Below are 55046 nucleotides of genomic sequence, written 5' to 3' on the forward strand. Positions count from 1 at the left end.
GCCCAGCGCCCGCACCTGCGCCACGCCCTGGCTGGCACGGCTCGGCTCCAGCCCCTGTGCGAACTGCACCAGCTGCGCATCGCCGTCACCGGCCGGATACAACGCTGCCAGGCTGGTGTTCTGCAACGGCTGGCCGTGGCCATCGCGCGCATTGCCCTGGCCGAGTACCGTCAGGTCCTGCGGTGGGAGCTGCGGCGCCGACAGCGCGGGCAAGGCCCAGCTCTGTACGGGCTGCGCGCCGGCCTGCGCATTGCGCATGTAGTCGTAGCGGTCGCGGGTCAGGCGCTGTCCTGCGGCCGGGTCGCGTACCACGTGCGGACGCAGGAACACCATCAGGTTGGTCTTGGCGCGCTTGCGCGTGTCGCTGCGGAACAAGGCACCCAGCACCGGGATCTTCCCCAGCCCCGGCACCGCATCACGGCCGTGGCTGACGCTGTCTTCCAGCAGGCCACCGAGCACCATGATCTGGCCATCGTCCAGCAGCACGCTGGTATCGAGTGCGCGCTTGTTGGTGGTGATGCCGGCCGTGCTGTTCGCGCTCTGCGCGTCGATGCTGCTGACTTCCTGGTAGATGTCCAGCTTCACCGTACCGCCCTCGGAAATCTGTGGGCGCACCCGCAGCTTCAGGCCCACGTCTTCGCGCACGATGGTCTGGAAGGGGTTGTTGCTGCCGCCGCCACCGTCGGTCACGTAGCGGCCACTGACGAACGGCACGGTCTGGCCGACCATGATGCTGGCTGCCTCGTTGTCCAGCGTCATCAGGTTCGGCGTCGACAGGATGTTGGCGCCGCCCTTGCTCTGCAGCGCAGTGGCCAGCGCCTTCATGTTGAGGATCTGGCCGACACCGGGCAGGTTGATGGTGCCGTCGATCACGCCGATCTTCAGGCCATCCTTGGGCAGCACGTCCAGCGTGGTACGCGCACCGGTATTGAGCCCGCTACCGCCGGTAGCGCCCCCGAAATGGGTGCCGCCAAACGTACGGCCATTGCCCAGCATCCACTGCACGCCCAGCTCGGCCGCGTCGGTCTGGTTGACCTCCACGATCAGGCTTTCCACCAGCACCTGCGCACGGCGCTGGTCGAGCTGGTCGATCACCCGCCGAAGGTTGCGGTACACCGGCTCCGGCGCCGAAATCAGCAGGGTGTTGGTGGCCACGTCCGCCTGTACCGAAATGCCGTTCTGGCTGAAGCCGGTGCTTCCTGCATCGATCGGGTCGCCCCGGCTCGGGTCCAGCCGCTGCGATTCCAGCGCATTGCCCCCGGGCTTGGCCTGCTGCGGCTGCGACGTCTGGGTGGGCGTGGGACGGTTGGCGTCACCCGGCAGCGGGGTGATTCCTTGGTTGCTGCCCATCGCCGGTGCATCGCTCTGTCCGGCTACCACGCCACGCAGCACACCGGCCAGCTGGTTGGCCTGGGCGTTGCGCAGGTAGACCACATGCAGGTTGCCGGACTCGTCCTGGGCACGGTCCAGCTTTTCCACCAGCTGCCGCGCCAGGCGGGTGCGGCCCGGGCTGCTGGAACGCAGCAGCACGCTGTTGCTGCGCGGGTCGGCCATCACCACCACCTTCTGGCCCGGCTCGGCACCCTGCGCATCCAGCAGCGGTGCGACCATTGCCGCCACATCCACCGCAATGCCCTGCTGCAGCTTCACCACATCGGTGTCCATGCCGGCGGGCGTGTCGACGCTGGCGATCACCCGCGCGATGCGATCCAGGTTGTCGGCGTAGTCGGTGATCACCAGGGTGTTGTTGCCTGGATTGGCGGTGATCGGGTTGTCCGGGCTGATCATCGGCCGCAGCACAGCCACCAGCGCCGCCGCATTCTCATAGCGCAGCGCAAAGGTGCGCGTGGCGATCTCGCCCCCTGCACCACCGCTGCCCACCCGTCCACCGAGCAACTTGGCATCGGCCTGCGGCACCACCCGGCTGACGCCGCCGTTCTCGACCACGGCGAAGCCACGCATGCGCAATGCGCCCAGCAGCAACTGGTAGGCCTGGGTACGGCTGACCGGGCCATCGGAAACCACCGTCATCTTGCCGGTCACGCGTGGGTCGACCAGGAACTGGCGCCCGGTGAAGCGCGCCGCCATGCGCAGCACGCCGCCGATGTCGGTGTCGACCAGGTTCAATTGCACCGGCTCATCGCGGGTGTCCTGCGCCAGCACGGGTGCCGGCGCGTGGCCCATGCACACGATCAGTGCCAATGCGGCACTGCAGGCAAGGCTGCGCATCGCCCTCATGGATGGGCACCCGCAGTTGCCACCATCACGATGTGTCCTGAAATCCGTGCCGCCGGCATGTTCGCATCCCCTGTGCGTGTCAATTGCAGCTGCTGCAACTCGATGGCCGGGTAGGCCAGCAGCGGCAGCAGCCAGTTCCATAGCGCATCGGCGGGTACGGCCCGTACCTGCAGGTGCCAGCGCCCGTCGCGCGCTTCGATATGCAGGGCGTCGGCCAGACCGGCAGCCTTGATCTGGTCACGCAGCCCGGCCAGGGTCGGATGCTGGCCCTGCGCCAGCTGCTGGCGCTCACGCGCGCGCAGCAGCGGCGCCAGTGCGCGGGACTGCGCCTGCAGCCGTGGCAGTTCGGCCTGCCAGTGCGTGCGCTGCTTCAGCAGGGGCTCCAGCCATAACGACCACAGGCCCGCCACCAGCAGCGCCACCACCATCACCCACAGCATCAGCCGGTCGCGCGGTGGCAGGCGTTGCCAGCGCTGCTGCAGGCCCACCAGCCCCTGGCCCAGCCGCAGGGTTCGGGTCGTCACTGTCCCGCTCCGCTCACCCGCAGGCGTCCACCGGCATCGCGCGCCAGCTGCAGCCCCTGCGCCTGCATCGCTTGCTGCCAGCGCTCAAGCCGCTGTGGATCGTCGGCCAATGCCTGGGCATCGGCGTCCAGCTCCAGGTACACCTGCCCGGGTTGGTATTGCAGGCTGTGCACCTGACCCGCCAGCTCCGGAACCGCATGCAGCGTGCTGGCGACCTGACGCTGCAGCGCCGGCAACGGTGGCGCTGGCGGCGGAACCGCCAGCGCTCGCCTTGCCTGCAACACCGGGTCCACCACGTCGGTGATCTCCGGAAAGCGTGCGCTGAACTGCCGTGCCATGTCCTGCTGCAGCGCCTCACCCTCGATCCGCCAACGCGAGACCTGCCACTGCAGGCCAAGTGCAGCCAGCAGCACCGCCGCCAGTGCCAGGCCGATCGCCAGTCGCGGCGCTTGACGGCCTGCGCCGGGCAGCGGCAATGACCACCCCGGCAAAGGGCCACAGGCCTGCCGTTCATGCGCGACTGCGGTGCCCGGCAGGCTGTCCGGCCACGCCGGCGGTACGCTGTCGATCCATTGCACGGCCCGCACGCCGGCCTGTTGCAGGCGGGTGGCCAACGCCTGCATCACCGCAGACGCGTCACGTCCGCCATACCATTGAACAAGTCCCCGATCGCGCCCGCTGCGCACCAGCAGATGCTCGCCGCTGACCTGCAGCGTGGCGTGGCCGCGCTGCCAGGGCAGCAGCAGTGGCGTCGGATACAACGCCTGCAGCTGCAGCGCACACGAGGCCAGCAGCTGCTGCGCCTGCGCGATGGCCTGCTGGCCGAGCCAGGCCACCGGAACCGTACCGTCTGCCGCCTGCGCACCGTGGGCCAGCGCCACCTCCTGCAGGTCATCCAGCAGCATGGCCTCCACCTCGCCCTGCAACGCCGCCTGCAGGCGGCGCCCGGACAGCGGCGGCAGCTGCAGTTCCAGCAGGATCAGGTCGTTCGGATCAAGGCAGGCATGCACTGTGGCCCGCGGATGCCGCAGACCCAGCGCGGCCAGCGTGTCGCGGCCGTGTGCCACTACCTCGTCCTTGTGCAGCTGCGCCCAGTCCACCGCGCTGTCGGCGCGCAGGTGCGCCAACGGCGGCAGGCGCACCCGAAGCTGCACCGTCATGCGCCGATCCTCGTCCACACCCGTTGTACACGTACCCCGTCGTCGCGGTACTCGCGCCAGAGCAGCGCGCGAAAATCAACCGCGCTGCCGTCAGCCTGCACCCGGCCCACGGCCAGGAACCACTCGCTATGGATACCCAGCGGAAGCACGGCCATCTGTTCGTTGCTCAGTTGGAGTCGGTTGGCGATGTCACCGCGGTTGAGCAGCCAGTGGCCGGCGTCGCGCTCAGCGAGCAGCGCCTGCAGCCTTGCCGGTTCCACCGCAGGCGCGACCGCCTGCAGGACGCTCAGGTCGCAGGTGTTGGCGTTGACCAGGGTCTGCGCCGGCAACACCACTGTGCGCCGCACCAACGCCTGCAACGCCACCGGGTCAGCGCCGACCAGCGCCTGTTCGATCAGTGATTCGCGCGGCAGCGGTGCCTGCGCCTGCACATCGCCGTCGCGCAGGCGCGCCTGGATGTGGTCCACCGCGGATGCGCAGGTGCCCTGGCCCAGCCCCTGCCCGGCGCACAACGCGACGAACGCGCCCCGCGCCTCGGGGTCCGGCCTGCCCTGTGCCAGCAAGTTGCGCAGGTTGAACATCGACTGCGCATCGACCAGTTGCAGCTGCACCGGCAATGGCGCCTGCAGTTCCAACGGGCGCGCCCAGCGCCCGCTGCGCACCGTGGTCAGCTGTTCCTTGACATCCTCACGCAGCTGCTGCGCCGCACGCTCCAGCGTCGCATCCACCGCCATGCGTACCTGTGCGCGCAACTGGTCGCCGCGCAGCGCGCGCAGCTGCGCCGACTGCCGGGTCAACAGCGCAGTGGCAATCACGGCCACCAATGCCACCACCAGCAAGGCGACGATCACCGCCACGCCACGCTGGTGGATGCATGAAATCGAACGCGTCCGGGCTGCCATCAGCACGCCTCACAGCTGCCAGGAGCCGATGTCTGCGTTCCCGGCGTCGCCACCGGGCTTGCTGTCCGCACCCAGCGAGAACACATCGATGTCGCCATGAGTGCCTGGAACCTGGTACTGGTACGGATGGCCCCACGGATCATTCGGCAGGCGATCCAGATACGGCGTCACCGGCAACGCACCGCTGCCCTGCGGCGGCTTCACCAGCGCCTGCAGGCCCTGTTCGGCACTGGGATAGCGCCCATTGTCCAGCTTGAACAACTTCAGCGCCTGCATCAGCGCCGCGATGTCCTGGCGCGCCGCCACCACACGCGCCTGGTCCGGACGGTCCATCAACCGCGGCACGATCAGCGCGGCAAGGATGCCGATGATCACCACCACCACCATGATCTCGATCAGGCTGAAGCCCTGCTGCCGAGCCCTGCGACCACCTGCCTGCCTTGCCATTGTTCCGCCCTCGTCATCCTGGAAGAGACCGCTGCACCATGGTCAGCGGTGCATGTGTCAGTACGATAAACATCCGCCTGCGATTCGCTGCGCGGTTGCCTGTGCGGCCGCTCGTGCAGCCGGCGCGCGTGCCGCCTCGAACAGGTGAGGCGGCACGCTGGCCAGTGTTTCGTCGATGCACCCGCGCAGCAACGGATGCACGCACGCCTGCAACAGGCGCACACACTGCGTCGGCGACCACGCGGTGCCGTGGTCGAGGCCAATGAACATCCGGTAGGCCTGGTGGTAGCGCAGGTCGTCGTACACACGCTGTGCACTGTTGAGATCACGCACGACCACCAGCAGCGCCGCACGTTGCAGCAGCCGCGCATCGGCTGCGCCAAGCGGCAGCGCGCTCATGGCCGCGTCGGGCCAGGGCCACAGCCGCAGGTCGAGGGCCTTTCGAAGTGCCGCCAGTGGATGCGCACTGCTGTCCAGTGCCGCCCAGCGTGCCGCATCCACCCAGGCGTCACTGGACAGCACCCAGACCCACGAGCGCCCGTAGCGCTGCACGTTCAGTGGCGTGTGCCGTGCCTGTTCCAGTGACTGGCTCAGGTGGCGATCCAGCTCCAGCATGCTGATCCTGCGACTGTCTTCCATCTGCGCCGCCCGTGCTCCGCGACGCGTGGTGCGTCGTACTCTGGAGAAGACGTCAGCAAGGCAGGTGAAGCGACACCGCGAATGCAACTCTGTGCACGGGGTGGCGCTTCATCGGCAACGTCATCGCAGCGTCATCCGCCTGCAGGCTTCGCGCTGCAGCCGCGGTGCGTCACCCCCACAACGGCGGGCCAGTACCGCCACGTCGCTGCGTGCAGCGAATGCGACCAGTGCATCGGTCATGTCCACGTCATCGCACCATGACGCCAGCGCGACGCGCAGTGCGGGCAGCTGCCACCCGTCCATCACCCCATGGGCGCCCGCCACGAACCAGTGCCAGAGCCGATGATGCAGCACCTGCTCATGCAGCTGCGTGAGATCGTCGATGCCATGGATGTCCGCCAACAGCAGTGCGCGTGCAAGCGCCGCAGGCGGCAGCGCCCCGGATTCGACCAAGGGCATCTCCTGCTGCTGCAGCCGCAGCAGCATCGCCAATGGGTGTGACTGCGGATTGAAGTCCAGCAGCACCGCCTGCTGCTGCCACTGCGCGTCAGACACCACGCACACCCAGGGCGAACCATAGCGATGCACCATCAAGGGCCTTCGCTGGGTGGTTTCCAGCAATGCAGACAGATTGCGACGCAGATCGAGCACACCGATGGTCTCGTTGCGCATCCTTGGCTTCTCCTCGCTTGCAACAGCCCTGCGCGGCGCGCACGGCCAGCGCCTTCATCTATCCAAGGACGGCGATGCCACCCGGAAAGCGACGCAGATCCAGCGACATCGTCAGTCGCAGCTGCTCCAGCGCCGCGTCCGGATCATCGATGCGGAAGCGGCCACTGACCGGCGCGCGCGCCAATGCCGATTCACCCAGCAGTACCTTGCCCCGCCGGTAACGGTTGATCTCGTCCACCACCTCGCCCAGCGGTGCGCGGCGGAACACAAGCATGCCTTCGGTCCAGGCACTCACTTCCGAAGCTACGGCCTCGGCCACGACGCCACTGAGGCGCTCGTCGAACCGGGTCTGCTGGCCAGCCTGCAGCTGCAGGCGGCCCTGCGGGTGCTCGATACGGGCGCTACCCTGCAGGCAGGTCACCCGTACCTGGCCGTGGGTGTTGCGCACGTCCAGGCGCACCGCACCTTCATCGGTAATCACGCAACCCGGGCCCGCGAACAGCGCCAGGCGAAGGCCAGCGCCGGTTTCGATCGAGGCCTGGCCCTGCACCAGCTCGAAGCCTTCGCCCTGCGCGTGCGCGCGGCGACGCAGGCTGCTCTGCGTATCCAGTTCGATCTTGAGCTGCGGCAAGGGCGCGATCTGTAGTCGTTCACCTGTGCCGGTGTGGAAATCGGCCGCCATCGCCGTCACCGAGGGCCACAATCCCAGCGGCGGGCGGAGCGCCGCCGCCACCACCAGACTGGCTGGCGCTGCCACCGCAGCGCCCAGGAAGGCGCGCCGGCTCCAGCGCTGGGCCGGCGTCGGCGCGACCGGTTCGCGCGCGCCGGCGGGCAGTCGCTCGCCGGCCAGCCGCACCTGCTCCCACTGCCTGCGCGCACGGCCAAACGCTTCACGATGACGCGGGTCGGACTCGCACCATGCACGGAACCGGCGCCCATCGGCAGCGGTCGCCTCGCCCGAGGTCAGCCGCACCACCCACGCATGGGCCTGACGCTCAACGGCATCCAGCGGGCGTTGCGGGCGGTCGTCAGGATCCATGGGTCTCATGCCGGACCCGCACGCTGCGGGGTTCTGCTCGGCGTCAAAGTGTAGACGGATGCCGTCGCTCAGAACCGCACCTGGCGCCCCTGCCCGCTGCGTTCGGCCAGGTAGTCCTGGGCTGCCTTCAGCTCCCGCTGCACCAACCGCAGCGACACACCGAGGTGGTCGGCCACGTCGCGCTGCTGCAGGCCATCGACGCGGATTGCCAGCAGGATGCGACGACGGCGCTCGGGCATGCGCTGCAGCAGGCCGACCATGTCTTCCAGCGCGAAGTCCAGCTCGGCCGCCTGCGCCGGCCCCGGCCCCGGGTCGGCCATGTCCATCAGCGTATCCACCTCCTCCAGGCTCAGCAGGCGGTGGTCTGCCCGTTGGCGGTCGATCACGGTGTTCATCGCCATCCGCAGCAGGTAGGCCGCAGGGTTCTGCACCGCGTCCAGGCGGTCACGGCGCGCACTCAGGCGCACCCACGTGTCCTGCAGCGCGTCGCCGGCCAGCTCTTCCGATCCGAGCTTGCGCACCAACCGGCGTTTCAGCTCGTCGTAGGCACCCAGGAGGTGGTCCATCAGATCAACCGCCCCAGCCGTACCGTTGCTCATGTTCGAATCCTTGAAGTCATGGAAGGGGCGCGCGCCGGCCGCAGTCGTGGTCGGTGCCGGAAGGACGGATCTGCAGCGTCACCGGCTGTGGCAGCGCGGCGGCCTCGGCCGCCAGCACCAGGCCGTGCAGCGCCTGCAGCAGGCGTGCGTCGCGGCGATCACTGCCACTGCCGGACAGCAGCTCGGGCTCGCTCACCTGGCCCGCGCCGTCGATGCGGAAGCGCAGCGTTGCGGCATAGCGGCCGGGCGCAATCTCCGGGTCGTCACAGAACGCCGCACGCAGCCGCTGCTGCAACCCGCCGTAGCGACGCCGACGTTCGGCCTCGGGAAGCCCCGCGCCAATACCGGGTTCCGCGGCCGAGGGTTTGCCCCGGCGCAGCACCACACGCTGCTCGCCGATCACCTCCGCCTCGATCCCGGTGTCCTGCAGCAGCGACTCCAGCGCCGCAAGCGGCGCCAGGCTCCCGCGCAGCGCATGGCTGCTGCGGCCCGAAGCAAGGTCGCCGGGGTACATCACCGACCACCCACTGATGACACTGAAGCGCTCGACCGCCTGTTCCAGCGGCTGCGCAGGGATGTCGTAGGCATGAACCGCGTCCTGTGCGGCAGCGGCAAAGGACAGTAGCAGCCATGCGGCGATGGCCACCTTCCAAGTTCTGACCGCATGGTGTCCATTCAGCCCCCTGACGTAGAACACATGACCCTCGGCAGCGACAGCAGCTGCAACGGTCGCGCACCACAACCGGAACCCCGGCCCGCGCGCGACCCGCAAGCGGGCTCAAACCGTACCGAGGGCACATGTCATTGCGATGACCGCCGCCACGGCTGACGCCGGGGCAGGCTCCGTGGGGCCAGTCACGCATCAGGAATCAATGAATCGAACAGACATGACCATCTGCCCCTGAGGTCAGAGCCCGTTGCGCAGCGACGGGATCCGCCCCGTGCCGACCCAAACGTGTCGACCAAGGTCGACACCCACCAAGAGCAGTTCATGCCGTTCCGGCAGATCGCGGGAAACTGTCGAAGGCGGGGTGGGTCTGGTTGCAGGGGTGTCCGCGGCATGGATGCCGCGGCCAAGCCCCCATGGAAGGGTTTACGGCGTCCCCTGCAACCAGACCCACCCCGCCATCCCACGGAATGCAAGCTGTTGCTTCGGCCGTTGCTTCTGAGGTTGCCGGCCAGCGGCCGGCACTACCGGCGGGTGCCGGGTGCAACCCGGCCGCAAACCCCATCCCTCAAAGCGGCAGCTGGGTCGTCTGCTTGATCCGCTGCATCGGAATCTCGGTCTTGGTGTTCTGCACGCCGGCGATCCGGTTCAGGTGCTGCATCTGGAACTGCCGGTAGGCATCAAGGTCGGCCACCGCCACCCGCAGCAGGAAATCGCAGTCACCGGCCATCAGATGGCATTCCAGCACTTCCGGGAAAGACTTGATGCTGTTGATGAAGTGATTGGTGGTGTCCTCGTCCTGCCCGCGCAGCCACACCCGCACGAACACGGTGAAGCCGCGGCCCACCTTGGCCTCGTTCAACAGCGCCACGTAGCGGTCGATGTAACCGCCCTCCTCCAGCAGCCGCACCCGGCGCAGGCAGGCCGACGGCGACAGCCCGACCAGACGGGCCAGCTCCAGGTTCTGCAGGCGGCCGTCGCGCTGCAGGGCGTCGAGGATGCGGCGATCAAGGTTGTCGAGCTGATACTGCATGAAATTTCGTCCTGGTCGACTCTGGCCGCATGGAATATCAATCATCCAGAATCCAGTGGCATCAACGCAACCCGATTTCGTGATCGGACCGCTAGCATGGGCCACCCCCACCTCGTCGTGCCGTTCCATGGACGCCCGTACCACCCTCCCCCTGCCAGACACCTGCGATACCGCGCCGCGTGCCGAATTCCTGCGCGGCCTGCGCGCCGCCGTACCGGTGATGATCGGCTTCATTCCGTTCGCCCTGGTGCTCGGCGCGCAGGCGGCCCAGAAGGGTCTGAGCGCACTGGAAGTACCGCTGATGACCGGCCTCAACTTCGCTGGCGGTTCGGAGTTCGCCGCCGTCGAACTGTGGACCTCGCCACCGCACATCGCACTGATCGTGGCGATCACCGCGCTGGTCAACAGCCGCCACCTGCTGATGGGCGCCAGCCTGGCCCCGCTGCTGCAACACCTGCCGCGCCGCCGGGTGCTGCCAGCGCTGTTCTTCATGTGCGACGAAAGCTGGGCGATGGGCGTGGCTGATGCGCGCCGACGCGCACTTGGCTTCAGCCTGGCCTACTACCTGGGCGTATCGGCAGGCCTGTACACCGTCTGGGTGGCCTGCACCGCACTCGGTGCGATCGTCGGGCCGATGCTGGGCGACATCCACGCCTACGGCTTCGACATGGCCTTCCCCGCCGTGTTCCTGGTGCTGCTGCGCGGCATGTGGCAGGGCATGAAGGCGGCTAGACCGTGGCTGGTCAGCCTGGTCGTCGCCGCCGCCACCTACCTGCTGATCCCGGGCGCGTGGTACGTGGCCAGCGGCGCATTGGCCGGCCTGGCCGCCGCCTGGCTGCTGGCGGAGGACCCGGCATGATCTTCAATGGACTGATCCACTGGACCTCGGTGTTGACCATCGTGCTGATGGCTGCCGCCACCTACCTGACCCGCATCGTCGGCTTCCTCGCGCTGCGCAACCGCACGTTGAGCAAACGCGCCGTGACGGTGATGGAAGCCGCGCCGGGCTGCGTGCTGATCTCGGTGATCGCCCCGGACTTCGTCGCCGACAAGCCGGCCGACCTCGCCGCGCTGGCGATCACCCTGCTGGCCGCCACGCGGCTCTCGATGCTGCCGACGGTGCTGATCGGCGTCACCTCGGCCGGACTGCTGCGCTATCTGATGGGCTGACGCGCCCGCCGTTTCTGTAGAGCCGAGCCCACGCCCGGCAGCTGGCATTCCCGCTTGCCGCGCGAGCCAAGCATGGGCTCAGCTCCCTGCGACACCCGGTCGCAGCCCTTCGCGCCACCCGCTTGACCAATGTCAAACCGCCCGCTGCGGTGCGGGCGTATCTCTATGCAGGACCCGAACACGCCGGCGTTACCGGCATCCACAAGGACCCTGCGATGAGCTACACCCCCGACAACGCCCAGCTGCTGAACGCCATGCAGAACGTCATGGTGATCTCCACCACCGACCTGCAGGGCAACATCACCTATGCCAACGACCTGTTCTGCACCCTCACCGGCTTCGCCCGCGAGGAACTGATCGGCCAGCCGCACAGCATCGTGCGCCACCCGGATGTGCCCAAGGCGGTCTACAAGGACATGTGGGACACCATCAAGGCCGGCAAGACCTGGACCGGCATCGTACCCAACCTCGGCAAGGGCGGCGTGCTCTACGTGGTCGACACCACCGTGCAACCGCTGTTCGACGCCGACGGCAACATCACCTCCTACATCAGCATCCGCCGCGTGGTGAACGACCTGATGCAGAACTACGACCTGGTCGAGTTCAGCAAGGAAAAGTTCGACGACTTCTACGAGGCCGCGTGAACGCCCTCCCGACCAGTACGCCCTTCAGCCGCCTGCTGGTGGGTTTCGCGTCCGAGTCGGGCAATGCCCGCGCCCTGGCCCAGCGCCTGGGCGCGGACCTGCAGCCGCACGCGCCGCAGGTGCTCCCTTTCAACGACATCGAGGTGGCCAGTCTCGGTCACGGCGACGTGCTGCTGGCGATTTCCAGCTCGTTCGGCGATGGCGAACCGCCGGCCAATGGCGAACAGTTCTTCGAAACACTGCGCCAGACCCCGACGCTGGCTGGGCTGCGCTATGCAGTGTTCGGCCTCGGTGACACCGGCTACCCGAGCTTCTGCGGCTTCACCAAGGCGCTGGATGCTGCACTGAGCGAGCGCCAGGCGCAGCCGCTGCTGCATCGGGTGGACGCCGACCTGGGCTACGAGCAGTTCTTCCAGCAATGGCGGCCGGTGCTCGGCCAGGTGCTGGAGGGCGACCTCAACGCTGGCCAGGGCCTGCGCCTGCAGGTCACCGCCTATGGCGAAGACAATGCGTTTGCCGCCCCCATTCTCGAACGTCGCCGCCTGAACAGCAGCGACCCCGCTGCCTGGCACCTGCAGCTGGACATTGCCGGCAGTGGCATGGCCTACCGCGCAGGTGACACCCTGCACGTGGTACCCGAGAACGATCCCGCCCTGCTGCAGGCATTGGCTGCCTGGTATGGCGACACCGCCGCCGTGGCCGCCCTGCACGACCGCGAGCTGCGCCTGCTGAGCAAGGGCGTACTGCGCGAACTGGCCAGGCTCGGCGGTAGCGAGGTACTGAAGGGTCTGTTGAAGGTCAGCCAGAAGCGCGAGCTGGACGCCTACCTGCACGGCCTGGACCTGCTGGACGTGCTGCAGGACCACGCCACCCCGCACAGCGTTGCTCTGGCCCGGCTGCGCGGGCTGCTGTCACCGCGGCTGCCTCGCGCTTATTCCATCGCCTCTCACCCTTGCGACGACCAGCTGAGCCTGTGCGTGCGCGAAGTGCGCTACACCCTGCGCGACCGCGAGCGCTTCGGCACCGCCACCGGCAGCCTGCTGCACGGCGGCGACCACGCCCGGGTGTACTGCCGTTCCAACCCCGGCTTCCACCTGCCCGATACCGGCCAGGCACCGCTGCTGCTGGTCGGCACCGGCACCGGCATCGCACCGTTGATGGGCCTGATGCAGGAACTGCAGGCCAACGCCTGCGAACGTGAAGTGCACCTGGTGTTCGGCGAGAAGCACCGCCAGCACGACTACCTGTACCGCGACCAGCTGCAGGACTGGCACACGCGAGGCGTGCTGGCCGGCCTGCATACCGCGTTCTCGCGCGATGGCGCCGAAAAGGTCTATGTGCAGCATGTGCTGCAGCAGCGTGCCGCCGAAGTGCGCGATGTCCTGGCCCGCGGTGGGCACCTGTACCTGTGCGGCAACAAGAGCCACCTGGAAGGCGCGGTGCGCGAGGCCATCGATGCCATCGGTGGTGAAGGATACTGGGACACACTGCGGGGCGAAGGCCGCACCCACTGCGAGTTGTACTGATCCATGACCACCGGACCGCACGGACCTTGAACCGGTAGAGCCGGCCGCTGGCCGGCTGCTCAGGATTCCGTGGTTGCCGGCCAGCGGCCGGCACTACCATCAGATGTGACCAACCATCGCCGGTGCGTCCATCACGGGTCAATTGCCGACAATGCGGCCGTTCACCACGCGCGCCACCTGCTGGCCGAACATGGCCACGTCCTGCGGGTCGTGGCTGATCAACAACAACGGGATCCCGGTCTTGTCCAGCACCGCCTCCAACTCCTGGCGCAGATGCTGCCGAAGGTCATGATCCAGTGCGGAGAACGGTTCATCCAACAGCAGCGCCTGCGGTTGCGTCACCAGCGCCCGCGCCAGTGCGGTGCGCTGGCGCTGCCCGCCGGAAATCTGCGAGGGCAGCAGATCACCCACGGTGTCGATGCGGAAGGCGTGCAACCACTGCTCCACCGCACCGAAGCGCTGGCGGTTCCGTGGATTCAACCACCCCTTCTCCAGCCCGAACGCCACGTTCTGGCGCACGCTCAGATGCGGGAACAACGCGTAATCCTGGAACACATAGCCCAGCCGGCGGCGCTGCGGCGGCAGATCCACGCCGGTGGCCGCATCGAACAGGGTCTGCCCCTGCACGCGCACATGCCCCTGGCCCGGCCGCAGCAGCCCGGCCACCGCCTTCAAGGTCAGGCTCTTGCCCGCGCCCGAGGGCCCGAACAACACCACCTGCCGCTGCGTGCACTGCAGCGATACGTCCAACACGAACTCCTGGCCGGCCGCCTGCAGGCGACGCTGCACCTGCAGGTCAAGCCACATCGCGCAGCTCCCGGCGACGCCCGCCCACCAGCCGCGCGGCCAGCAACAGGATCACGATGCAGACCACCGAGGTGAGAATCACCAGCGCATTGGCCTTGCCGTCCTGGCCGGCCTGTACCGCCTCGTAGATGGCGATCGACAACGTCTGCGTCCGGCCCGGAATGCTGCCGGCCACCATCAGCGTCGCGCCGAACTCGCCCATTGCGCGCGCAAACGCCAGCAGCAGGCCGGCGAGGATGCCGCGCCACGCCAGTGGCAGCGTGATGCGGAAAAACACCGCCACTTCGGACACACCCAGCGTGCGTGCGGCCTGCTCCAGCTGCCCGTCCACTTCCTCGAACGCCGCGCGTGCCGGCTTGAACACCAGCGGCAGCGAGGCCACCGCCGCAGCAATCACGGCCGCCTGCCAGGTGAACACCAGGTTGATGCCGAACCACGACTGCAGCCACGCACCGATCGGACCATTGCGACCGATCAACACCAGCAGGTAGTACCCCAGCACCGTCGGTGGCAGCACCATCGGCAGGGTCAGCAGCGAATCCAGCAGCTCGCGCCCGGGGAAGCGACGGCGGGCCAGCAACGCGCCCAGCGCCACGCCCAGCACCAGATTGATCGCGGTGGCCCAGCCGGCCACCTTCAGCGACAACCCCAGCGCGGTCCAGTCCAGATCCATGCCTCAGGGCTTGCCGAACCCATGCTTGGCCAGAATCGCCTGGCCCTGTGCCGAACGCACGAAGGTAGCGAAGCGCCGTGCCTCTGCCGGCTGCGTACTGGCCCTGGTCACCGCCAGCGGATACGCAATGCGCCCGGACACCGGCACCGCGAACGCACGGCGCACCCGGTCGGGCATCGCCTGCGCATCGGTGGCATAGACGAAGCCGGCATCCACTTCACCGCGCGCCACGTAATCCAGGGACTGACGCACGTTCTGCGTGGTGATGGTCTTGCCCTGCACCGACGACCACAGGCCCGCCACTTCCAGCGCACCCTTGGCATAGCGGCCGACCGGCACGCTGTCCGGGTTGCCCAGTGCGATGCGCTGCACACCGGCACCGGCCAGGTCCTTCAAGGTACGCGGCGCCGCCTTGGCCTGCGGCGGCACCACCACCCACAGCGCGTTCACTGCAAACACCTCGCGGGTGCCGGCCGCCAGCAGATCCTGCTGCTGGGCCTGGTCCATCGTGGTTTCGTCGGCCGACGCGAACACATCCACCGGCGCACCGCGGCTGATCTGTTGCAGCAACACGCCGGACGCGGCGAAGTTGAAATCAACCTTGGTGCCCGGGTGTGCCTTCTCATAGGCATTGCCCAGTTCGCGGAAGCTCTCGGTCAGGCTCGATGCGGCCGAAACGGTCAGCGTGGCCGCCCAGGCCGGCACCGTGGCCAGCAGGCCCAGCAACAACAGTCCAGCTCGCTTCATCGTCGGCTCCCGGCCAGGTTCAGTTCGGATCGGATTCGTCGGCCACCGCCAGCGCGGCCAGGCGCTCGGGCTGCAGCAGCAGGATCTCACGCTGCTTCACCGCGATGATCCCATCATCGCTCAGGCGGCGCAGCACGCGGCTGGCGGTTTCCGGCGCCATCCGCAGGTAGTTGGCGATCTCGGTACGCGCCATCGTCAGGTTGAAGCGCGTGGCAGAAAAACCGCGCCGCGCGTAGCGCTCGGACATGTCCAGCAGGAATGCGGCCATGCGCTCTTCGGTACGGTGGTTGGCGGCCAGCGTGGCGACCTTGCCGATCTCCGCACTGAGCAGGCTGAACAGCTTGGCCTGCAGCCCGGGCATGCGCGTGGCCAGCGAGCTCAGCTTTGGGAACGAGATGCGGCACAGATGCACCGTATCCAGCGCCACCGCATTGCAGGGGAAGCGCGAACCGTGGATCGCATTCAGGCCGATCACTTCGCCCGGCAGGCTGAAGCCCAGCACCTGCTCGTTGCCCTGGCTGTCGTCGACGAAGGTCTTGACCATGCCGGCGCGCACCGCAGCAATCGAATCAAACGACTCGCCAGCGCGGAAGATGTAGTCACCCGCATGGAACGGACCGACGTGGTCGACCAGCACGTGCAGATCGCCCAGTGCGGTCTTGTCGTAGCCCTGCGACATGCAGGCGTCGGAAAACGCGCAGGTGCTGCAGAAGTGCAGCGCGTCGCCGTCATCGGCGGCGGCGGGGTTCGGGGTGGCCTGTCCAAGGCGGCCGTGCGAAGGCGGATTCGAAGACATCTGGGCAAGACTCAAGCGATGGCGGCCGCCGGCCGGAAGCATGCGGCCATCATACGCCACAGCAGGCGCCCTTCTTCGGCCAGCCGCAGCACGCGCGCATCCCAGTGCGCCCAGCCGCGCGCCAGCAACGGTGCCAATGCTGGCAGCTGCCCGGCGAAGCATTCTTCGAACGGTTCATCGTTGCGCCATTCGAAGGCAGCCGCATCGAGCGCGTGATCGCAGGCGATACTCTGCGCCACCTCGGCCGCCAGTCGCTCGTCTTCGGACAGGATCAATCCGGCAGACACGCCCATATGCCCGGCCTGCAGCCGCGCACTCCATTCGCCCAGTTCGTCCTCCAGGCGGTAGAACACCTCGCCGATCTGGCTGCAGGCGGACAGGCCAAGCCCGATGAAGTCGCTGCGGTCGCGGCGTGGCACGCCGGCCAGGTCACAATGACGCTGGCCATCGCCCGGGCCATGCGGGATCGGCAGGTCGCCGCGCTGGTAGTGGTCACCACCGATCGGTTCGTAGCCTGCTGCGCGCAGCAGGCGCCAACTCTGCAGCCATCGTGCCGCCGAGGGATGCTCTGGCAGCGCGCAAGGCGCCGGCAGCAGGATGCGCTCGGGCGCTTCGGCCAGCACCTCATGCAGTCGTTCGATGAAGCCGGTATCCGCGCTGCCGGGCACCCGCAACTGGTAGTAGCGCGCGGTAAAGCCCACCTGTCGCGCATGCGCCAGCAGCGTCGGCCCGGGTGCATCGGCGCGATCGATCACGTTCAGGCGGGTGCAGCCCACCGCACGCAGTTGTGCCGGCGCCAGCGTGCTGCCCGCGTCCAGCCGCACCTCCACCTGTGGCCGCGCCACGGTGCGCAAGTACTGCGGCACGGCATCCAGCAGCTGGCCCAGCTGCGGTGGCGGCAGCGTCTCGGCCAGCCCCAACTGCAGCACCATTGCCACCACCTCGCGATCTTCAGCCAGCGCGCCGGCCTGCAGGCGCAGCGCCAGCAGCAGGGTGTCCAGATACGCCTGCGGTGGCACGTCGCGCCCGCCACGACCCGCCTGGAAGCCGAGCGTCAAACCACGCGGGATCAGGTGCTCGTTGCTGGCGCGCACGGCGGCGCGCCACCCGCTTTCGCCAAAGCCGGTACTGAACTGGTCAGCCGGCGGAAACAGCACGTGCCGTGGCTGCCGCAGCAATGCCGCCTGCAGCGCAGTGTCCTCGCTCTCGTCAACGTGGAAGCTCATGGCAGACATCTTCGGGCGTTCCTCTTCGCGTGGCCCTGATTGAAATCAAGCGTGGCGCATCTGATGGTTCCTGCCGGCCAGCGGCCGATACTACCCTTTCACCCACCACTCGGTCGTGCCGGCCGCTGGTCGGCATCACCCCTTCACCCGCCGCGTATCGTCCTGGTAGTGCCGGCCGCTGGCCGGCAGCACCCTTCACCCGCCGCGCACCCGCTCGGCGGCGGCCGCGTCGATGGCTTCGGGCAGGTCGGTTTCGCGGTCGATCTGCGGGAAGTGGCGACGTTCCATGCGGCGGATCGCGAAATGCATCCACGCCAGTGCAGCCGCCACCAGCACGAACAGCAGCATGAAGCAGCTGCTCCAGATGCCCACCGCATCGTTCAACGCGCCAAACACGATCGGCAGGACGAAGCCACCCAGGCCGCCGATCATGCCGACCACGCCGCCCACCGCGCCCACATGCCTGGGGTAATACACCGGAATGTGCTTGTAGACCGCGGCCTTGCCCAGCGACATGAAGAAGCCCAGCACGAACACCAGCACGGTGAACATCACCACGCCGATGGCCAGATGGAAATGGAGCGGCCCGTGGATACCCTTCACCACATACTCGGTATCCGGGTAGGCCAGCAGGAAGGTGCAGATGGCCGACACGCCGAAGGTCCAGTACATCACCCGGCGCGCGCCCATCCGGTCCGACATCCAGCCACCGACCACGCGGAACAGGCTGGCCGGGATCGAATAGCACGCCGCCAGCATGCCGGCGTGGCCCACGTCCATGCCATAGGCGCCAACCAGGTAGTGCGGCAGCCACAACGCCAGCGCCACGAAGCCGCCGAAGACGAAGAAGTAGTACAGCGAGAACCGCCATACCTGCAGGTTCTTCAGTGGTGCCATCTGCTCGGCGAACGGCACCGGCTTCACGCCTTCGCGGCGGCGCTGTTCCAGAGACGGGTCTTCCTTGCTGAAGAGGAAGAACAGCACCGCAGTGACCGCCAGCGCGACGGCCCAGACCTTGGCAACCATGGTCCAGCCGGCCGCCACCATCACCAGCGGCGCCAGCAGCTTGGTCACCGCCGAACCGATGTTGCCGGCACCGAAGATGCCCAGCGCAGTGCCCTGCTTGCTGGCCGGGAACCACTTCGAGACGTAGGCCACGCCCACCGAGAAGTTGCCGCCGGCGATACCCACGCACAGCGCGGCAACCAGGAACTGGCTGTAGGTCTGTGCGTAGGTCAGCATCCAGGTAGCGACTGCACCACACAGCATCACCAGCACCATCACCTTGCGGCCACCGAACTGGTCGGACCAGATGCCGAGGAAGACGCGGCTGACCGAGCCGGTCAGCACCGGCGTGGCGATCAACAGACCGAACTGGGTGTCATTCAAGCCGAGCTGTTGACTGATCTGGATACCAATGATCGAGAAGATCATCCACACCGCAAAGCACACGGTGAAGGCGAACGTGCTCAGCCACAGCGCACGTTGCTGCTGCCCGGCACTGGCGGGGGCAAGGGCCTGGTTCATGAATTTTCCTCGTTCAAAGGGGTTCAGCCGATATCCGCTTCGGCTTCGATCTCATCCAGCCCGCGCACCGGGTAGCGTTCCTGCAACTGCAGCAGGTAGGCCTGCACCTCGCGCTGCCGCACCTGCAACTCCAGGTAGTCACGCAGCTGCGGCAGCACGGCCTCGAACGGCTGCGGCTGGCCTTCCTCGCGGGCATCGACGCAGACCACGTGGTAGCCCCAGCGCGATTCCACCGGGAAACCGGCCAGGCCTTCGCGCAGGCGGAACACCTGTCGGTCGAACTCCGGCGTGGTCTGCCCACGCTGCAGCCAGCCCAGGTCACCGCCTTCGCTGCTGGACGGGCAGCGTGAATGACGCAGGGCGAAATCGGCGAACAGGTGCGGCGACTCCTTCAGCAGTCCGACCAGCCGCTCGCCCTCGGTGCGTGCAGCGAAGCGCCCGGCCACGTCGTCGGCCGGTGCGGCCAGCAGGATATGGCGCAGGCGCACACGGTCGGGGGAGCGGAAGCGCTCCGGGTTCTGCTCGAAGTAGCGCCGGCAGTCTTCATCGGTCGGCACGCGGTCTTCGATCGCGTCTTCCAGCAGCTGCTGGATCAGCACTTCCTCGTCACTTACCCGGTTACCCTCCGGCGCCTGCAGGCCCAGCCGCTGCGCTTCCAGGCGCAGCAGTTCGCGCACCACCAGTGCGCGTGCCGCTTCGGCACGTGACTGTTGCGGGCGCATCGCCCGGTGGTGCTGCATCTCGCGGGCGATGTCGGCCTCGCTGATCGCGGTCTCGTCCACGAACAGCCGGCACGGTGCCGGCTGCCCGAGCGAACGCGGCCCCTGCGCCGCCGCGTCATGGTGGTGCGAATGCGCCTCGGCGGGAACCGGTGCGGCGGAGTCGATCACGGTAATCGGCAGGAATTTCGGCAGGCTGCGCATGGTTTACTCCCGAGGCCCATAGCGCAGCGTGGCCTGACGGCGGCGCACCACCTGGTAGGGCCGCCACAGGTAACTGATCGGAATGCTCCATACGTGCACCAGGCGGGTGAACGGCGCGATCAGGAACAGGGTCAGGCCCAGGAAGATATGCATCTTGTAGACCCAGCTGACGCCCTCGATGTAATCAGCGGCACCGGCACGGAAGGTCACGATGTGCTGCGCCCACTCGGCCAGCTGCACCATCACCCCGCCGTCCAGGTGACCGGACGAGACGCGGATGCTGTACAGGCCCAGGCACAGCTGCGCGAACAGCAGCACCAGCACCAGGGTGTCACCGAAGCTGCCGGTAGCCCGAACACGCGCATTGAACAGGCGGCGTACCAGCAGGATGCTGATGCCGATGAAGCACAGTGCGCCGAACACACCACCGACCACCATCGCCAGCATCTGCTTCTGCGAGGAGGTGATGAAGTGCTCGTACACCGCGTGCGGCGTCAGCAGCCCGACCAGGTGGCCGCCGAGGATGGCCAGGATGCCGATGTGGAAGCAGTTGCTGCCGAGCCGCATGCCCTTGTCCGACAGCATCTGACTGGAGCCGGTGCGCCAGGTGTACATGGCCTTGTCATAGCGGGCCCAGCTGCCGATCAGCAGCACTGCCACGGCGATGTACGGGTAGTACTGGAAGGCGAATTGATGCAGGGAGTAACTCATGGCTGGACCTCACGATGCGAAGGACGGGCCGGCGAACGCACGGGCGGCTTGCAGTCTTCGGCAGGGGCTTCGGCGCCGAAGCGCACCGCCTCCTCCTCCCACAAGCGGTCCATGGCCTCGGCGGTATCGTCGCGGACTTCCTCGCTGGCACGCTGGCGCAGCGCCTGCAGATCGGCCTTGCCGTCACCGGCTTCGACCAGGATCTCGAACAGCACCCGGTGCGGCAGCTCACGCTCGGCGGCACGCGCGGCCAGCATCCCGGCGATATGGCCGATGTGGTGCAGCCACTCGCGGGCCTCGCTACCGGGGCGGTGGGCCAGGAACTCCAGCAGCAACGGCAGGTAATCCGGCAGCTCGCGGGCATCCAGTTCGAAGCCGTTGCGGCGGTAGGTTTCGACCAGATCGACCATGGCCTGGCCGCGGTCGCGCGACTCGCCATGGATGTGTTCGAAAAGCAACAGGCTCATCGAACGGCCGCGGTCGAAACTGGCCAGCCACGCCGCCTGTGCATCCAGCGCATCGGTGGCCAGCAGCTGCTGCACGAAGCTGCGCAGCTGCTGGCGGCGGGCGGGGTTCAGCGCCGGGTCGTCACAGGCGGCGAGCAGCTCCTCGCCGTGCTCCCACAGTTCCTCGCGGGGGTAGTCCAGCAACACCCCGACCAGCTTGAGCACCCTCATCACACCACCTCCTTGCGGCGCTGGTTCGGGCCCTTGTCCACCACGAAGGTGGTGGTCTTGCGCTGCCCGAACAGGTCCGCCGGGCTGTCACCATTGCAGCCGTTTCCGAAGGTGAAGCCGCAGCCGCCGCGCTCACCGAAGGCGTCGTTGGCGTACTCGCGGTGGCCGGTCGGAATCACGAAACGGTCCTCGTAGTTGGCAATGGCCAGATAGCGGTACATCTCTTCCACCTGGGCGATGCTCAGCCCGGTCTGTTCCAGCACGGCGGTGTCTTCCACGCCGTCCACGTTCTTGGCCCGGCGCCAGGCACGCATCGCCATCAGCCGCTCCAGCGCGCGTACCACCGGCGCCTCGTCACCGGCCGTCAGCAGGTTGGCCAAATAGCGCATCGGGATGCGCAGCGACGCCACGTCCGGCAGCTCGCCGCTCATGCCCACGCGGCCACGCTCGGCGGCGGACTGGATCGGCGACAGCGGCGGCACATACCAAACCATCGGCAGCGTGCGGTATTCCGGGTGCAGCGGCAGCGCCAGCTTCCAGTCGATCGCCAGCTTGTACACCGGCGACTGCTTGGCCGCATCCAGCCAGCTGTCCGGGATGCCTTCCTTGCGCGCGGCGGCGATCACTGCCGGATCGTTCGGGTCCAGGAAGATGTCCAGGTGGGCCTGGTACAGGTCCTTCTCGGCGGCTACCGAAGCGGCCTCGGCGATGCGGTCGGCGTCGTACAGCATCACGCCCAGGTAGCGGATGCGGCCCACGCAGGTTTCCGAGCACACGGTTGGCTCACCCATCTCGATGCGCGGGTAGCAGAAGATGCACTTCTCCGACTTGCCGCTCTTCCAGTTGTAGTAGATCTTCTTGTACGGGCACGCCGACACGCACATGCGCCAGCCGCGGCACTTGTCCTGGTCGATCAGCACGATGCCGTCTTCCTCGCGCTTGTAGATCGCGCCCGAGGGGCACGCCGAGACGCACGCCGGGTTCAGGCAGTGCTCGCACAGGCGCGGCAGGTACATCATGAAGGTCTTTTCGAAGGCGCCGTAGATCTCCTTCTGCACCTGGTCGAAGTTGTAGTCGCGTGAGCGCTTGCTGAACTCCGAACCGAGGATCTCCTCCCAGTTCGGGCCCCACTCGATCTTCTGCATGCGCTCGCCACTGATCAGCGAACGCGGGCGTGCGGTGGGCTGGTGCTGGCTGTCCTTGGCGGTGTGCAGGTTCTGGTAGTCGAAATCGAACGGCTCGTAGTAGTCATCGATCTGCGGCAGGTCCGGGTTGGCGAAGATCTTGGCCAGCATGCGCCAGCGGCCGCCCGCGCGTGGCACCAGCTTGCCGGCGCGGGTGCGCACCCAGCCGCCGTTCCACTTGTCCTGGTTCTCCCATTCCTTCGGGTAGCCGATGCCCGGCTTGGTTTCCACGTTGTTGAACCAGGCGTACTCGACGCCCTCGCGCGAGGTCCAGACGTTCTTGCAGGTGATCGAGCAGGTATGGCAGCCGATGCACTTGTCCAGGTTCAGCACCATCGCGATCTGTGCACGGACCTTCATCACACCACCTCCTTTACAGCTGCAGGTACTGCCTCATCGTCCAGCCAATCGATCTTGTCCATCTTTCGCACGATCACGAACTCGTCGCGGTTGGTTCCGCAGGTGCCGTAGTAGTTGAAGCCATAGGCCAGCTGCGCGTAGCCGCCGATCATGTGGGTCGGCTTGAGCACGATGCGGGTCACCGAGTTGTGGATGCCGCCGCGGGTGCCGGAAATCTCCGAGCCCGGCACGTTGATGATGCGTTCCTGCGCGTGGTACATCATCGCCATGCCCGGCATCACGCGCTGGCTGACCACCGCACGCGCGGCGATCGCACCGTTGACGTTGAACAGCTCGATCCAGTCGTTGTCGACGATGCCGGCACTGCGCGCGTCGTCCTCGCTGATCCACACGATCGGACCACCGCGCGACAGCGTCTGCATGATCAGGTTGTCGCTGTAGGTGCTGTGGATGCCCCACTTCTGGTGCGGGGTGATCCAGTTCAGCACGATCTCCTTGTTGCCGTTCGGGCGCTGGTTCAGCAGCGGCTCCACCGTGCGCGTGTTGACGGGCGGGCGATAGCTCATGAAGGCCTCGCCGAAGTCGATCATCCATTCGTGGTCCTGGTAGAACTGCTGGCGACCGGTCACCGTGCGCCACGGAATCAGCTCGTGCACGTTGGTATAGCCGGCGTTGTAGCTGACGTTGTCGTCTTCCAGTCCCGACCAGATCGGCGAAGAGATGATCTTGCGCGGCTGCGCCTGGATGTCACGGAAGCGGATCGCCTCGTGCTCCTTGCCCACCGCCAGATGCGTATGCTCGCGGCCGGTGAAGGTGCCCAGCGATTCCCAGGCCTTCACTGCCACGTGGCCATTGGTTTCCGGCGCCAGGTGCAGGATCACTTCGGCCGCGTCGATTGCGGTCGAGATGGCCGGGCGGCCCTGGCTTACGCCTTCTTCGTGCACGGTGTGGTTCAACTTGCCGAGGAACTCGACCTCGTGCTTGGTGTCCCAGCTCATTCCCTTGCCGCCGTTGCCCTGCTTGTCCAGCAGTGGGCCGAGCGAGGTGAACTTGCGGTACAGGTTCGGGTAGTCACGCTCCACCACCGTCATCGACGGCATGGTCTGGCCCGGGATGGCCTCGCACTCACCCTTCTTCCAGTCGGCCACGCCGAACGGCATGCCCAGCTCGTTGGGGGTGTCGTGCAGGGTCGGCACCAGCACCAGGTCCTTCTCCACACCCAGCACGCCCGGCGCCATCTCGCTCACGGTGCGGGCCACCTCCTTGAAGATGTCCCAGTCACTGCGCGATTCCCAGGCCGGGTCCACCGCCTTCGACAGCGGGTGGATGAAGGGGTGCATGTCCGAAGTGTTGAGGTCGTCCTTCTCGTACCAGGTTGCCGTCGGCAGCACGATGTCCGAATACAGCGCGGTGGTGCACATGCGGAAGTCGAGCGTGACCAGCAGGTCCAGCTTGCCTTCCGGCGCGTCGTCGCGCCACTTCACCTCCTGCGGCTTCACTGCGCCCATTTCGCCCAGGTCCTTGCCCTGCAGCCCGTGGCGCGTACCCAGCAGGTGCCGCAGCATGTACTCGTGGCCCTTGCCCGAGGAACCGAGCAGGTTCGAGCGCCAGATGAACATCATGCGCGGGTGGTTCTGGCTGGCGTCCGGGTCGGCGAAGGCGAAGTCCAGCGAGCCATCCTTGAACTTGCCCAGCGCGTAGTCCGCCGGGGCCACGCCGGCCGCTTCGGCCTCGCGCACCAACTGCAGCGGGTTGCGGTCCAGCTGCGGGGTGCTCGGCAGCCAGCCCATGCGCACCGCGCGCAGGTTCAGGTCGGCCAGGCTGCCGCTGTACTTGCGGGCATCGGCCAGCGGCGACAGCAGCTCGTCCACCTGCAGCTTCTCGTAACGCCACTGCCCGGTGTTGAAATAGAAGAACGAGGTGCCGTTCATGTGGCGCGGCGGCTTGCTCCAGTCCAGGCCGAACGCGAGCGGCTGCCAGCCGGTCTGCGGGCGCAGCTTCTCCTGGCCCACGTAATGCGCCCAGCCGCCGCCGGTCTGGCCCACGCAACCACACATGATCAGCATGTTGATCAGGCCGCGGTAGTTCATGTCGTTGTGGAACCAGTGGTTCATGCCCGCGCCGACGATGATCATCGAGCGGCCGTGGGTCTTGTCGGCGGTACGCGCGAACTCGCGGGCGATCTCGATCACCTCGGCGCGCGACACGCCGGTGATGCGCTCCTGCCACGCCGGCGTGCCCGGCACCCTGTCATCGAAGCTCGATGCCACGTTGCCGCCGCCAAAGCCACGGTCCACGCCGTACTGGGCCAGCAGCAGATCGTAGACCGTGGCCACCAGCGTCTCGCCGCCGTCGACCGTGGCCAGGCGGCGCACCGGAATGTTGCGGTCCAGTACGTCTTCGGCCGGTGCGGCGGTCCAGCCGTCGCTTTCAATGCCACCGAAGTACGGGAAGCTCACCGCCTCGATGCCGTCGTTGGCGTCGGACAAGCTCAGGCGCAGGCGCGTGTCGGCGCCATTGCTGGCCTTCTCTTCGATGTTCCAGCGGCCCTTTTCACCCCAGCGGAAACCGATCGAGCCATTGGGCACCACGATCTGGCCGCTGTTCTCGTCGTAGGCCAGGGTCTTCCAGTCCGGGTTGTTGGCTTCACCCAGCCCGCCCAGCTCACTGGCGCGCAGGAAGCGGCCCGCCACCAGGCGGCCATCGTCGCGGCGCTCCAGGCGCACCAGCATCGGCATGTCCGAGTACTGGCGGCAGTAGTCCTGGAAATACTGCGAGGGCGAATCGACATGGAACTCACGCAGGATCACATGGCCGAACGCAAACGCCAGCGCAGCGTCGGTGCCCTGCTTGGGGTGCAGCCAGTGGTCGGTCAGCTTGGCCAGCTCGGAATAGTCCGGGCAGATCGCCACCGTCTTGGTGCCGTTGTAGCGCGCTTCGGTGAAGAAGTGCGCATCGGGCGTACGCGTCTGCGGCACGTTCGAGCCCCAGGCGATGATGTAGCGGCTGTTGTACCAGTCGGCCGATTCGGGCACGTCGGTCTGCTCGCCCCAGATCTGCGGCGAGGCCGGCGGCAGATCGCAGTACCAGTCGTAGAACGACAGGCAGGCGCCGCCCAGCAGCGACAGGTAACGCGCGCCGGCGGCGTAGGACACCATCGACATCGCCGGAATCGGCGAGAAGCCGACCACGCGGTCCGGGCCGTACTGCTTCACCGTGTACAGATTGGAAGCGGCGATGATCTCGTTGGCCTCTTCCCACTGCAGGCGCACGAAGCCGCCCATGCCGCGGCGGGTCTTGTACGAACGCGCCTTCTCCTTGTCCTCCACGATGCTGGCCCAGGCATCGACCGGGGCCTTGCTCCTGCGCGCTTCGCGCCACAGGCGCAGCAGCGTGCCACGGATCAGCGGGTACTTCAGCCGGTTGGCGCTGTACAGGTACCAGGAGTAGCTGGCCCCACGCGGGCAGCCACGCGGTTCATGGTTGGGCAGGTCCGGACGCGTGCGCGGGTAATCGGTCTGCTGGGTTTCCCAGGTGACCAGGCCGTTCTTGACGTAGATCTTCCAGCTGCAGGAGCCGGTGCAGTTCACCCCATGGGTGGACCGCACGATCTTGTCGTACTGCCAGCGGGCGCGGTAACTGTTTTCCCAGTCGCGGCCCTCGCTCTTGGCAAATCCATGGCCATCGGCAAAGGTCTGGGGGTCACGCTTGAAGAACTGCAAGCGATCGAGGAAATAACTCATCGGGGATCTCCCTTTGCGGACATCGGCATCGTGGCTGTGTGTGTCATCTGGCTGCGGTGCGTTTTCATGTCGTCAGCAGGGTGTTTCGGCACCGCGCCGGTAGTACCACCACCAGGTCACGGCCAGGCAGGTGACATAGAAAACAACGAATCCGTACAGCGCCATGTCGGGGCTGCCGGTCAACGTAATGGACGAGCCGTAGCTCTTGGGAATGAAGAAACCGCCGTAGGCGCCAATCGCACCGGAAAAGCCGACCACCGCAGCCGACTCGATGCTGGCCTGGTGCGCGGCGGTAGCCTTGCCCTCGGCGTTGTCGTTGGCCGACCAGCGCTCATGCAGCGTGCGGAAGATCACCGGGATCATGCGGAAGGTCGTGCCGTTGCCGATGCCACTGAGCACGAACAGCGCCATGAAGCTGAGCAGGAAGCCATGGAAGTTGCCGCCCTGGCCATCGCTGGGCAGGAAGTGCAACACACCGAACACCGCGGCGATCATCAGCGCGAACACCCAGAAGGTCAGGCGTGCGCCACCCCAGCGGTCGGCCATGCTGCCACCCACCGAGCGCATCAGTGCGCCCAGCAGCGGGCCGATGAAGGCGTAGGCCAGCGGGTTCACGTCCGGGAACTGGCTCTTCACCAGCATCGGGAAGCCGGCCGAGAAACCGATGTAGGAACCGAAGGTACCGATGTACAACCAGCACATCAGCCAGTTGTGCTTGCGGCGGAAGATCACCGCCTGCTCGGAGAACGACGAGCGGGCGCTGGTCAGGTCGTTCATGCCGAACCAGGCCGCGATGGCGCACAGCGCGATGGCCGGCACCCAGATGAAGCCGGCGTTCTGCAGGAACAGCGGTGCCCCACCCTCCACCGTGGGCTGCGGTGCACCACCCAGCGCACCGAACACGCCTACAGTGATGACCAGCGGAATCACCGCCTGCGCCACCGACACGCCCACATTGCCCAGGCCAGCGTTCAGGCCCAGCGCCAGGCCCTGCTTCTGCTTGGGATAGAAGAAGGAGATGTTGGACATCGACGATGAGAAGTTCGCGCCACCGAAGCCGCACAGGATCGCGATGGCCACGAACACCCAGTACGGCGTGGCCGGGTCCTGCACCGCAAAGCCGAGCCAGAGCGTCGGCGCCAGCAGCGAGGCGGTCGACAGCGCGGTCCAGCGGCGGCCGCCGAAGATCGGGATCACGAACGAATAGAAGATGCGCAGGGTCGCGCCGGACAGGCTGGGCAGCGCCACCAGCCAGAACAGCTGGTCGGTGCTGAAGTTGAAGCCGATCTTCGGCAGGCTGATCGACACCGCCGAGAACAGCACCCAGACCGAGAAGGCCAGCAGCAGCGAGGGGATCGAGATGACCAGGTTGCGGGTGGCAACCCGCTTGCCGGTGCGCTCCCAATAGCCGGGGTCCTCCGGCGTCCAGTCGCTGATGACGCGACCCGGACGGGCAGTGCTGCGGACAACAGGATCGCTACCGACGGTCATACATGGCTCCGAGGCTGTGGAATGACGTGGGTATTGCTTTCAAGTTGTGACCCGTCGTCGTGCAGCCATTAGGCCGTGCGGCAACTACGACGGGGTTGATCTGGATCAATCAGGGGCCGGTTTTCACCCTGCCCCTGACAAATGTCAAACCGATGAAGCGGTATTGCGGCGCGTGACTCCGCGCTGGCGCACGCTGTCGCGCACGTCCACATCGAACTGCAGCTGAAGCCGGCTGCCATCTTCCAGGGCAATGTCGAATGGCAGGCCATCCCGGCACGGCAGCCGCGCCGCCAAGGCCTCAACCGCCGGGCGCGGCAGCACCAGGCGGCAGAAGGTGCCACCATCGAGCAGCACCGGCCGCTCGCCGCCATGCAGCGACACCGCCATGCCCCAGCCCTCGATACCGCCGAAGCGGGTCATGTTCTCGACCGATTCACCGGCCAGCAGGCGCGCCAGTTCGGCCTCGTCCAGGCGAAGCCGTACCGATTGGTCCTGCAACTGCACTTTCATGACGCAACATCCTCCCATTGTTCGGGGGTATTGCAGTTGACCAGCCCGGCCTCGTCAACCGGCGCCAGGGCCACGGAATTCACGCCAAGACGGCGCTGCAGGGCCTGCAGCGAGCGCGGGCCGTCCGGGTCATCCAGCATCGATCCAAGTACGTTGCGGCAAGCATCGTCTATATCCACCAGCATGGGCAGGGGGTGGCCCGTAAAGATCGTGCATGGACCGCGATGGCCGTCACGCAATTGCTGTAGCAATCGCGGCGGCAGCAGCGGTGTATCCACCGGCACCACCCAGGCCGGGCCATCGGGCATGCGCGTCGCCACGCTGTAGAGCCCGCCCAGCGGCCCGCAACGTGCCACGCGGTCCGGTATGCCGCCGAACGCCGGGTAATTTCCGCTGACCCAGACCTCGCGTGCGCCAGCCTGCATCAACAGGCCCCGCATGTGTTCCAGCAGCGTGCGCCCCTGCCACGGCAGCAGCGCCTTGTCGCGGCCCATCCGGGTGGACAGGCCACCGGCCAGCACGATGCCGGTGATGCTCATCGCAGTAGAGCCACGCCATGCGTGGCTGCGCCGGCATCAATGTTGATGATCGTGCGCATGGTCATGGGCATGTGCAGGTTCACTGTCCGCGTGGCAGAGGCTGCAGCCCTCGCTCCACGCGCTGTCGCCGTCTTCGTAATGTTCCTGCTTCCAGATCGGGCACTGGTGCTTGACCACCTCGATCAATTGCCGGCAGGCCCGGAATGCCTCGTCACGGTGCGGGCTGCCGGCGGCCACCACCACCGCCACATCGCCGATGCCGAGTCGGCCCTTGGCATGGGCCACATACAGCTTCAGCTTCGGGCCAAACGTCGCCTCGACCTCGGCGGCCAACCGCTTGAACTCGTTCAACACCAGCGGCTCGAACAGGTCGTAGGTGATCCCGGTCACCGGCCGGCCGATGTTGACGTCGCGCACCTTGCCGATGAACACATCGATGCCGCCGAAGCCCGGATCGGAGACCGCCGCGATGCCCTCGGCCGGATCGATCGCCGCCTGCGCGCGGTCCACCACCTTGGCAATGATCGTCTCGCTCATCGCTCAGCCCCCGCTCACCGGCGGCAGGATCGCCACCCGGCCATCGTCGGGCAGCGCCTCGTCGTCGCGCAGCACGCGTTGCTGATCGGCGAATGCCGAGTAATCCAGCAGGCCGGCACGGAAACCCGGCCAACGCAGTGGCAGCAGCTCGCGCAGCGCCTGGCGCAGATCGGCCACGGTGCCACCGGCCACCTCCACCGCGATTTCACGGCTGGCATCCAGATCGGAAAACGCACCGAACAACTGCAGATTCACCTGTTTCATCATGACTCCTGGCTCACCAGCTGCACCGGTTCGTGGTGACCCCAGCCCTGCACCCGCACGTAGGTGCCCGCGCTGGCCTGGTCTCCCTCGGCTTCCAGCACCACCCAGGCGTTGGCCTGCAGCATGGACTTCAAACGGAATGATTCCTGCCCGGACAGCACGCGCGCACTCAGGCGCCCCTGCGCGTCCACTTCCACCCGCGCCCGCGCATGGAAACGCAGGCCCGGCGGCGTGCGCACGTCGGCCTGCAGCGGCAACGTCAGCACCGGCTCCGGTGCCAGCCCCAGCAGGCGGCGCAGCACTGGCTCGACGAAGAAGCGCTGGCCCACGGCAGCGGAGACCGGGTTGCCCGGCAGGCCGAAATACAGCGCGCCATTGGGCAGCACCGCAAACAGCAACGGCTTGCCGGGGCGGATCGCCACCTTGTGGAACACGATGCGCGCACCCCGTCCGCGCAGCGCGTCGGGAACGAAATCGTAGCGGCCGGCCGACACCGCGCCGGTGCTGATCAACAGCTGCGCACCCGCAGCCAGCGCTTCATCCAGCACCGCATTGAACGCGGCCACGTCGTCGCCCACCGTGCCCTGCCACACCACCTCGGCACCGGCGGCCTGCAGGCGGCCAACCAGGTACGGCCGGTTGCTGTCACGAATCTGCCCGGACGCCAGCGTCTGCGCCGCCTCGGTCACCAGCTCCTTGCCGGTGGCGATCACTGCCGCCTTCGGCCGCGCCACCACCGCCACCTGGCCCACGCCGATCGCATGCAGCAGGGTGCGCGCGTTGATATCCAGCACCTGCCCGGCCTGGAGCACGCGCTCGCCGTCGCTTACATCCTCGCCGCGCAGGCGCACGTTCTGGCCCGGCTTCACCAATCCCTTCAGGGCAATGCGGGTCGGGCGGCCGTCCTCGCTGGAGAGGATCTCCACATTCTCGACCGGCACCACCGTGTCCAGCCCAACCGGCATGCGCGCGCCGGTCATGATTTCCCAGGCACCCTCGCCGCCTTCGGCACCGGCATCGCCGGCCGCCTGCCAGCCCTGTACCCCGAATTCGGTACCGGCTTCGAATGCCACGCCGTTGGCGCGCAGCGCGAAGCCGTCCATCGCCGAATTGTCGAACGGCGGCAGCGACTGTGCGCTGTGGATGTCACGGGCCAGCGTGCGGCCCGCGGCCTCGTGCAGCGGCAGGCGTTCGGCCGGCAGCGGCGTGGCCGCGTCCAGCAGGTGCTGCAAGGCTTCGCTATAGGCAATCATCAGTGGCCACCACCCTCGACCATTGCCAGTGCGTGGCCCAGTACCGGCGCCAGGATGTCCAGGCACTGCGCCGCCGCCTTCGGGCTGCCCGGCAATGCAAACACCAGCATGTTGCCCAGCTGCACCACCTCGGCGCGGCTCAGCCAGGCCATCGGCGTGTGCTGTGCGCTGAGTGCCCGCACCATCTGCGCCAGGCCATGCACCGGCCGCGCATTCAACGAACGCAGCGCCTCCGGGGTCAGGTCACGCGGGCCCAGCCCGGTACCACCGGTACACAGGCACAGGCGCACGCCCTCGGCGGCCAAGGCCTGCAGGCGGCCCGCCAACGGCTCGATGCCATCGGGCAGTACCTCGGCGGCTACCACCTCGCCCCCCAGCTTCTTCAGCCCGGTCACCAGGGTCGGGCCAGAGATATCCTCATAGGTGCCTTCGCTGGCGCGATCGCTCAGCGTGATCACCGCGCAGGCCGCGCCCTGCAGCCCCTTCGGCGCACGCGGCTTGAACCGCTCGCGCTCGGCCTCGTCCATGCCATCCGGGTGCAGCCAGACACCGCGCTTGCCGCCTTCCTTGAACAGCAGGCGGATGCCTTCGATGCGCAGCGCCGGTTCCACCGGCTTGCTCAGGTCGTACAGGGTCAGCAGCGCCGCGTTGACGCCGGCCAGTGCCTCCATCTCCACGCCGGTGCGGGCCTCGCTGGCGCACTCGCACCACACGCGGATCGCCTGCCGTTCCGGCACCGGCACGCAGAACACCTGCACCAGTTCCAGCGGCAGCGGATGGCACAGCGGCATCAGCATCGACGCCATCTTGGCACCCTGCAGGCCTGCAATCTCGGCCATCACCAGCGCATCGCCCTTGGGCAGGCGGCGCTCGACGATCAGCGGATAGGCCACTGGACCGGCATGCAACTCGCCCACCGCCACCGCACGGCGGCGGCTGATGCGCTTGTTGCGCACATCGGCCATGTGGAAGGCCGCGTTCAATTCCCCACTCATCGTGTTGCTCATCCTCCGATGGAGGCCAGGTGCGGGGTCAGCCCGGTCTGGCCCTGGTGCAGTCCATGCCCGGCCGCTTTCAGGCCAAGCTGGGTGGTGATGCGTGCCAGCAGCGCGTCGTGGTCCTCATCGCGCTGCAGCAGCGGTCGCAGTGGCACGCCGAACTCGCCGAACAGGCACAGCCGCAGGTCGCCCTTGGCGGTCACCCGCAGGCGGTTGCAGCCTTTGCAGAAGTCACGCGAATACGGCGCGATGATCCCAATGCTGCCGCGATGGTCCGGATGACCGAACTCGCGCGCCGGGCCGGCATCGGCCGCGCGCGGGCGCTCGTGCCAGCCCGCGGCCAGCAGCTGCTCGATCACCCGATCGGCGCGCAGGTGGTGGCGCTGGAAATAGGCTTCGTTGTCGCCGGTGCGCATCAGCTCGATGAAGCGCACGCTGAAGGGGCGGTCACGCAGGTAGTCCATCCACTGCGGCAGCTCGTCGTCGTTCAGGCCACGCAGCAGCACCGCGTTGAGCTTGATCGCCGGCAGGCCCAACGCCTGCGCCAGCGCCAGGCCCTGCTGGATCTCCGGCAGGCGGTCATGGCCGGTGATGGTATTGAAGCGTTCGCGCTGCAGGCTGTCCATGCTCACGTTCAGCGCAGTCAGGCCTGCCCGGTGCCATCCCGGCAGCCGCCGCGGCAGCAGCGTGCCGTTGGTGGTGATGGCCACCTTGCGGATGCCCGGCACCGCCGCCACGGTGGCGATGATCTCGTCCAGATCCTTGCGCAGGCTGGGCTCGCCACCGGTCAGGCGGATCTTGCTCATCCCCAGCGCGGCAAAGGCCCGCACCAGGCGGCCGATCTCCTCCACCTGCAGGAAACGCGGGTGGCCATCGGCCTGGTAACCGTCGGGCAGGCAGTAGCTGCACCGGAAGTTGCAGGCTTCGGTCAACGACAGGCGCAGGTACGGAAAGCTGCGTCCGAAACCGTCGGTGAGTTGGCTCATGGCTGGTCCACCTTGTTGCTCCACCGTCTTGCCTGTGCCCGGAACGGCCCGGATACCCTCGCCTGCTGGAACGATTGCCAGAGTACGCGGCCTTCAGTTCCATCGGCATGACTTAAATCAATCGCGTTCGGCCCCCCGCGGAAGGCGTTGTGGCAGCATGCGGCTTTCCGTGCAGCGGGCGTGTGACAACCCTCATGATGATGAACGATTTCCAGCAACTGCTGCACGCCGCCGGCGAGCAGGCTGAACCGCAACGCCTGCTGTTCGTATTCGTGCGCGCCGAGCTGCCCGAATCGCCCACCAGCGACCAGCGCGACCGGCATGACCGCCGCGAGGGCGGCACCCTGTCGCCGGTGCTGTGCGTGGACAAGCTGCCGGCCGAGGTGCCCAGCTTCCAGGCGCTGGCGGCCGAATCGACCACCACCGGCATCGACTGGGACCTGGTGTTCGTAGCGGCGCTGGATGGCCGTGGCGGTTTCGCGCCGAACAGCGACGAAGCCGCGCGCCCGTTGCAGCTGATGGTCAACGCCATCCATGGCGGTCAGATCGGCCGCTTCGCCGCCTTCGACCGTGGCGGCGAGCCCGTTCAGTTCTATTGAGCCACCAGCTGCAGGGTCAGGAAGAAGATCACCAGCACGGTGTTCAGCCCCCAGGCCACGGTCAGCCCGCGCGCCGCCACGCCCAGGTTGGGGTTGTGCGCGGTGGGCGCCGCCCGCCAGACCGCCGGGATGATCCAGCCGGTATAGAGCAGCAGCACGGCAAATACCCCCAGCAGCAGCGTGGTGCGCTGGTTGGCCAGCGCCCAGAGGGCCACCGCCCACAGAATGTTGCTGGGAATGACGCCCTGCAGCCAGAACACACTCCACAGGCGGGAACGGCCTTGGGTGTCGGGGGTGGGGTGCAGCGAAGCGGTGGCGGTCATAAGTCTCCTTCTGTTTAGGAAACGTGCTGAACAAGCCTGCGCTTGGTGGCTGGGAACGTCAACCCGAGTCGCACGTCACGCTTTGGCGCCTGTAGACGCGGGCCATGCTCGACACAGGTCGCTCCCCGCAGAGCCTGTCGTCATCGCCCCTCCCCCTTTGTTCCCTAACGCCCCCCAACCTCGACATCTGTCGCAGATTGCACGGTGCGGGCGGACCGCCGCGCCAGCCAGCGCTGGCAGTGCTTAACAGCATGGGAGAATGCCGAAAGCGTCTCCAATCGAGTGTTGTTTACAACTCTTCTGATTGGCATTGCACAGCGCCAGGGGCTCAGATGGCGTGCCACCGGAAAAGGGTGGCCGGGCTTCGAACACCCGAGTTGATGTTGATGTATGCGCTTGCCAGCCGGCGCCACCCTAGCGTGGCGCCGGCTGGCAATCCGTCTGCCGGCTATGGCGGGCGGTGCGTGGGGGCCTTCGGGCCCGCCGGACTGACATCAACCCGGTGTTCGAACCACGTACCGTCCGCCACTTTTATGGGTGGCGGCTACCGATTGCCCTGCACGGAGCCTTGCCATGAACGAGTCGGACTTCCCGCATCTGCACGCCTACCGCAGCACCGCCGGCGACGACGGTTCGCCACAAGCCGCGCCGCCAGTGGACAGGAACACCTTCATTGCCAACCTCCACCGCATCGGCTCCGGTGCGGCGGCCGACGGGCAACCCTGGCCGGAGCGTCACCAGCTGCCCGGCCGCCTCCTGGCCCTCGCCGATGCCGATTGCGCGCTGAGCGGGTTGCGGGTGGTGCTGGAAATGCTGCTGGCGGCGGAGCGCACCCGGCAGAATGGCGAACCCGGGCAGTACGTGGGCGACCGGGTGATGGAGGGGTTGGTCATGGCCTGCCAGTCGTTGTGCGCGCAGGCGGTGGGGCGCTTGCAGCCCGAAGGGTGAATGTCATGTGCAACGCCCTTCAGCGAGAACCGCCTTCCACCCGACATGCCAGCGGCGTAGCGCCCTTCGCCGAGGGAATCGCGAGTACATTCCAGCGCTCGGCCAAGGTGCGTTCGACGCGGAAAGAAAATGACCGTGCCTCGGCGGGCATCTTCCCTTCAGAGAAGCCGATGGCTATCTCGAAGCGATCCAATCCGAAGTTCCCCGCCTCCAGTCCAGAGCCATCTTCCCGCTTCACTCCGACGTAGACGACAGGGCGCTTCACGTCCACCTTTGCTCTGGCAAGCTGGCGATCCAATTCAGCGCTGCCATCGAAGTACTGCATTCCTTCGTCGTTGGCGATAGAGCTGAGGGTCTGCTTGAACCGATTCACGCCCTCTTGGTCATGCACGCAGAACTGGATCATCTTGAAGGGCCGCTTTCCTACAGCCCATGCGCCGCCAGAGAATCCAAGTCCGACTCCAATCAGAAGTAGTGCTGTCAGGATCCTCACCATCATCAAGGCCCCAGTTTGCAGAGTGTGGCGGACAACGTCGCCGCAGGGCCAAAAATCATGACCCCAAACACATCTCCGCTCGGTCTTCTCAGGCCGCTTCCCTTGGATGAGGGAGACCGTGTCGGGGGTGAGGAATCTGGGCACGGAATGTCCTTCAGGGCACTGCACCCGCCATCGGCAGATGCTCGATCCGCCATGTCCTGGCGTAGATGAGAATTACGCTTCCGGTCGAGGTGGTCTCGATACGGAAACACTTCAGGCCGGACAACGGATAGCCGACCGCCTTCCAACGATCAAGAAGATGAGCAAGCCCCGGCTCGTCGTCCTCGACCCTGGCGAACTCTATTCCCTCCTCCCCCAGTACGCCGAAGTTCATGAGCGCCGAGCACCCGTAGGCTTCCGAGAAGCAGACGGTTGCCTGCCGGCCGTCCGGCCAGCGCACGTGGACCTTTACCTCGTCGCATACGCCAGGTTTGCTCCTGTCAATGTTGATGGCCAGCAACGTGGCGTCACACCATTCGAGCAAGTTGAAATCTTCGTTCATCCACTGGAATCCGTCAGATGCATACGACGGAGGTGCGACCCCGGTCGCCCCTTCCTCTCTCTCACCGCTCCTGGAGCTCCCCAAGATTGAGATCCCGGGCATAGGAGCGCCGACTACTGATCTGCACCGGCTTGGATGCGAAACTCCGGCCGTCCCTGCATTCAACGGCGAATTGGTAGCTCTGGGGTTCCGGCCCTGCAACGACCATCATGGGGACCGAGAATGTGCTTCCAACCGGTTTCGACGAAACTACACCTTCGCCCTCCCCGAGCATGCTCAGCTCACAATCCAGAGCGCGAACGTCACCCTGACCTGGCGGCACGCTTCCCGAGACGCGCACGATCATATCGCCACCCAATGTTGCACAGCCGGCCAGAACCAGACCGGCCATGACAGCTGCGGCACACCTCACCTTTGGCATCCTCGGATCCTCAGTACGCACTGCGACGTCTCACGCATACAACCATTCAGGTACGCATCAACCTCATCAATAGATACCCGCCATGATACGAATGTAGTCGTCGAGCGAATCCACCCGCCGATTGACTGCAATACCCCGTTCTTTCGCGAGCGATTGAAGCTCGAATATTAAAACTCCATACCCCGAGTCCCAGCCATCAGCTTCACCAGGCGACAGTTCCTTCGAAAATCGATCTCCAGGACGGAGCTTCCCGGAGGGCAAACGAAGCTCGTCTGCAACATGCTCCAGCAGCTCCACTACGGTTTCCTGATCCAGGCCACTGTCCGCATAGTATTGGTCATAGAAGCCAGTTGGCGACAGCGCCTCTCTTTCTCTCATTTTTTCTTTCATTTCCATTCGCCTCCATCCACCGCCTGCGCTGCAGCCACAATAGAGCATGGAGCCGATATCCCATAGGTCCTCCCGCACAGTCGTCACCGCGGCCCAGCAATCTTCCTGCCGAACGCCAGGGTGCTTAAAGCTTGCCGGACCATCCGATCTTCCTACACGGCCCTCCCATTCGTGAACACGGACCAGTGGCAAGGTCGATTTGACACATACCCGAACCCACACGACGCTCGGCGGGAAAGTGCCGAATCAGGCACCGGGAAAGGAGACCGCCACGTGCCCCTCACGCATTTCGCTTACTGGGTGAGACCGCCCAGCCACCTATAATTTTATTCCGCTGTAAACAAGGCCCAGCTCTTCATCGCGCATGACCCAGCGGCCAACATTTCCCTCCGGACACAGATAGAACTTGCCGCCATGGCTTGACGCTCGCGACCACGCGTTGCGGGCAAACTGAGGAAATCTCCGCATGACTCGCGCGTCGGACATCTCCGGCCTGCTCATCGGCCTACATTCTTCGGGCAAAGCAAGAACCCCGCTGGTCAGGCGGAAAACCAGCCACGATTCATTTGTGTCCATGTCGTGCGACTCGCGTATGTTGACTGCATCCTCTGGCAACCATGAAGGCAACCATTTCGATTCACCGATTGCTTGCCTTGAGACGGCTTGATTGCGGTCTGCATACTCGGTGCTGGCAACTTCCATGCAACCAGAAAGTGCGATTGACAGCGTCACGATTTGGAGCAGCTTGGAAGCGTACATCTGAGGCATCCGAGTCATCAGCAAGGGAAGTTTCCACCGGGTCGATAGCTCCCGCACATCTGCGAGCAACTCCGCGTACGGCTCATTTGTCCAGATGATCGTCCGAGGCGGTTTGCCAGCTGATCCGCAGCGGAGTCAGCGGTGGAGTCGCCCTTGATGTTTTGATCGAACCACTATAGTTATCGAACCACTATAGTTGTAGAACCACCCGCTCGCATCCGTGGCCTGCTGGCCCGGGAAGCGCAATGCCAGTTCGAACGCCACACCATCACCATCCGGATCGGCACTCGGAAGCTGGTTGCCGAACACCTCGCTCTTGTTGCTCCACTCCCAGATCGCGACATCACGCGCTGGATCGATCACGACACGCGGCGTGCCCAGATGATCCGGCTGCACGTAGGCCAGCTCCGGCACGCCGGTAGCCGGCACATTGATCAGCGCCACCGGGTAGTTGTCCAGCCAGATGGCCTGCTGTTGCGCCTGGCCCGTGGCCGAGTAGTTGCCCAGCCACTGCCCTGCTTCGTCATACAGCGTGATCTGGGCAGTTCCACCGGCAGGGGTACGCAGCACGCGCTCGCCGCGATGGTTGTAGGCGTTGCTTTCCTGCACGGCATTACCCTGCTTCACCGCGTTCATGCGGTTCGCATCGTTGTAGATGAACGTCTTGCTGCCGATGCTGGTGGTATTCCCCGCTGCGTCATGGTTGCGTACCTCGCCATCCACCGCAGCCAGGCGATGGCTGGTTGGGGGATAGGTGTAGCTGGCGGTGCCTGCCGAAGTGGTCAGCGGGGTGCGATTACCGGTGGAGTCATAATTCTCAAGCCCCCTCTTCGAAGAGGGGGCTGAAAAGGCACGCTACTCTTGTGATCCACCAGCCAAATGCTGCTTTCTCCTCAAGGCAACGAGAAAGAAGGCTGTCGCAGCTAGCAACGCGCCACACGCATCCCAGATTCGGTCAAGCCACATCATCAAAGCGAAAATGGCCAGCCACATTACAGATAGTGCAAGAAACCATCCGCGCGTCAGCTTCATAGGGATCAATACACAGTTTGAATTCCAACCATAGCGCAGACGGTACCCAATGCAACCTAATAGATTGCCGGCATCCCTTCCTCCAACTGCTGCAACGCCGGCGACAAAGGGCAAAAGCAGCGTCAGATCCGACGCACCAGATGCCGGCAAGGTCAGCCGCGTTGATAGGGGGGGGCGGAAGAACCCGCAGCGCAGGCGCAGCGACCTCATGCACCATGACTTCCTGCACGGGAAGTAGGTGTTATACCTCACTACATTACCAGCACGACCTGTCGCGAGGTCGGCAGGCTGTGGCACTCCGCTGCAGACCTGACCCATCGGAAGGGCTGGCACGCGGCACGGCCCAGGGGAATGGCAATGAAGAGCAGCCGAGTGACGTTGTGGGCGCTGGCCGCGATGATGGCCGCAGTGGGCACCGCGCACGCAGGGGAAATCCAGGTGGATTGAGGCGCTTACGCACTGCAGGCCGAAGAAACGGGGTCAGGCCCGATCACCGTGGTCTTTGAATCCGGTTTCGGCCAGGGCGCGGGCGCCTGGAAGGAGGTGGTTGCGGGTCTGGGGCGCGACTACCACAGCATCACCTACGCCCGTGCGGGACTCGGCAAGTCCGGCAGCGACGGTCACCCCAAGCGCATCGATGCGCATCTGGCCGACCTCACGGCCGTGATCGATACGCTCGCACCCGATCGCCGCGTGGTGCTGGTGGGTCACTCCTATGGCGGCCTGCTGGCCACGGAGTTTGCACGCCGCCATCCGGAGCGCCTGCAGGGCCTGGTGCTGGTGGACCCGGCCACGATGGGGCAGCGCCATGCGTTCAAGCAGGCCGACAGTGCACGCGTGCAGGCAGACGATGCCCAACTGCGGGCAATGCTGCCGCCGGCCATGGCCGCCGACTATGCCGTGCTGACCGAACAGCTGGATGCACCCGGTGCGGAGACCACGCGCACGATGCCGGACGTGCCGGTGGTGCTGCTGACTGCAACCCAGCTGGCTGCCGAACCGCTGTTCTTAGAAGAAACCGCAGCGGGCAAGGCGCTCTGGAAAGCACAGCACGCCCTGCTCTTTTCGGGATTCACGCGCGGCTGGCATCGCTACCTGGCAACCGGCCACACCCTCCAGCGCGAGGACCCTGCTGCGGTGGTGGCCGCGATTCAATCGGTCTCCGACACCTCGAAGTAGCCGTTCCAGGCAACGGCTTCCCCCTGTTCCCCGCTACTGCCCGCGCAGGCGAACCGCGAAGTACCGCGCCGGGGAAAGGCCAAGCGCCTTCTTGAACATCGTGATGAAGGCCGTCACCGACTCATAGCCCAGCGTCTCGGAAACGCGTTGTACCGGTGCGCCCGCGGCAAGTTCCCGAATGGCGATGAGCAGGTGCAGCTGCTGCCGCCAGCGCCCGAAGGACAAGCCCGTTTCCCGTTCGATGAGCCGGGTCAATGTGCGCTCGCCCAGGGCCAGGCGCACCGCCCACTGGCTGATGGTGCTGCGATCTGCCGGATCCGCCGACAGCGCCGCCGCCAACGCCCGCACCTTCGGGTGATGGCTGACCGGCAGCGACAGATGCTCGGCCGGCATCTGCACCAGTTCGTCCAGCAGCACCCGCGCCAACCGGTCGGTGTGGCTGCCATGCGGGTAGTCCAGCGGCGCGTCGGCCAGGTGCAGGATCATCTCGCGCAGCATCGGCGAGATGGCCAGCGTCACGCACTGCGTCGGCAGGTCGACGACACCGGGCTCGACGAACAGGTAGCACAGGCGCGCGTTGGCGGTGGCGCGATTGCTGTGCGGCATGCCGCCCGGGATCCAGACGCCACACTGGGGCGGCACGATCCACAGCGCGTTGGCCACTTCGCAGGTCACCGCCCCATGCAGCGCAAGAATGAGCTGGCCCTTGCGGTGCTCATGCACGGGAATCTCTGCGTCGTGCTCGGCCACCTGCAGGCGGCTGGCGACCGCCGGGCGATCGGTCTCGTCCGGGTCCAGGTCAAAGCCGGGGAGCGAAATGCGAGCCATTCTCACATTGACCTGTTTTAGCGATTGGTTGTCATTGTAGCGAAATTCGCCAGTGCGGCCGATCACTAGCATGAGCCGCATGCCCTCCCCCACCCCTTTTCGTCCCCATGTGTTCCAGGCATTCGGCCGGTTGAAAAGCCCTGCCCTCAGGACCGACCAGGAAGCAGCGCTGTTCTCGCTCAAATGCCTGCTCGCCGCGTCACTGGGGCTGTATGTCTCTCTGCGGATCGGCCTGAATCGCCCGTTCTGGGTGATCGGCACGGTCTATCTGGTGTCGCAGCCCCTTTCCGGGGCAACACTGAGCCGCGGCCTGTTTCGCCTGCTCGGTACCGTGGGTGGGGCCGTCGCCACCGTCGCGCTGGTGCCACGCTTCGCCAATGCCCCCCCTGGTGCTGAGCGCCGCGCTCGCCACCTGGATGTCACTTTGCCTGTATCTGGCAATGCTCGACCGCACGCCACGTGCCTATGCGTTCCTGCTGGCCGGCTATACCACCAGCCTGATCGGGTTTCCTGCGGTGATGGTGCCGGCAGACGTGTTCACCATCGCCATCACGCGGGTGCAGGAAATCGCCATCGGCATCCTGGCCGCAACGCTGGTCCATGGGCTGGTGCTGCCGCGCCGGGTTTCGTCGCGCGTGCACGCACGGGTCGCTGCCGTGCTGGATGACGCGGAACGATGGACACGGGACATGCGCGCCGGCGCATCGGACACGGTGCTGGCGACGGACCGCTCGAAAGTGGCCGCCGACCTGCTCGAGTTGCATGTACTGTCGATCCACCTGCCCTACGACAGCGCCCACGGCGTGGCGCAGGTGCAGATCCTGCGCGCCCTGCACGACCGGATGCTGGACGTCCTGACGCTGTCCAGCGCGGTGGAAGATTCCATCGACCGGCTGCGCTCACCCCAGGCCCGCGCGATGGATTCGCCTGGCTGGCGCGAGCTGATGCAGACCGGCCTTGCCGTGCAACAGGCCGAGCTCGACCTGGCCCACGCCGACTGCCGCGTGCTGCAGGCACAACTGCACATTGCCCGCCCCGACTGGCGTCTGCATGTACCTGCCCGCCTTGCGCGACATGTGCAGGGTGCGGTACTTCACCGGGATCATCGGCTTGCCCTGCGCAGCGCGCTGGGCGCGTTCGTCGGCATCCTGCTGAGCTGCGTTCTGTGGATCGTTACCGGCTGGTCGGACGGCGCCACGGCGGTGTCCATCATCGGCACGGCGTGCGTGCTGTTCGGCACGATCGAAGCGCCTGCGCCGCATGTCATGCGCTATCTGGTGGGGTCGTTGATCGGCGTTGCCGTCGGCCTGCTCTACGGTCTGCTGATCTTCCCCGCGCTGTCCGATTTCGTCGGCCTGATTGCCGCGCTGGCGCCTGCGCTGCTGCTGTGCGGATCGTTCCTGGCCCGGCCTCCCTTCATCATGGCTGCGCTGGGTGTGGTACTGACCTTCCCGCTCATCGCCGGCCTGGGCGCGACCAATACGGTCAACATCGTCGGCGCACTCAACAACAGCGTTGCGTTGTTCATCGGTACGACGGTGGCACTGTGCAGCATGCAGCTGTTCCAGACCGCCGATGCGGGCCGCAACCGCGCACGGCTGGAGCGTTCGATCCGTCGGGATATCGCACGACACGCCGCCGGACAAGGTGATGTGACACGCGCCTGGCTCAGCCGCATGCTGGATCGAATCGGGCTGCTCGCTCCCAGGCTGCAGGGCCGTTCCAGCGCCGCGCACGACCTGCGGGCATTGTTTGCGGATGTTCGTGCGGCACGTGCATCCAGCCAACTCCGCGCACTGGACAAGTGCCGGGACAATCCGCAGGTCCGGGCGCTTCATGCACTGCTGATCGAACGCATCGCCGAGCATTTCAGGGTTCGTGCCCACCCGCCGCGCCGTATCGACACCCATCTTCTGGAAGTGCTGGACCGAATGCGCGAAGCAGTGGTTACCAGCAGTGGGGCTGATCGGGAGCATCTGTCGCACCTGCTCTGCGGGTTGCGCCGCGACCTTCTCGTACCTTTGTTCACCCACCGGCGCTGACCTCATGCTTCCTGATCTTTCGATTGACGGCGTGCTGATTCCCGGCCTGCTTGCGGTGGCCGTCGCCGCGCTGGCGCTGTCGGTACTGACCTCACGTTTCCTCGCCAGCCTCGGTCTGTACCGGTTGTTCGCCGCGTGGCCACTGGTGGGCCTGTCCCTGTTCGTGATCCTGGCGGAGCTGATGATCCGGCTCGCGCCCCTGTTCGAGAAATGAGATGAAACACACGCTTGCTGTCATCGGGCGCTGGAGCGCAACCCTGATGGTGTTCGCAATTGCCGTCGTCGCTGCACTGGCCATCTGGCATCGCTACGAAACACGCCCGTGGACGCGCGATGGGCGGGTGCGCGCCGACGTGGTGCGCGTTGCGTCGGACATGGGGGGATTGGTCACCCAGGTGCTGGTGCACGACAACCAGCGGGTGAGCGCCGGACAGCTGCTGCTGGTGCTGGACCAGCCGCGCTTCGCTGCCGCACTTGAGAAGGCCGACGCAGCGGCCAGCAGCGCACGCGCCACGCTGGCACTGGCCCGCCGCGAATCGACGCGGGACGACGCACTGGGCAACCTGGTCGCTTCGGAAACCCGCGAACGCAATGCCGCCAAGGTCGATACCGAGCTGGCCGCCGTGGCGCAGGCGCGGGCCGAACAGCGCGTTGCCCGGCTCAATGTGCAACGCACCGAGGTGCGTGCGACCACCGATGGCATCGTCACCAACCTGGACCTGCACGCGGGCGACTACCTGCAGCCGGGGGCACAGGCGCTGGCGCTGATCGACACCCGCAGCCTGCGCATCGAGGGCTATTTCGAGGAAACCAAGCTGGCCTGCATCACCGAGGGCGATGCCGCCGTGGCCCGGCTGATGGGCGACGACCACGACGTGCGCGGGCACGTGGATACCATCGCCGCCGGCATTGCCGACGATCAGCGCTCAAGCACCCACAACCTGCTGCCGGCGGTGGCGCCGACCTACACCTGGGTGAGGCTGGCACAGCGGATCCCGGTACGCATCCGCATTGACGATGCGCGGCCGGATACCCGCCTGATCGTCGGTCGCACTGCGAGTGTGACCATCACGCCCTCGGCACAGGGAACCTGCAAGTGAGCCTGCGAACACTACGCGGTGGGCTGCTTGCCCTGCTGCTGCCGATGACGGCCTGCGTGTCCGGCCCCGACTATCACCTGCCTGCGAATGCCGTCGCTGCCTCCACACGCGCGGCGCAGGCGTTCGTCTCGGGCCAGGAGGCATCGTTCAGCCACGACCCACCACCGGATCGGTGGTGGGAACTGTATGGCGACCCTCAGCTTGACGCCTACGTACGCGAAGCACTGGCGGCCAATACCGACCTGCGCGCCGCCGATGCCAACCTTCGGCGCGCCAGCGCGACCGTGCTGGAGTACCGCGCGCGCGGTGCCGTGCAAGGGGACGTGGATGCGTCGGGCACGCTCGTCCATGCCGGTGGCTACACCCAGGCGTCGGTCGCGCCGCAATCCTATGCGCTGGGCCTTCGCCTCTCCTATCCACTGGATCTTGCAGGCGGCATCCGCCGCGGCATCGAAGCCGCCAACGCCGACGCGGAGGCCATCGCTGCGGCACGCGACCAGGTCCGCGTGGTGGTCGCTGCGGCTGTCACCCGTGCCTATCTCCAGATCTGCACAAGCAATCACACGCTCGCTGCGACCCGGCATGTGCTGGCGATACAGCGCGCCACGCTGGAGGCAACCCGTCGCCTGGCTGCAGGCGGGCGTGGAACGGACTTCGATGTCAGCCGTGCCGGAGCCGCGGTCAACCGCAGCGCGGCGGCGGTACCGCACCTGCTGGCAGAACGCCAGGCCGCACTGTTCGAACTGGCCGCACTGATGGGCAAAGTCCCGGCAGACTATCCCAAGGAAGCAGGAGGGTGCCCACAGCCCCCTGAGCTGCAGCAGGCATTGCCGGTCGGTGACGGCTGGCAGCTGCTCCAGCGGCGCCCTGACGTACGCGCAGCCGAACGCAGCCTGGCCGCCGCGACTGCAATGATCGGTGTCGAGACGGCGGGTCTCTATCCGCAGATCACCTTGGGCGCCTCTTCGGGCGTGGCTGGCACACCGGCGCATCTGCTTTCCGCCGACAGTTTCGGGGCGAGCGTCGGGCCGCTGCTGTCATGGCACTGGCCCAACCGCCGCGTGGCCAAGGCCCGCATCGCAGCGGCCGGTGCCAATGCAGATGCGGCTCTTGCTTCCTTTGACGGCGCGGTGCTGCAGGCACTTCGCCAGACCGAGACTGCGCTTTCTGCCTGCACGCAGGCGCTTGAACGCGAGCGCAGCCTGGCACAGGCGCATGGGGACGCAGCGCGGGCCGCGGGACAGGCGCAGCTGCTCTACCGTTTCGGCAGGATCGATTTTCTCGATGTGCTTTCGGCCCAGGCCGCGCTGGCAGATGCGGAGTCCGCATTGGCCGCATCGCGCGCGGACCGGGTCGATCGCCAGATGGATCTGTTCCTGTCACTGGGCGGCGGCTGGGGCGCATTGGGTCCGGCCCCGGACGGGGCCCGTTGATCCTTTCCGGGGCGGCGACTGCACGTCACGCTGTGTGTTCAGGAAAGTGCCGCGCACACCCGTATTCATTCACGTTGTCTGCCCTATATTCCCGCCACAGCGCCGCATGCTGCGGCCATGACGGAGGCACATCCATGAAGACCACACGTTTGCTTGCCATCGCTTTGACCACCGCCACCGCGTTGGCTGCGGCCCCCGCCTTCGCCGATCCGCCGCACCACGCCCGCGGCAACGGCCCGCCGCCGCATGCAGGTGGCCCGCACAACCGCGATGCGCCGCCGCCGGGCTGGCAGAAGAAGGCCTGGCGTCGTGGCGACCGCCTCCCTTGGGCCGAAGTGGACCGCCGCTACTGGGTGGACGACTACGCGCGCTATGACCTGCGCGAGCCGGGCCGCGACCGGCGCTGGGTCCGGCAGTCCGATAACGAGTACCTGTTGGTGGAGATCGCCACCGGGCTGATCATCGACGCGCTGCATCGCTGACACCTCCTGCGGTGTCCCTCCGCGCGGCAGAACGCCGCGCGGAGAGATACTTCACGACCTGGGCTGTGACGATCGGCGGCGCTTATGCCCCCGACGCTGTACCTGCCTTCGCGGCCGCCCGGCATGCATGCCCTCCCGCAATGCGATATACGCGCACATCAGCGCTGTGGCAAACAGTCCCATCGCCACCAGCAGTTCGAATCCCCGATCACCGAAGAGCAGGCGGAGGGAGACCTCCAGTGAGCACAGCCTGCCACAGCGCAGGCCCTGCTCGTTGAAGCCATGGATGAGCACCAGCACGCCCATCAGCCCGCACAACGCCATCAGGGCCAGGCTTGCGATGAAGATGAAAGGTCGATGGATGCGCATGCGTTCGTCGCGGTCTTCTAGGGTGACGTCAAGCGCGACGTTGTGAGCACGCGATCGGAAGCATCCAGCTCCACCGACCAGGCTTCGTTATCCAGGCCCAGCCGGTTCTCATACCACCATCGCTGCGCACAGCGACCACTGCATCCACGGCTGGCATAGCGGGTAAAGGGAGCACCGGCGTGCTCCACCACGTCAGGTTGCCCCAGCGCCTGGAGTACTCCGGCCTTGCCCGCCCCCGGCCGAACCGAGGCAAGCGCGCGGGAATGCCACGCCGAGATTGCCGAGCAACCGGCAACGTACGCCAGGAACAGGCCGGCAAGCCCCCACATCAATGTCCTCATTGACAGATCCCCTCCTGCGCCGCGCGCCCGCGCATCATCCGCGCAGACCTTCCTCAACGTCAAACCGGCCTGTTGCGGCGCCCGTCATCCGTGCTAGCGTGCGCCGACCGATGATTCAGGATGAACACTGGGACGCCCGTCGATGGCAGGCAAGAGCCGGAAGGACAGGATCGCGCAGGAGATCGGCCTGTTCATGCAGCAGTACGCGCGCAAGGCGCAGCGCCATGCAGAACCCTGCGACCGGCCGTACGACCGGGGCTGGAAGCGCGGCTCAAGCGCTTGCCGCCCTAGGAAGTGGGTAGGCTGCTTTCCGCAGATCATGACGAGGATGACCAGCCCCGTTGCATGGGCCTGGCGCGCCATTGTCGTGACGTTCTGTATCGCGCTATGCGCCTGCGGTATGGTGATGGACAGTTCGTTCGACACCCTGCAGGAGGCGCTTGACTCCGACAGGGTGAACAAGGGGTGGATTCCCGGCTGGGTGCCGCAAGCGGCGACCGATCTGCGCGAGGTCCATGACCTCGACTCCAACACCAGCGCGCTGGCCTTCACCAAGCCTCCTGCGATACCACTGCAGCTGCCTGCGGATTGCCAGGCGACCACATTCAACAACAGTGATCCTGTTGCATTCAATCGATACTGGTGGCCTGGCAACGCGACGCTCAGTGCGTCGTACCGTGTCTTTCGCTGCGCGCCCGAATCCGGAAAATCCGTCTTCGTCGCCGTCAACACGGCCGAAGACCACGTGCTTTTCTGGCGAACCTACGCGCGCTGATGCGCGAGCGCCACCTCACTCCTCCCCAGGACCCCCATGATGCCCAACGCACGTGCACGCTCCGCCGCCCTCGCCCTTCTGCTCCCGGCGTGGCTGCCAGTCATAGCCGCGCAGAACGCCCCTGCCGACGTCAAGGCCATCGAACAGGTGGTCGAATCGTTCCGCACCTCGCTGATCAACAAGGACAAGCCGACCTACATGAGCCTGTTCTTCTCTGACAAGCCGGAAGATATCGGCTGGCAGTTCGTTTCCGAGGACGCGCGCCTGCAGGACATCCGCAAGGCCAAGCCCGATGCGATCAAGGCGCGGCAGATTCCCGCCAACAACTTCATCGCGCTGATTGACGGGGCGGTCGCCTCGCCGAAGCCGAAGGAGGAAAAGTTCTCCAACACGAAGATCGAAACGGACGGCGATGTGGCTTCGGTGTCGTTCGACTACAGCTTCCACGACGATGGGGTGAAGACCAACTGGGGCAGGGAAATGTGGCAGCTGGTCCGGACCGAGCAAGGCTGGAAGATCTTCTCGGTGATCTACTCGATCCGCGATTCACGCAGCCCGGCCGATTGAACGTCTTGAGGACGCCGAGCGCGGATTGCGATCCATTCAGCCAGGGCATTGGCATCCGGCAAGGGATCGGGCAGAGTTCGGCCACGCGCAAGGACGCTCCCAATGACCCGCCTGCTGATCATCGAAGACAACCCCGAACTGGTTGCCAACCTGTACGCCTTCTTTGAGCCACTCGGCTATGTGCTGGACGACGCCCGTGACGGCGCCAGTGGCCTGCGTCGGGCCACGCAGAACGACTACGATGCCATCCTGCTGGACCTGATGCTGCCACGCCTGGACGGGATGGCGCTGTGCCGGAAGCTGCGCCAGGAGTTCCAGAATCCGGTGCCGATCCTGATGCTGACGGCGCGCGATCCGGTCGAAGACCGCGTGCAGGGCCTGGCGCTGGGCGCGGATGACTATCTGGTCAAGCCCTTCTCGCTGAAGGAGCTGGATGCGCGGATCAAGGCCCTGGTGCGACGCGCCCAGGGCCGCCAGGTCGACAGCGTACTGGCGTGGAAGGACCTGCAGGTCGATACGCGGTCGCCGCAGGCCTGGCGGCAGGGACGCTGCATTGCGCTGACGCCCACCTCGCACAAGCTCCTGTTGTGCCTGGTACGCGCGGCACCCTCCGTGGTCCGCAAGCAGGAGATGGAATACCTGGTCTGGGGCGACGAGCCACCGGACGGCGGCGCGCTGCGTACCCACATCCATGAGCTGCGCCTGCAGGTGGACCGCAGTTTCGACACCACGCTGATCGCCACAGTGCACAGCGTCGGCTGGCGCATGCCGGCGTGACCCCCGCCGCTCTCTACCGGCGCCTGACCCTGCGCACCCGCATCACGATTTCGTTCGTGCTGCTGATGGCCGGCGCCATGGGCTTCATCGTTCTGGCCGAACAGGTGGACTACGACCAGGTACGGGCCGCCGTCGTTGGACGCACCCAGGACAGCCAAGTACGCCGCCTGCAGGACGAACTGGCTCGTGGCCAACGCCCCGCCCTGCCCTCCGGCAGCGCACTGTACGATGCCCGGAACGTACCTGTGGTGCTGCGCCAGTATGGCCTGGGCTACCACGGCGAAGCAGCACCCAACGAGTGGCACCTGCGCGTGTTCGACAGTGGCGGACAGCGCTACTACCTGCTGCAGGACGCGGCGCCTTATGGCTATCTGGAATACCTGATCAACGCCTTTGCAGCGCTGGTCATTTCGATCTGCGTGCTCGGCGCTTTCCTGATCGGTCGCAAGGTGGCGTCGCACGTCATCGCGCCCATCACGCAGTTGGCCGATGCCGTGCAGAGCGGGCGGAAGCCCTTTCCCTGCCAGGACGCACGCGACGAGATCGGTGTTCTGGCCCGCGCCTTTGCCCGGCACAGTGATGAACTGGAGCGTTTCCTGCACCGCGAGCAATGCTTCAGCGGCGATGCCAGCCATGAGCTGCGTACGCCGCTGGCCATCATCGGCGGTGCTGCGGAAACCCTTGCCTGCCAGCTTCCTCCTGACAGCCATCTGGTTCCCAGCGCGGAGCGCATCCTGCGTACCACCCAGGAGATGCAGCGCCAGTTGTCCTGCCTGCTGTTGCTCTCACGTTCCCCCGGCTCAGTCCCGCGCAGCGAGGTGGCTTTGCGTCCGTTGATCGAGTCCTGCGTGGAGCGCTGCCAGCCCTGGCTGGCCGGCAAGCCGGTCGGCATCACAGTTGATCCCGGTCGCGAGGTAACGATGCACACCAATCCGGACCTGGTACACAGCGTGATCTGGAACCTGACGCGCAACGCCTGCCAATACACCGAACAGGGCAAGGTCCGGATCACCCTGGACACCACCGCACTGATCATCGCAGACACCGGCCCCGGCCTGCCCTCCAGCATCGACCCGCAGCAGTTCCAACGATTCGTGCCCGGGGCACCGCACAGCGGCGAAGGATTGGGACTGTCCATCGTGCAGCGCATCGTCGAACACCTTGGCTGGACAATGACGGTACAGTCCTCGGAGCGCGGCTGCCGGTTCGCCCTGCACTGGCCTGCGGCCCGCATCTGACGTATTCCTGACAGCGACGTGCACATGCTCGGGGTTGTCCCAACCTCGAGAACGGCATGCAGCACCCCAAGCACAGCGGCAAGTATCCGCACGGCAAGACCGGCCTGAGCCGCATCTTGCACACCCTGGTCCATTCGCGCGATGGCTTCATCGCGACCTTCCGCGGCGAGGCCGCCTTTCGCCAGCTGCTGCTGCTGCACGCGCTGTTGATCACTGCGGCGTTCGTGCTGGACATCAGTACAACCGAGCGCGCGTTGGTGCTGGCGGTCTGCTTCATCAGCCTGGTGGTGGAACTGCTCAACTCGGCAATCGAGGCCGTGGTTGATCGCATCTCGCTGGAGCAGCACCCGCTGTCGAAGAACGCCAAGGACATGGGCAGCGCCGCACAGACCACCGCGTTGTTGATGGTCGGCGCGGTGTGGGGCGTGATCCTGCTGGGCTAGGCCGGCAATCCTGACAACTTCCTGATAAGGCCGTTTCGATACTGCGCGCACTCCTGTTCCGCGGACCCTGCTCGTGCGTCAATGCCTCCGTTTTCCACGGCCCCATCCGATCATCCTGGTCTGGGCCGCAGCGTTTTTCTTCACCACGATTGGAAACATCGCCCTCTGGAAGTCGCTGTGGGAACTGACCGATCTCAACGGTGTGCGCAGCATCCTGTTCCTGGCCAGCCTGCCGCTGGTGTTGTTCTGCCTGTTCAATCTGCTGCTGACGCCATTGCTGGCACTACCCTTCGTGCGCAAGCCGCTGCTGGCCGTACTCATCGTCACCAGCGCCGCCTGCAGCTATTTCATGCTGCACTACAACGTGCTGATCGATCGCAGCATGGTGCAGAACGTGTTCGAGACCAATCAGGCCGAACTGAACGCCTATCTCTCGCTGCCGCTGCTGTTGACCCTGCTGGCGCTGGGCGCGATGCCCGCTGCAGGGCTTGCCCTGGTGCGCACCGCCAGCGGAGCGGGTTCGATACGGTCACTGCTGGTGTGGCCGGCCAACGTTCTGGCGTCACTGGTGATGCTGCTGGTAATCGGCTTTGCGTTCTACAAGGACTACTCCTCACTGCTGCGCAATAACCGCCACATCCGCGACCAGGTACTGCCGTTGAACGTGATGCGCCATACCCACGGTTACCTGAAAAGCCTCCATAGCACCCGCCAGCAACCGCTGCGCCCGATCGGCACGGACGCGCGGCGCATACCCGGCCCGCGCCCGAAGCTGGTGGTCATGGTCGTCGGCGAGACCGCGCGGTCACAGAACTTCCAGCTCAACGGCTACCCACGCGCAACCAATCCCCGGCTCTCACGCACGGAAGGCGTCATCAGCTTCAGTGATGTCTCCTCGTGCGGAACCGCAACGGCCATCTCGGTGCCGTGCATGTTCTCGCAGATGAACCGCCAGCAATACGACAACGTTCGCGCGGCGACCGAGGAGAACGTGCTCGACATCCTGCAGCGTACCGGCGTCAGCGTGCTCTGGCGCAACAACAACAATGGCGGCTGCAAGGGCGTGTGCGAGCGCGTGCCGACCGAGGACATGCCTGCGCTGAAGGTGGCGGGCCAGTGCGTCAACACCGACGGCACCTGCTACGACGACGTGCTGCTGCACCAGCTTGGCACACGCATCGACGCGATCAACGGCGACGGCCTGGTCGTGCTGCATCAGCTGGGCAGCCACGGCCCGACCTACTTCGAGCGCTATCCGGCTGCCTCGCGGGCCTTCAGCCCGACCTGCGACAGCAACCAGATCCAGCATTGCAGCAACGAGGCGCTGGTCAACACCTATGACAACACCCTGGTGCATACCGACCGGGTGCTGGCGGAGACCATCGACCTGCTGCAAGGCTATTCGGACCGGCGCGACGTTGCGCTGATCTATGTGTCCGACCACGGCGAGTCGCTCGGCGAACGCGGCATGTACCTGCATGGCACGCCCTACTTCATCGCCCCGCGCGAACAGACCCAGGTGCCGATGGTGATGTGGTTCTCATCGGACTTCGGCCGCAACGCGGGCCTGGACATGGCCTGCCTGCGTGGGAATGCGCTGCAACGGGCGCACAGCCACGACAACATCTTCCACTCGCTGCTGGGCCTGTTCGGGGTCAGCAGCACGGTGTACCAGCGTAATCTGGATGTGTTTGCCGGATGCCGCCCGTCGGGTTCGCCGGCTGTGGCCGCCACGCCGGCGAAGAAGCGGCACCGGCTGATGCCGGTCACCGCCCGCAACGTGGCGCGCTACTGCGCCGCCAGGGCGAAATCCAGGCCCGCACACACCGCCGCCACCTGGGCGTCGTTGCATTCCTGCGGGTTGGTGCGCGGGCTGTCCGGGTAGACCTCGGTGGTGGTGGCAAAGCGTGCGTCGGTGAAGCCGGCGCAGGCGCCGATCGAACGCGACTCGCCCCAGACCACGCCCGGCGACTGCAGCGGCAGGCCGACCAGGTTGCCGTCGGCATCGGCCGGGGCGATGTGGGTGATGGGCGCCACTGCGGCAATCAGGGCCTTCTGGAACTCGGCCTGCGGATCTTCGCTGTTGCCGATCACATAGAAGCCATCGGGAATCGTGTCGCGCTCGAACGGCTTGCCGTCGCGGGCACAACGCGCCGGATCGAACTCCTGCAGGTCGCTGTCGGTGGTCTCGTGCAGGTCCAGGTGCACCAGCAGGTTCGGCTTGCGCTCGGCCACCCAGGCCATCAGGGTGGCGGCTTCCACGATCTGGCCGCCGTCACGGAAGCTGCGGTTGGGGTCGATGGCGTCCGGGTTCCAGCGCTGGATGCGCTCATAGCCCCACGGGCTGACGCACGGCGCCACGATCAGGTTCAGCCGGCCCAGGTAACGCTCGGCCTGCTGTTCCAGGAACTGCAGGGCACCGTGCACGCCGCTGGTTTCGTAGCCATGCACGCCGCCGGTGATCAGCGCGGTCGGCAGCGCCGGGTTCCAGTCGTGGTTGACCACGGCGAACAGCGGGTAATGGTCCGGTGCATAGTCCAGCTGGCCGTACTGGATCACGTCGAAAACGCTGTCGTCCAGGCGCTCAAGGGCGGCCACCACGTCATCGTGGTAGCTGCGCTGGCGCTGCTGGCGGGCCCGCCACTGTGCGCGTTCCGCGTCGCCCCAGGGCTGTCCGGGGGTGCCGATCGGGTAGAACTGCGCAACAGTCATGGGGGTACTCCAGGGGTCGAACGGGTGGATGCAGCCGGACATTCTAAGCCTTGTCGCGCCTGCGGGTACCGCCACCCAGGCCCCGCCTTCATCCAGCCGGGGTCATCTGGTTGTAAAATCAACGGTTTTTGGCCCCTCACCCCTTGATGGCGAACGCAGCGCAGCCGGTCCTGGGTGGACCGGAGTTCCTCCGCCTGCTCGCCCGTCTCAGCGACGGCGCGATGCCGGCCAGCAGTCCCGCCCTGACCGATCGCCTCGGCCAGTGGGTGGACTGGAGCCGTGCCGTGGCCCTGTCCGGCGCGTTGGGCGGACGCCTGCCCGAGCCCGGCGAAGCTGCCGAGGGGGCCGAGGATGTACTGGCCGACTGCGCCCAGGCCCATGCCAGCCTGCTGGCCTCGATCCGCGAGGACGCCGAGGCCGAGCGCCTGCTGGACCTGGCCGAGGCCGCTGCCGCACCCAACTTCGCTTCGCTGCGCCAGCGCTACCGGGTGCTGCAGCAGGCCATCCAGACCGCCACCGGGCGCCTGCGCGGCCGCCTGCGCGACCAGCTGGTACAGGTCTCGCCGGAGCTGGCGCGACTGGCCGAGGTTGATGCGGTGATGGAACAGACACTCACCCCGCGCGAGCACAGCCTGCTGGCCACCGCGCCGGCGGTGCTCGGCGCCCGTTTTGAACGCGTGCATGGCCAGCCCGGCTGGCGCGCGGCCTTCCGCCATGACATGCGCACGCTGCTGCTCGCCGAGCTGCAGCTGCGCTTCCACCCGATCGAAGGGCTGCAAGACGCCCTGCGCTCCCACTGACCGGAACACCATGTCCAGAACTGCTCTCCATGTCGTTGTTTTCCTTGTCGGCCTGCTGGCCGTGTGCTGGATCGGCATTGGCTACGTTTCGGTGCATCCGCTGGGTGCAGCGGTGGCGGCGATCATTGCGGCCTGCTACATCGCCGGCGGCGTGGAGCTGTACCGCTACCGCCAGGCCAGCAACGGCCTGCGCGCCGCACTGAATGACCTGTCCAGCGCGAAGGAAAGCCTCGCCCCATGGCTGGAGCGCGTGCCGGTAGGCCTGCGCAACGCCGTGCGCCTGCGCGTGGAAGGCGAGCGCACCGCCCTGCCCGCACCGGTGCTGACCCCGTACCTGGTCGGTCTGCTGGTGCTGCTGGGCATGCTCGGTACCCTGCTGGGCATGATGGACACGCTGCGTGGCACCGGCCTGGCCCTGCAGAGCGCGACCGACATGGCCGCGATCCGCGGCTCGCTGGCCTCGCCCGTGCAGGGCCTGGCGGTGGCCTTCGGTACCTCGATCGCCGGTGTGGCCAGCTCGGCCATGCTCGGCCTGCTGGCGGCGCTGCTGCGTCGTGACCGTCTGCTGGCCGTGCAGCAGCTGGACCGCGCCATTTCCAGCGACCTGCATCCGTACTCGCAGGCCTGGCAGCGTGCCGAATCGCTGCGCCTGCTGCAGGCGCAGTCCGCAGCGCTGCCGGCGCTGGTCGACCGCCTGCAGGCGATGACCAGCACCTTTGAACAGCACAGTGCCGCCGCCAATGAGCGCCTGCTGGCTGGCCAGGCCGAGTTCCTGACCCAGAGCCAAGCGCTGCAGGAACGCCTGGCCCTGTCGCTGCAGCAGTCGCTGCGCGAAGGTGCTGAAGCCAGCGCCGCGGCCATCGGTGGCGCGCTGCAGCCGATGGCCGAGACCACCCTGGCTGGCCTGGCCCATCACGGCGAAGCACTGCATGCCCGCGTCGAGCAGGCCGTGCAGCAGCAGCTGGCCGGCCTGAGCGACGGTTTCGAACGCAGCCGGGTCGCCACCGAAGCCAGCTGGGCCAAGGTGGTGAGTGAACAGACCCAGGCGCAGCAGGCGCTGGTGAGTGATCTGCGCCAGCACCTGCAGGCCTTCAGCGATGGCCAGGGCACGCATGCCGAAGCGTTGATCGCGCGCATCGGCGAGCGCCTGCAGGCCGATGCACAGAGCAATGCTGACGCCTTGCGTGCCGCCGCCGAGCAGCAGCAGGCCCTCAACAGCGCGCTGGTCGAGCGCCA

The 55046-nt window shown here is 66.5% G+C and carries 57 protein-coding genes and 3 pseudogenes (2 of these 60 cut by a window edge); 20 read left to right on the forward strand and 40 right to left on the reverse strand.

Annotated features, from left to right (window positions below):
* The 11 genes from gspD to PEM_RS09515 all read right to left on the reverse strand — a co-directional run.
* Window positions 1-2238 carry the 5' portion of a type II secretion system secretin GspD gene (gspD, locus tag PEM_RS09465; RefSeq protein ID WP_111128596.1) on the reverse strand. 144 nt of this gene lie to the left of the window's left edge, so only the first 2238 of its 2382 coding nucleotides appear in the window; its start codon is at window positions 2236-2238; its stop codon lies beyond the left edge, outside the window.
* The gene (gene gspM, locus PEM_RS09470; RefSeq protein ID WP_111128597.1) at window positions 2235-2762 is read right to left on the reverse strand and encodes a type II secretion system protein GspM; all 528 of its coding nucleotides are present in this window, start codon (window positions 2760-2762) and stop codon (window positions 2235-2237) included. Before gspM ends, gspD begins: the two co-directional genes overlap by 4 nt.
* Entirely contained in the window at window positions 2759-3922 is a 1164-nt protein-coding gene (gene gspL / locus PEM_RS09475; protein ID WP_111128599.1) for a type II secretion system protein GspL, read from the reverse strand. Before gspL ends, gspM begins: the two co-directional genes overlap by 4 nt.
* Entirely contained in the window at window positions 3919-4824 is a 906-nt protein-coding gene (gene gspK, locus PEM_RS09480; RefSeq protein ID WP_032954238.1) for a type II secretion system minor pseudopilin GspK, read from the reverse strand. The genes gspL and gspK overlap by 4 nt, the downstream gene beginning before the upstream one ends.
* A 9-nt stretch (window positions 4825-4833) precedes the next feature.
* A complete protein-coding gene (gene gspG / locus PEM_RS09485) occupies window positions 4834-5271 on the reverse strand; it encodes a type II secretion system major pseudopilin GspG (RefSeq protein ID WP_005416799.1) in 438 nt (145 codons plus the stop codon).
* 57 nt (window positions 5272-5328) lie between these two features.
* Complete coding sequence (locus tag PEM_RS09490) at window positions 5329-5886, reverse strand: hypothetical protein (protein ID WP_240431614.1); 558 nt, start codon at window positions 5884-5886, stop codon at window positions 5329-5331.
* 144 nt (window positions 5887-6030) lie between these two features.
* Entirely contained in the window at window positions 6031-6582 is a 552-nt protein-coding gene (locus tag PEM_RS09495) for a hypothetical protein (RefSeq protein ID WP_005416804.1), read from the reverse strand.
* 58 nt (window positions 6583-6640) lie between these two features.
* Entirely contained in the window at window positions 6641-7621 is a 981-nt protein-coding gene (locus PEM_RS09500; RefSeq protein ID WP_065185681.1) for a DUF4880 domain-containing protein, read from the reverse strand.
* A gap of 68 nt (window positions 7622-7689) precedes the next feature.
* Window positions 7690-8220 carry a sigma-70 family RNA polymerase sigma factor gene (locus PEM_RS09505; RefSeq protein WP_065177664.1) on the reverse strand — a complete coding sequence of 177 codons (531 nt, stop codon included), beginning with the start codon at window positions 8218-8220 and terminating at the stop codon, window positions 7690-7692.
* Between the two features lie 16 nt (window positions 8221-8236).
* Window positions 8237-8917 carry an STN domain-containing protein gene (locus PEM_RS09510; protein ID WP_111128603.1) on the reverse strand — a complete coding sequence of 227 codons (681 nt, stop codon included), beginning with the start codon at window positions 8915-8917 and terminating at the stop codon, window positions 8237-8239.
* Window positions 8918-9455: 538 nt separating this feature from the next.
* A complete protein-coding gene (locus PEM_RS09515) occupies window positions 9456-9920 on the reverse strand; it encodes an Lrp/AsnC family transcriptional regulator (RefSeq protein WP_005413654.1) in 465 nt (154 codons plus the stop codon).
* Between the two features lie 127 nt (window positions 9921-10047).
* Here PEM_RS09515 and PEM_RS09520 point away from each other — a divergent pair, with 127 nt between their 5' ends.
* The 4 genes from PEM_RS09520 to PEM_RS09535 all read left to right on the forward strand — a co-directional run bounded on the left by PEM_RS09520 (window position 10048) and on the right by PEM_RS09535 (window position 13260).
* Window positions 10048-10779 carry an AzlC family ABC transporter permease gene (locus tag PEM_RS09520; RefSeq protein ID WP_005416820.1) on the forward strand — a complete coding sequence of 244 codons (732 nt, stop codon included), beginning with the start codon at window positions 10048-10050 and terminating at the stop codon, window positions 10777-10779.
* Window positions 10776-11090 (forward strand): AzlD family protein, encoded by a 315-nt coding sequence (locus PEM_RS09525; RefSeq protein WP_065177661.1) that lies wholly within the window; start codon window positions 10776-10778, stop codon window positions 11088-11090. The genes PEM_RS09520 and PEM_RS09525 overlap by 4 nt, the downstream gene beginning before the upstream one ends.
* A gap of 215 nt (window positions 11091-11305) precedes the next feature.
* Window positions 11306-11734, forward strand: coding sequence for a PAS sensor domain-containing protein (locus PEM_RS09530; RefSeq protein WP_005409905.1), 429 nt, complete (start codon window positions 11306-11308; stop codon window positions 11732-11734).
* Complete coding sequence (locus PEM_RS09535) at window positions 11731-13260, forward strand: sulfite reductase flavoprotein subunit alpha (protein ID WP_111128605.1); 1530 nt, start codon at window positions 11731-11733, stop codon at window positions 13258-13260. Before PEM_RS09530 ends, PEM_RS09535 begins: the two co-directional genes overlap by 4 nt.
* 138 nt (window positions 13261-13398) lie before the next feature.
* Here PEM_RS09535 and PEM_RS09540 read toward each other — a convergent pair whose 3' ends face one another.
* The 19 genes from PEM_RS09540 to moaA all read right to left on the reverse strand — a co-directional run bounded on the left by PEM_RS09540 (window position 13399) and on the right by moaA (window position 33212).
* Window positions 13399-14067 (reverse strand): ATP-binding cassette domain-containing protein, encoded by a 669-nt coding sequence (locus PEM_RS09540; RefSeq protein ID WP_111128607.1) that lies wholly within the window; start codon window positions 14065-14067, stop codon window positions 13399-13401.
* Window positions 14057-14740 (reverse strand): molybdate ABC transporter permease subunit, encoded by a 684-nt coding sequence (gene modB / locus PEM_RS09545; protein WP_065177657.1) that lies wholly within the window; start codon window positions 14738-14740, stop codon window positions 14057-14059. Before modB ends, PEM_RS09540 begins: the two co-directional genes overlap by 11 nt.
* A 3-nt stretch (window positions 14741-14743) precedes the next feature.
* Complete coding sequence (gene modA, locus PEM_RS09550; RefSeq protein ID WP_111128609.1) at window positions 14744-15487, reverse strand: molybdate ABC transporter substrate-binding protein; 744 nt, start codon at window positions 15485-15487, stop codon at window positions 14744-14746.
* A 19-nt stretch (window positions 15488-15506) separates the two neighbouring features.
* On the reverse strand, window positions 15507-16283 hold the full coding sequence (locus PEM_RS09555) for a helix-turn-helix domain-containing protein (protein WP_005416832.1): 777 nt from the start codon (window positions 16281-16283) through the stop codon (window positions 15507-15509).
* Window positions 16284-16294: 11 nt separating this feature from the next.
* The gene (locus tag PEM_RS09560; RefSeq protein WP_065177654.1) at window positions 16295-17509 is read right to left on the reverse strand and encodes a coproporphyrinogen III oxidase; all 1215 of its coding nucleotides are present in this window, start codon (window positions 17507-17509) and stop codon (window positions 16295-16297) included.
* A 195-nt stretch (window positions 17510-17704) separates the two neighbouring features.
* Window positions 17705-19036 carry a nitrate/nitrite transporter gene (locus PEM_RS09565; protein WP_005416836.1) on the reverse strand — a complete coding sequence of 444 codons (1332 nt, stop codon included), beginning with the start codon at window positions 19034-19036 and terminating at the stop codon, window positions 17705-17707.
* Between the two features lie 23 nt (window positions 19037-19059).
* Window positions 19060-19959, reverse strand: a complete 900-nt coding sequence (locus tag PEM_RS09570) for a peptidylprolyl isomerase (protein WP_065177653.1) — start codon at window positions 19957-19959, stop codon at window positions 19060-19062.
* A gap of 3 nt (window positions 19960-19962) precedes the next feature.
* A complete protein-coding gene (gene narI / locus PEM_RS09575; RefSeq protein ID WP_005416840.1) occupies window positions 19963-20670 on the reverse strand; it encodes a respiratory nitrate reductase subunit gamma in 708 nt (235 codons plus the stop codon).
* Window positions 20667-21347 (reverse strand): nitrate reductase molybdenum cofactor assembly chaperone, encoded by a 681-nt coding sequence (gene narJ, locus PEM_RS09580; RefSeq protein ID WP_111128611.1) that lies wholly within the window; start codon window positions 21345-21347, stop codon window positions 20667-20669. Before narJ ends, narI begins: the two co-directional genes overlap by 4 nt.
* Entirely contained in the window at window positions 21347-22891 is a 1545-nt protein-coding gene (gene narH / locus PEM_RS09585; RefSeq protein WP_053499734.1) for a nitrate reductase subunit beta, read from the reverse strand. The genes narJ and narH overlap by 1 nt, the downstream gene beginning before the upstream one ends.
* Window positions 22891-26634, reverse strand: coding sequence for a nitrate reductase subunit alpha (locus tag PEM_RS09590; RefSeq protein WP_111128612.1), 3744 nt, complete (start codon window positions 26632-26634; stop codon window positions 22891-22893). The genes narH and PEM_RS09590 overlap by 1 nt, the downstream gene beginning before the upstream one ends.
* A gap of 72 nt (window positions 26635-26706) precedes the next feature.
* Window positions 26707-28125 carry a NarK family nitrate/nitrite MFS transporter gene (locus PEM_RS09595; RefSeq protein ID WP_053499738.1) on the reverse strand — a complete coding sequence of 473 codons (1419 nt, stop codon included), beginning with the start codon at window positions 28123-28125 and terminating at the stop codon, window positions 26707-26709.
* A 144-nt stretch (window positions 28126-28269) separates the two neighbouring features.
* On the reverse strand, window positions 28270-28635 hold the full coding sequence (locus PEM_RS09600) for a hypothetical protein (RefSeq protein WP_053499740.1): 366 nt from the start codon (window positions 28633-28635) through the stop codon (window positions 28270-28272).
* Window positions 28632-29174: a molybdenum cofactor guanylyltransferase gene (locus tag PEM_RS09605; protein ID WP_111128614.1), complete on the reverse strand. Its 543-nt coding sequence runs from the start codon at window positions 29172-29174 to the stop codon at window positions 28632-28634. The genes PEM_RS09600 and PEM_RS09605 overlap by 4 nt, the downstream gene beginning before the upstream one ends.
* Before the next feature lie 36 nt (window positions 29175-29210).
* Window positions 29211-29711 carry a molybdenum cofactor biosynthesis protein MoaE gene (locus PEM_RS09610; protein WP_005416853.1) on the reverse strand — a complete coding sequence of 167 codons (501 nt, stop codon included), beginning with the start codon at window positions 29709-29711 and terminating at the stop codon, window positions 29211-29213.
* A gap of 3 nt (window positions 29712-29714) precedes the next feature.
* On the reverse strand, window positions 29715-29975 hold the full coding sequence (locus PEM_RS09615) for a MoaD/ThiS family protein (protein WP_111128615.1): 261 nt from the start codon (window positions 29973-29975) through the stop codon (window positions 29715-29717).
* The gene (glp, locus tag PEM_RS09620) at window positions 29975-31228 is read right to left on the reverse strand and encodes a gephyrin-like molybdotransferase Glp (RefSeq protein ID WP_111128617.1); all 1254 of its coding nucleotides are present in this window, start codon (window positions 31226-31228) and stop codon (window positions 29975-29977) included. Before glp ends, PEM_RS09615 begins: the two co-directional genes overlap by 1 nt.
* Entirely contained in the window at window positions 31228-32223 is a 996-nt protein-coding gene (gene moaCB, locus PEM_RS09625) for a bifunctional molybdenum cofactor biosynthesis protein MoaC/MoaB (RefSeq protein ID WP_111128618.1), read from the reverse strand. The genes glp and moaCB overlap by 1 nt, the downstream gene beginning before the upstream one ends.
* Before the next feature lie 8 nt (window positions 32224-32231).
* The gene (gene moaA / locus PEM_RS09630; RefSeq protein ID WP_111128620.1) at window positions 32232-33212 is read right to left on the reverse strand and encodes a GTP 3',8-cyclase MoaA; all 981 of its coding nucleotides are present in this window, start codon (window positions 33210-33212) and stop codon (window positions 32232-32234) included.
* A gap of 194 nt (window positions 33213-33406) precedes the next feature.
* Between moaA and PEM_RS09635 the strand changes: the two genes are divergently transcribed.
* The gene (locus tag PEM_RS09635; RefSeq protein WP_111128621.1) at window positions 33407-33811 is read left to right on the forward strand and encodes a ribonucleotide reductase subunit alpha; all 405 of its coding nucleotides are present in this window, start codon (window positions 33407-33409) and stop codon (window positions 33809-33811) included.
* On the opposite strand, the gene PEM_RS09640 is transcribed toward PEM_RS09635, so the two are convergent.
* Entirely contained in the window at window positions 33805-34134 is a 330-nt protein-coding gene (locus tag PEM_RS09640; protein WP_005416862.1) for a hypothetical protein, read from the reverse strand. The genes PEM_RS09635 and PEM_RS09640 overlap by 7 nt on opposite strands.
* A gap of 573 nt (window positions 34135-34707) precedes the next feature.
* Here PEM_RS09640 and PEM_RS09645 point away from each other — a divergent pair.
* On the forward strand, window positions 34708-35082 hold the full coding sequence (locus tag PEM_RS09645; protein ID WP_065179221.1) for a hypothetical protein: 375 nt from the start codon (window positions 34708-34710) through the stop codon (window positions 35080-35082).
* A 19-nt stretch (window positions 35083-35101) separates the two neighbouring features.
* On the opposite strand, the gene PEM_RS09650 is transcribed toward PEM_RS09645, so the two are convergent.
* From PEM_RS09650 to PEM_RS20275, 6 genes and pseudogenes are all read right to left on the reverse strand, one after another.
* Entirely contained in the window at window positions 35102-35581 is a 480-nt protein-coding gene (locus PEM_RS09650; RefSeq protein WP_240431616.1) for a hypothetical protein, read from the reverse strand.
* A gap of 151 nt (window positions 35582-35732) precedes the next feature.
* Window positions 35733-36122: a hypothetical protein gene (locus PEM_RS09655; protein ID WP_061479978.1), complete on the reverse strand. Its 390-nt coding sequence runs from the start codon at window positions 36120-36122 to the stop codon at window positions 35733-35735.
* A 487-nt stretch (window positions 36123-36609) separates the two neighbouring features.
* The gene (locus PEM_RS09665; protein WP_005416874.1) at window positions 36610-36939 is read right to left on the reverse strand and encodes a hypothetical protein; all 330 of its coding nucleotides are present in this window, start codon (window positions 36937-36939) and stop codon (window positions 36610-36612) included.
* A gap of 312 nt (window positions 36940-37251) precedes the next feature.
* Window positions 37252-37692: a hypothetical protein gene (locus PEM_RS20265; RefSeq protein ID WP_134955520.1), complete on the reverse strand. Its 441-nt coding sequence runs from the start codon at window positions 37690-37692 to the stop codon at window positions 37252-37254.
* 192 nt (window positions 37693-37884) lie between these two features.
* Window positions 37885-38505, reverse strand: a pseudogene (locus tag PEM_RS09670) (RHS repeat protein); the annotation flags it as partial.
* Between the two features lie 42 nt (window positions 38506-38547).
* On the reverse strand, window positions 38548-38934 hold the full coding sequence (locus PEM_RS20275; protein ID WP_146256562.1) for a hypothetical protein: 387 nt from the start codon (window positions 38932-38934) through the stop codon (window positions 38548-38550).
* A gap of 147 nt (window positions 38935-39081) precedes the next feature.
* On the opposite strand from PEM_RS20275, the pseudogene PEM_RS09675 reads away from it, so the two are divergent.
* Window positions 39082-39903: pseudogene (locus tag PEM_RS09675) on the forward strand (alpha/beta hydrolase).
* 33 nt (window positions 39904-39936) lie between these two features.
* On the opposite strand, the gene PEM_RS09680 reads toward PEM_RS09675, so the two are convergent.
* Complete coding sequence (locus PEM_RS09680) at window positions 39937-40731, reverse strand: helix-turn-helix transcriptional regulator (RefSeq protein WP_111129125.1); 795 nt, start codon at window positions 40729-40731, stop codon at window positions 39937-39939.
* Window positions 40732-40801: 70 nt separating this feature from the next.
* Here PEM_RS09680 and PEM_RS09685 point away from each other — a divergent pair.
* From PEM_RS09685 to PEM_RS09705, 5 genes and pseudogenes are all read left to right on the forward strand, one after another.
* Window positions 40802-42773, forward strand: a pseudogene (locus PEM_RS09685) (FUSC family protein).
* Between the two features lie 4 nt (window positions 42774-42777).
* Entirely contained in the window at window positions 42778-42987 is a 210-nt protein-coding gene (locus PEM_RS09690; protein WP_005416886.1) for a DUF1656 domain-containing protein, read from the forward strand.
* Between the two features lies 1 nt (window position 42988).
* Window positions 42989-43873 (forward strand): biotin/lipoyl-binding protein, encoded by an 885-nt coding sequence (locus PEM_RS09695; RefSeq protein ID WP_111129127.1) that lies wholly within the window; start codon window positions 42989-42991, stop codon window positions 43871-43873.
* Complete coding sequence (locus PEM_RS09700; RefSeq protein ID WP_111129129.1) at window positions 43870-45306, forward strand: efflux transporter outer membrane subunit; 1437 nt, start codon at window positions 43870-43872, stop codon at window positions 45304-45306. The genes PEM_RS09695 and PEM_RS09700 overlap by 4 nt, the downstream gene beginning before the upstream one ends.
* Window positions 45307-45440: 134 nt before the next feature.
* The gene (locus PEM_RS09705) at window positions 45441-45788 is read left to right on the forward strand and encodes an RcnB family protein (RefSeq protein WP_065185701.1); all 348 of its coding nucleotides are present in this window, start codon (window positions 45441-45443) and stop codon (window positions 45786-45788) included.
* Window positions 45789-45839: 51 nt separating this feature from the next.
* Here the strand turns inward: PEM_RS09705 and PEM_RS09710 are convergent, their stop codons facing one another.
* Complete coding sequence (locus tag PEM_RS09710; RefSeq protein WP_005416890.1) at window positions 45840-46157, reverse strand: hypothetical protein; 318 nt, start codon at window positions 46155-46157, stop codon at window positions 45840-45842.
* A gap of 483 nt (window positions 46158-46640) precedes the next feature.
* Between PEM_RS09710 and PEM_RS09720 the strand changes: the two genes are divergently transcribed.
* From PEM_RS09720 to PEM_RS09745, 6 genes are all read left to right on the forward strand, one after another.
* Window positions 46641-47273: a hypothetical protein gene (locus tag PEM_RS09720; protein ID WP_240431617.1), complete on the forward strand. Its 633-nt coding sequence runs from the start codon at window positions 46641-46643 to the stop codon at window positions 47271-47273.
* Window positions 47274-47309: 36 nt separating this feature from the next.
* Window positions 47310-47840, forward strand: coding sequence for a nuclear transport factor 2 family protein (locus PEM_RS09725; protein WP_111129130.1), 531 nt, complete (start codon window positions 47310-47312; stop codon window positions 47838-47840).
* A gap of 102 nt (window positions 47841-47942) precedes the next feature.
* Window positions 47943-48617 carry a response regulator transcription factor gene (locus tag PEM_RS09730; RefSeq protein ID WP_111129132.1) on the forward strand — a complete coding sequence of 225 codons (675 nt, stop codon included), beginning with the start codon at window positions 47943-47945 and terminating at the stop codon, window positions 48615-48617.
* Window positions 48614-49855 (forward strand): HAMP domain-containing sensor histidine kinase, encoded by a 1242-nt coding sequence (locus PEM_RS09735; RefSeq protein ID WP_111129134.1) that lies wholly within the window; start codon window positions 48614-48616, stop codon window positions 49853-49855. The genes PEM_RS09730 and PEM_RS09735 overlap by 4 nt, the downstream gene beginning before the upstream one ends.
* A gap of 56 nt (window positions 49856-49911) precedes the next feature.
* A complete protein-coding gene (locus PEM_RS09740) occupies window positions 49912-50298 on the forward strand; it encodes a diacylglycerol kinase (RefSeq protein ID WP_065196148.1) in 387 nt (128 codons plus the stop codon).
* Window positions 50299-50371: 73 nt separating this feature from the next.
* Complete coding sequence (locus PEM_RS09745) at window positions 50372-52183, forward strand: phosphoethanolamine--lipid A transferase (RefSeq protein WP_111129136.1); 1812 nt, start codon at window positions 50372-50374, stop codon at window positions 52181-52183.
* Here the strand turns inward: PEM_RS09745 and PEM_RS09750 are convergent.
* Window positions 52087-53010 carry a M14 family metallocarboxypeptidase gene (locus tag PEM_RS09750; RefSeq protein WP_111129138.1) on the reverse strand — a complete coding sequence of 308 codons (924 nt, stop codon included), beginning with the start codon at window positions 53008-53010 and terminating at the stop codon, window positions 52087-52089. The two genes, PEM_RS09745 and PEM_RS09750, sit on opposite strands and share 97 nt — an antisense overlap.
* Window positions 53011-53156: 146 nt before the next feature.
* On the opposite strand from PEM_RS09750, the gene PEM_RS09755 reads away from it, so the two are divergent.
* Together PEM_RS09755 and PEM_RS09760 are read left to right on the forward strand one after the other, a co-directional pair.
* Window positions 53157-53810, forward strand: coding sequence for a DUF3348 family protein (locus PEM_RS09755; RefSeq protein ID WP_005416902.1), 654 nt, complete (start codon window positions 53157-53159; stop codon window positions 53808-53810).
* A 10-nt stretch (window positions 53811-53820) separates the two neighbouring features.
* On the forward strand, window positions 53821-55046 hold the 5' portion of the coding sequence (locus PEM_RS09760; RefSeq protein WP_111129140.1) for a DUF802 domain-containing protein. It continues 1039 nt past the right edge of the window; the window shows 1226 of its 2265 coding nt (coding positions 1-1226); its start codon is at window positions 53821-53823; the stop codon falls past the right edge of the window.

Source organism: Stenotrophomonas sp. Pemsol (assembly GCF_003586545.1).
In the GTDB taxonomy this organism is placed as follows: Bacteria; Pseudomonadota; Gammaproteobacteria; order Xanthomonadales; family Xanthomonadaceae; genus Stenotrophomonas; species Stenotrophomonas sepilia.

Excerpts from the sequence above, each read along its gene's own strand:
- gspL (WP_111128599.1), bottom strand. The coding sequence starts at position 3,922 with ATGACGGTGCAGCTTCGGGTGCGCCTGCCGCCGTTGGCGCACCTGCGC.
- gspK (WP_032954238.1), bottom strand. The coding sequence starts at position 4,824 with ATGGCAGCCCGGACGCGTTCGATTTCATGCATCCACCAGCGTGGCGTG.
- gspG (WP_005416799.1), bottom strand. The coding sequence starts at position 5,271 with ATGGCAAGGCAGGCAGGTGGTCGCAGGGCTCGGCAGCAGGGCTTCAGC.
- PEM_RS09490 (WP_240431614.1), bottom strand. The coding sequence starts at position 5,886 with ATGCTGGAGCTGGATCGCCACCTGAGCCAGTCACTGGAACAGGCACGG.
- PEM_RS09495 (WP_005416804.1), bottom strand. The coding sequence starts at position 6,582 with ATGCGCAACGAGACCATCGGTGTGCTCGATCTGCGTCGCAATCTGTCT.
- PEM_RS09500 (WP_065185681.1), bottom strand. The coding sequence starts at position 7,621 with ATGGATCCTGACGACCGCCCGCAACGCCCGCTGGATGCCGTTGAGCGT.
- PEM_RS09505 (WP_065177664.1), bottom strand. The coding sequence starts at position 8,220 with ATGAGCAACGGTACGGCTGGGGCGGTTGATCTGATGGACCACCTCCTG.
- PEM_RS09515 (WP_005413654.1), bottom strand. The coding sequence starts at position 9,920 with ATGCAGTATCAGCTCGACAACCTTGATCGCCGCATCCTCGACGCCCTG.
- PEM_RS09520 (WP_005416820.1), top strand. The coding sequence starts at position 10,048 with ATGGACGCCCGTACCACCCTCCCCCTGCCAGACACCTGCGATACCGCG.
- PEM_RS09525 (WP_065177661.1), top strand. The coding sequence starts at position 10,776 with ATGATCTTCAATGGACTGATCCACTGGACCTCGGTGTTGACCATCGTG.
- PEM_RS09530 (WP_005409905.1), top strand. The coding sequence starts at position 11,306 with ATGAGCTACACCCCCGACAACGCCCAGCTGCTGAACGCCATGCAGAAC.
- PEM_RS09540 (WP_111128607.1), bottom strand. The coding sequence starts at position 14,067 with ATGTGGCTTGACCTGCAGGTGCAGCGTCGCCTGCAGGCGGCCGGCCAG.
- modB (WP_065177657.1), bottom strand. The coding sequence starts at position 14,740 with ATGGATCTGGACTGGACCGCGCTGGGGTTGTCGCTGAAGGTGGCCGGC.
- modA (WP_111128609.1), bottom strand. The coding sequence starts at position 15,487 with ATGAAGCGAGCTGGACTGTTGTTGCTGGGCCTGCTGGCCACGGTGCCG.
- PEM_RS09555 (WP_005416832.1), bottom strand. The coding sequence starts at position 16,283 with ATGTCTTCGAATCCGCCTTCGCACGGCCGCCTTGGACAGGCCACCCCG.
- PEM_RS09560 (WP_065177654.1), bottom strand. The coding sequence starts at position 17,509 with ATGAGCTTCCACGTTGACGAGAGCGAGGACACTGCGCTGCAGGCGGCA.
- PEM_RS09565 (WP_005416836.1), bottom strand. The coding sequence starts at position 19,036 with ATGAACCAGGCCCTTGCCCCCGCCAGTGCCGGGCAGCAGCAACGTGCG.
- PEM_RS09570 (WP_065177653.1), bottom strand. The coding sequence starts at position 19,959 with ATGCGCAGCCTGCCGAAATTCCTGCCGATTACCGTGATCGACTCCGCC.
- narI (WP_005416840.1), bottom strand. The coding sequence starts at position 20,670 with ATGAGTTACTCCCTGCATCAATTCGCCTTCCAGTACTACCCGTACATC.
- narJ (WP_111128611.1), bottom strand. The coding sequence starts at position 21,347 with ATGAGGGTGCTCAAGCTGGTCGGGGTGTTGCTGGACTACCCCCGCGAG.
- narH (WP_053499734.1), bottom strand. The coding sequence starts at position 22,891 with ATGAAGGTCCGTGCACAGATCGCGATGGTGCTGAACCTGGACAAGTGC.
- PEM_RS09590 (WP_111128612.1), bottom strand. The coding sequence starts at position 26,634 with ATGAGTTATTTCCTCGATCGCTTGCAGTTCTTCAAGCGTGACCCCCAG.
- PEM_RS09595 (WP_053499738.1), bottom strand. The coding sequence starts at position 28,125 with ATGACCGTCGGTAGCGATCCTGTTGTCCGCAGCACTGCCCGTCCGGGT.
- PEM_RS09600 (WP_053499740.1), bottom strand. The coding sequence starts at position 28,635 with ATGAAAGTGCAGTTGCAGGACCAATCGGTACGGCTTCGCCTGGACGAG.
- PEM_RS09605 (WP_111128614.1), bottom strand. The coding sequence starts at position 29,174 with ATGAGCATCACCGGCATCGTGCTGGCCGGTGGCCTGTCCACCCGGATG.
- PEM_RS09610 (WP_005416853.1), bottom strand. The coding sequence starts at position 29,711 with ATGAGCGAGACGATCATTGCCAAGGTGGTGGACCGCGCGCAGGCGGCG.
- PEM_RS09615 (WP_111128615.1), bottom strand. The coding sequence starts at position 29,975 with ATGAAACAGGTGAATCTGCAGTTGTTCGGTGCGTTTTCCGATCTGGAT.
- glp (WP_111128617.1), bottom strand. The coding sequence starts at position 31,228 with ATGATTGCCTATAGCGAAGCCTTGCAGCACCTGCTGGACGCGGCCACG.
- moaCB (WP_111128618.1), bottom strand. The coding sequence starts at position 32,223 with ATGAGTGGGGAATTGAACGCGGCCTTCCACATGGCCGATGTGCGCAAC.
- moaA (WP_111128620.1), bottom strand. The coding sequence starts at position 33,212 with ATGAGCCAACTCACCGACGGTTTCGGACGCAGCTTTCCGTACCTGCGC.
- PEM_RS09635 (WP_111128621.1), top strand. The coding sequence starts at position 33,407 with ATGATGATGAACGATTTCCAGCAACTGCTGCACGCCGCCGGCGAGCAG.
- PEM_RS09640 (WP_005416862.1), bottom strand. The coding sequence starts at position 34,134 with ATGACCGCCACCGCTTCGCTGCACCCCACCCCCGACACCCAAGGCCGT.
- PEM_RS09645 (WP_065179221.1), top strand. The coding sequence starts at position 34,708 with ATGAACGAGTCGGACTTCCCGCATCTGCACGCCTACCGCAGCACCGCC.
- PEM_RS09650 (WP_240431616.1), bottom strand. The coding sequence starts at position 35,581 with ATGATGGTGAGGATCCTGACAGCACTACTTCTGATTGGAGTCGGACTT.
- PEM_RS09655 (WP_061479978.1), bottom strand. The coding sequence starts at position 36,122 with ATGAACGAAGATTTCAACTTGCTCGAATGGTGTGACGCCACGTTGCTG.
- PEM_RS09665 (WP_005416874.1), bottom strand. The coding sequence starts at position 36,939 with ATGGAAATGAAAGAAAAAATGAGAGAAAGAGAGGCGCTGTCGCCAACT.
- PEM_RS20265 (WP_134955520.1), bottom strand. The coding sequence starts at position 37,692 with ATGTACGCTTCCAAGCTGCTCCAAATCGTGACGCTGTCAATCGCACTT.
- PEM_RS20275 (WP_146256562.1), bottom strand. The coding sequence starts at position 38,934 with ATGAGGTCGCTGCGCCTGCGCTGCGGGTTCTTCCGCCCCCCCCTATCA.
- PEM_RS09680 (WP_111129125.1), bottom strand. The coding sequence starts at position 40,731 with ATGGCTCGCATTTCGCTCCCCGGCTTTGACCTGGACCCGGACGAGACC.
- PEM_RS09690 (WP_005416886.1), top strand. The coding sequence starts at position 42,778 with ATGCTTCCTGATCTTTCGATTGACGGCGTGCTGATTCCCGGCCTGCTT.
- PEM_RS09695 (WP_111129127.1), top strand. The coding sequence starts at position 42,989 with ATGAAACACACGCTTGCTGTCATCGGGCGCTGGAGCGCAACCCTGATG.
- PEM_RS09705 (WP_065185701.1), top strand. The coding sequence starts at position 45,441 with ATGAAGACCACACGTTTGCTTGCCATCGCTTTGACCACCGCCACCGCG.
- PEM_RS09710 (WP_005416890.1), bottom strand. The coding sequence starts at position 46,157 with ATGCGCATCCATCGACCTTTCATCTTCATCGCAAGCCTGGCCCTGATG.
- PEM_RS09720 (WP_240431617.1), top strand. The coding sequence starts at position 46,641 with ATGGCAGGCAAGAGCCGGAAGGACAGGATCGCGCAGGAGATCGGCCTG.
- PEM_RS09725 (WP_111129130.1), top strand. The coding sequence starts at position 47,310 with ATGATGCCCAACGCACGTGCACGCTCCGCCGCCCTCGCCCTTCTGCTC.
- PEM_RS09730 (WP_111129132.1), top strand. The coding sequence starts at position 47,943 with ATGACCCGCCTGCTGATCATCGAAGACAACCCCGAACTGGTTGCCAAC.
- PEM_RS09740 (WP_065196148.1), top strand. The coding sequence starts at position 49,912 with ATGCAGCACCCCAAGCACAGCGGCAAGTATCCGCACGGCAAGACCGGC.
- PEM_RS09750 (WP_111129138.1), bottom strand. The coding sequence starts at position 53,010 with ATGACTGTTGCGCAGTTCTACCCGATCGGCACCCCCGGACAGCCCTGG.
- PEM_RS09755 (WP_005416902.1), top strand. The coding sequence starts at position 53,157 with ATGGCGAACGCAGCGCAGCCGGTCCTGGGTGGACCGGAGTTCCTCCGC.